This window comes from Pseudomonas sp. BNK-30, assembly GCF_047456185.1.
GTDB lineage: Bacteria > Pseudomonadota > Gammaproteobacteria > Pseudomonadales > Pseudomonadaceae > Aquipseudomonas > Aquipseudomonas putida_E.
This window is the reverse complement of sequence record NZ_CP179904.1, coordinates 676,745-731,184: the sequence shown is the minus strand read 5'-3', so window position 1 is coordinate 731,184 and position 54,440 is coordinate 676,745. Positions and strand designations below refer to the sequence as shown.

The following is a 54,440-nucleotide window of genomic DNA, read 5'->3' as shown; positions in this document are numbered from 1 at the left end:
TCGCGCTCTTGCATCAACGCCGCCAGGGCTGCGGCACCTGCACCTTCGGCAGTGTTGTGCGTGGCCTCGTGGTAAACCCGCATGGCTTCGGCGACTTCACTGTCGGTGACCCGCACGATCCGCGCAGCATGCTCGCGCACCAGGGCAAAGGCTTGCGGATGGGGTACCCGGCAAGCCATGCCATCGGCGAAGGTTTCGGCAGTGGCAGTGGTGACGATATGGCCCTGCTCGAAGCTCTGGGCATAGGCATCAGCGGCGCTGGACACCACACCGACGATCTGGGTTTTCAAACCCAGCAGGTTACGCGCCTGGATCAGCCCGCAAATGCCTGACCCCATGCCGATCGGCACGTAAACGCAGTCCAGGTCACGCACAGCCTCGAACAACTCCAGGGCATAAGTGGCCACGCCCCGCACCAACTCCGGGTGGAACGAAGGCACCATGGCATACCCCAGCACCTCGGCCAGCCGCGCGGCTTCTTCACGGGCCACATCGAAATCCACACCGTGCTCGACCAACTCGGCCCCCAGTGCGCGCATGGCGGCGTTCTTCTCTGTGGAATTGCCCTCAGGGACTACGATGACCAACGCAATGCCTGCCTGCCGTGCCGCCAGCGCCATGCTTTGGCCGTGGTTGCCACGGGTTGCGGTGACCAGCCCGCGAGGTGGATTGCCGCCCGCCAGCAGCGAGCGCACATAGACCAGACCGCCCCGGACTTTGAAAGCCCCGGTGGGTGCGTGATTTTCGTGCTTCACCCACACCTCGCAGCCCAGCCGCTCAGCCAGCAACGGCCAGGCGTGCTGGGGCGTGGCGGGTACATGTTGGTGAACGAAAGCGGCGGCTTCGCGCAGGGCGGCAAGGTCGAACATGGCGATCATCCCTCTTCGGTAGGTGGTTGATCCGATCCTAAGCGCCGGGCATTGTATGGGTACAACCTTATATTGCATGGGTAGCAATTTCGTGTGGATCCCGCAGCTCGTCGAGGATGACCAACCCCGGTATCTGGCACTGGTCGACGCTATAGGCAACGCCATCGAGAGCGGCGTGCTCAAGGTCGGTGACCGCCTGCCGCCGCAACGGCGCCTGGCCTGGAAACTGGGCCTGAACCCCAGCACCACCCAACAGGCCTACCGTGAAGCCGCCGCTCGCCACCTGGTGGCGGGTGAAGTGGGCCGCGGTACCTATGTGCTGGCGGGGAGCAAGGAAGCGACCTTGTTTCGCCTCAAACACTGCGAAGGGCAAACGCGGCTGATCGACCTGTCGACCAATGTACCGGTTGCCGATCCGCACAATCATGATCTGCACGACAGCTTGCGCAGGCTGCTGGAAGGTCAGAACCACGGCTTGCTCGACCATTACCTGGGCCCCGAACAGTTGCTGCTGGGGCGCATCCGCGGCGCCCATTGGCTGGGCAATCGCGGCCTGGCCCTGTCGGCGGACCAACTGTTGCTGTGCGGCGGAGCCCAGCAGGCGCTGGCACTGGTGCTGCAGTCATTCTGCCAGGCGGGTGAGCCCGTCATGCTTGAAGCCCTGACCGCTCCGGGCATCAAGGCCGCCTGCCGGCAACTGCGTCTGCCCGTGCATGGCGTCGCACTGGACAACCAAGGCCTGCGGCCCGATGACCTGGACCGGGTGGCGCGCGCCAGCGGTGCCCGCGTGCTGGTGACCACACCTACCCTGCACAACCCCACGGGCGCCTGCATGGATGATGCTCGCCGCGAGGCAATCGCTGGGGTAGTCAAACGCCTGGGGTTATTGGTGATCGAAGATGATGTGTATGGCGCACTCAGCGACCGGCCGCCGCTCTACCCGCTATTGGGCGATCAAGGGATCTACATCAGCAGCCTGTCCAAGACCGTAGCTGCAGGCTTGAGGTTGGGGTGGATCGTGGCCAGCGCGAAGTTGCTGTCACAGGTCGACCCGCATGCCCAGGCCAGCCACTGGCCGGTGTCGCCATTGGGCTTGCATGTCGCTTGCCAGTGGATCGATGACGGTACCGCCGCCCGGCGGCTGGCCTGGCAGAAAGCAGAAATTTGCGAACGCTGGCGCCTGGCACGCAGGCTGCTGGCTGGTAGGCTGCACAACACAGGCCAGCCTTCACCCCACGCGTGGCTGGGCACGCCGCAGGGGGCTGAGGCGGTGGTAAAGCAATGTCGGGAGCAAGGTGTGGAAGTCGTCCCGGCGAGTGTCTTCGCCATTGGCGCAAGCGAGGTGCAGGCCGTACGCATCAGCCTGTCGGCGGCAGGCAGCCGGGCTGAACTGAAACGCGGCCTGGAAGTAATACGCCAGGTACTGTCTGCTCAATGAACCCCGCGTGACGAAAGCAGCCTCTTCGCTACTGCCCAGTGCGAAAAGGCCGCTAACGCAGGAACATCAACCCTGCTGGCAACCTTCGCCCATGGCGCGGTACTGAATGGTGTGCACCTGGCCCTGATGGTCTTCATAGGTCATGGTCGCAGGCACCACTTCGCAGACATTGGGGATGGTCGACAGGTTGATCACCCGTTTGATGTCCAGGTTCATGGAATAGTCGTACTGCTGGGCCACAGGCTCGCTGGAGACGGGTTTGGCCTCATCGGCAAGGGCGAACGAGGACATACCGACCAATGCAAGAATCAGTAATGGTTTCATGGATGTTTGGCCTTTAAATCAATCAAGCTGATCGATTGACTTCATATGCCGTCAATGGCGCGGAGAAGTTGTCATCAACTGCGAAGATGACACGAAGTACCGATCCCGCTTTGTCGTACTGCCAGGGGGGATACGTGAAATTCTACTCCCGGCCTGGAATAGTTGAACCCCGAACTCGGACATTCACCCTTGCAGCTTTTGCAACAATCTGCGACAAAGCGAAACGGATTGATGGCCCGAAATCATTGGGCTAGAGCTGTTTGCCAGCGGAATACCATGACGCCACTCCTCTGCACCCCACTGACCGACCTTGAGCGGCGGCTGCTAGACCACTTCTATCGCCAGCAGGGCTCGCGCATGCGTGCAGCCAGCGAGGGTGAGTTGTGGGTGGCGCGCAGCGGCGAAATCGTTGCGGGCTTGAGCTTGAGCGCTGTTGCCGGTGGCCGGTGGCTCACCGGCCTGCTGGTAGCCCCAGAGTGGCGAAACCAGGGTGTGGCCGCGCGCCTGGTCAACGCAGCACTGGCCGAAGGTCGCGGCCCAACGTGGCTGTTCTGCCACCCGGACCTCGAAGCCTTTTACCAACGTCTGGGTTTCTCCCCGGCGAGCAGGTTGCCTGAAGCGCTGGGGTCACGCCTGGCACGCTACCAACGCAGCAAACGCCTGATGGCGATGGTGCATGGTCAGTCGTCGCTGGCGTCCAGCCCAGGGAACAGTACCTCGGTGTAACCGAACTTGGCGAAATCCTGAATCCGCGAAGGATACAGCCGCCCGATCAGGTGGTCGCATTCATGCTGTACCACGCGCGCATGAAACCCGTCGGCAACCCGGTTGACCGGGTTGCCCTGCGGGTCGATGCCCTCATAGCTGATGTGCTTGTAGCGAGGCACCACCCCGCGCAGGCCAGGCACAGACAAGCAGCCTTCCCACCCCTCCTCGATCTCGGTGGACAGCGGAGTGATCACCGGGTTGAGGAGAATGGTCTGTGGCACCGCCTCGGCATCGGGATAACGCTCACTGCGCTCGAAACCGAAAATGACCAGTTGCAGGTCGATGCCGACCTGCGGTGCGGCCAGCCCCACGCCGCCGACATGGCGCATGGTTTCGAACATGTCGTCGATCAACTGCTGCAGTTCGGCGCTGCCGATCAGGTGTTCTGGCACCGGGGCTGCGACGCGCAGCAAGCGCTCGTCGCCCATCTTCAGGATGTCACGGATCATCGCGGGTTCTGCTCGGTAGGCTGGGGCTCGACGGGATGTTCATGGCCGAGCACGGTCAGGGTTTCCTTGGCTTTATCGCCCTCGAAATCCTTTTCGCCAGGGTCTTTGCCCTCAGCGGACATATGTTCGATCACAGCGTTCATCTCCGCGCCCAGCAACAATACGGCGGCAGAAATGTAGAAATACAACAGCAATACAATGATCGCACCGATACTGCCATACATGGCGTTGTAGTCGGCGAAAGTCTTCACATAGTAAGCGAATGCCAGCGAAGCGATGATCCAGACCACCACCGCCAGCACTGAGCCTGGAGTGATGAAGCGAAACTTCTGTTTCACGTCGGGCATCACGTAGTAGATCACCGCCACCGCCACCATCATCAGGATGATGATCGCCGGCCACCGCAAGATCGTCCACACCGTGACGATCACTTCCTGCATGCCGATCTGAGCCGCGATCCACTCCATCACCTGAGGCCCCAGCACCATCAACGCTGCCGCCGCCAGCAGCATACCGGCAATGCCGACGGTATAGACAATCGACAATGGTATGCGCTTCCACACCGGGCGCCCTTCGGGCACGTCATAGGCGGCATTCATGGCACTCATCATCAGCCGTACGCCTGCAGAGGCGGTCCACAGCGCGATGACGATACCCACCGACAGCAGGCCACCTTTGGACTGCTGCAACTGATCGATGACGGGGTTGACCTGTTCCAACGCCTGGGGCGGCAGTACCAGCTCCGATTGCATTCGCAGCCACGAGAAGAAATCCGGCAGGTGCAGAAAACCGATCAGTGCGATCAGGAACAGCAGGAACGGGAACAACGAAAACAGCATCTGGTAAGCAAGCGCAGAGGCGTAGGTGGACATCTCGTCGTCAAGGAATTCCTTGACGGTGCGCACCAGGATGCGGTGAAGGGGCAAGCCACCCAGGTCGGGAAAAATCATAGCGTCTCCTTTCGCCGCTTGATCAGTACATCAGGGAAGTCTAATAGACCACGCGACTGGTGTGCTGCTCCCTGCTGGACTTGAAGAAAAATTCGCCGTCTTGATCAACAGCCCCATCCCCGTCTGCTGGCGACGGGGCTGTAGTCATACCGTGATCAAGGCTTTTTCACAGCATCCTTGACGTCGCCCTTGACCTGCTGCCCTTCGCCCTTGATTTCCTGGGCCTTGCCTTCTGCGCGCAGCTTGTCATTGTCGGTGACTTTGCCAACACCTTGCTTGATGTTGCCCACTGCTTCGTTGGCCATACCTTTGACTTTGTCTTTAGTGCCGCTCATGGCAAATCTCCTGCAAATGGAGACACGTGATCCGTGTCGACAAAAGGTGGACCCAGCGGCCAGTTCAGGAGTTTCAAACATTTTTGCAATCTCAAGCCGAGCGGTAAATCTGCGGGCGAATACCGCACTGAATCGGCTACCTACGTCTGCGCAATGCCGGCCTGCTGCCCTAGAATCGCGGGCAAACGGCAGCCCTATAGAGGTTGCATGCTTATAAAAACAACAGCTTACGGAACCTGCACCCATGCGTTTGATGCCCCTGCTGGCAGCCTTGCTGCCGCTGCTGCCCCTGCCCGCGATCGCTGGCGCACCGGCCACCGAAACACTGCGGGTCGACCGCTACACCGACGACAGCCAGCCAGGCACCCTGCGCTGGGCGATCGAAACCAGCAACCAAAAGCCCGGCCACTACCGCATCGACATCGACGCGGTCGGCAAAGCCCCGTTTGTCATCCGGCCGACCCGCGCCCTGCCTGAAATCAAAGGCCCGGTGCAGATCACCGGCCTGCCTTGGGCGCGCGACGGCCAATACGTCGCCATTGACGGCGCCGGCTATATCAAGGACCAGGGAGTACACACCTGCCCCGGCGCCCTGCCCGGCCAGTTCGGCACCAACGTGCGCACCACGACCAACCCCGGGCTGGTGCTGCGCGACACCCAGGGCGTGCACCTCAGTGGCCTGGAAGTGCGCAACTTCTGCATCGGCATCCTGGTCAACCGCGCCAGCCACAACGTCATCGAAGACAACCGCATCGTCGCCAACAAGGGCGGTGCCGGTATCATGCTGACCGGCGATGACGGTGCCGGTAACCCCACGGCCACCACCACGGTCAACAACAAGGTGCTGCGCAACCAGCTGATCGACAATGGCGATGGCCTGGAGCTGACCCGCGGCGCGGCGTTCAACCTGGTGGCCGACAACCTGTTCCGTTCGACTGCAGCCAACCCGGAGCCGTCCCAGGGCATCGAGATTCTGCTGGGCAACGACAACAGCGTGGTACGCAACCGCTTCGAGAACTACTCCGACGGCCTGCAGATCAACTGGGGCAAGCGCAACTACCTGGGCGCCAATACCTTCAGCGGCAACTCGATCGGCGTCAGCGTCACCGGCCAAGGCAATATCCTCGACGGCAACCTGATCCACGGCAACCGCATCGGCGTGGCGCTGCGCCCGGAGCCGGAAGTCACCACCACGCGCCTGACCGGTAACCGGATCTGGGGCAACAGCCTGGATATCCGCCGCTGCGAAGCTGGCGGCTCTTGCGTACCGGATCAGCGCACGGGCGCCATCGTTTTTGGCGTGCCAGCCCAGGCCCATGCACTGTACGTAGGCTCTCGCGGGGTCGGTGCCGACCTGCCGAAAAAGGACCAGGCCGTGATCTGCGATGCCAAGGGCCAGCCCAAGCCCTGCCAGCCGCTGCCCAACCATAACCAGCAGGCACCACGGCTGTTGGCCCTGAACGACAATGTGCTGCGCGGCGAAGTGCAGGGGCCGGCATCGAGCCTGCTGCGGGTCGAGGTGTTTGGCAATGCCCAGGCACAAGGCACGGAGGCTGAGCAATACCTGGGGGAAGTACTGGTGAACAGCGATGCCAAGGGGCAGGCGCAGTTTGCCCAGCGGCTGGAGAATGCCGATGGGCTGCGCAGCTTTACCGCCACCGTGACCACGGCCGATGGCGCGACCTCCGAGTTGAGCCAGCCACTTCGCCGCTAGGGTAGCTGGCCCCATCGCCGGCACGCCGACGAAGGGGCCATCAAACCTTGCTCCGCTACCCGCCACCCCTCACAATGCAGCCCTTCATAGCGTCACACCGCAGGAACCTGCATGAAACTCGACAAACCCGCCGCCATCGCCCGGCGCAACGAAGCATTGGCCAAGCCGGTGCTCACCAGTGCCAACACGCTGTTCGCCATCCTCGACCCCAAACGCAACCTGTGGTGGTTCGAAGTGCCGGTGGCGCTGCTGCGCAAGGGCCAGCCCGACTGGGTCAACCTGCTGCTGCACACCCCTGAAAGCGACGAACTGCAGCACCTGAAGGTCCCAACCAACTTCCTCAAGGCGCATCAGGAACAGATGGAAGTGCGCAATGCCGGCAAGCGCCGCTCAACCATCAGCCTGGCGCTGAGCGCCGACCGTGATTCGCTGCTGCGCGACACCCGCCCAGGCGGCGAGCAGCTCGACTTCAGCACATTCGTGCAGGCCTGACCTCAGGCCCGCTCGATGCGATCGTCATGGATGACGATCCGGCCCTGTTTGAACAACGCGCCGATGGCCTTCTTGAAGTTGCCCTTGCTGACGTTGAACATGCGGCTGATCACCTCTGGGTCGCTCTTGTCGCACACCGGCAACACGCCCCCTTCGGCCTCCAGGCGCTGCATGATCTGCTCATGCAAGCCGTCCGCCAGCGCCTGGCCAACCGGTTGCAGGCTCAACGCGATCTTGCCGTCATGGCGCACTTCCTTGATGAAACCCTTCTCATGCATGCCCGAACGCATGAACTTGAAGATTTCATTCTTGTGGATCAGGCCCCAATGACGGTTGTTGATGATGGCCTTGAAGCCCATCGGCGTTTCGCCCGCCACCAGCAGCTCGACCGGCTGACCGACCTGGTAATCGGCCGGGGTGCGGTCCAGATAGCGGTCCAGCCGTGAAGTGGCGGTGATGCGCCGGGTGCGCTTGTCGAGATAGACATGCACCACGCAGTAGTCGCCGATCTTCAGCGGCCGCGCCTCTTCCGAGTACGGCATCAGCAGGTCCTTGGACAGGCCCCAGTCGAGGAAGATGCCCGCACCGTTGATGTCCTTGACCTTGAGGCTGGCGAATTCGCCAACCTGCACCTTGGGCTTCTCGGTGGTGGCGATCAGCTGGTCTTCGCTGTCCAGATAGAGGAACACGTTGAGCCAGTCATCGACCTCGGTTTCGGCGTTCTTCGGGATGTAGCGCCCGGGCAGCAGGATCTCGCCGTCGGGGCCGCCGTCCAGGTAGAGGCCGAAGTCCACGTGTTTCACGATTTGCAAACTGTTGTAACGCCCAAGCAGAGCCATTTCCGATGTTCCTCAAGACAAGGCGGCTATTCTACACCTGAAGCCAGCGCGCCGCCCGACCGCTGATTCGGCGGAACCGTCGTGGAGTACTCGCGTCTACCGTGTGGCCAGCCATCTGCAAGGGATCAGCACATGTTTCTACGCCTGTCCAAAGCCCTGATCATCGCCACGGCATTTGCGCTGGCACTGGTGGCCTGCAGCCGTATAGACCTGGCCTACCGCAACCTCGACCGGCTGGTCCCGTGGTCGCTGGACGACTACCTGGCCATGAACCGTGACCAGAGGTCGTTGCTCGACGAACGGCTCAAGCAGCACCTGGCATGGCATTGCACGACCGAACTGCCCGGGTACCTCGACTGGCTCGACCGCGTACGCAGCATGGTCGCCGATGGGCAAGTGACCGACCAGGCGCTGCAACAGCGCATGAACGAAGCCCGGCAGGCGATCGGTCGCGTTGCAGAAGCCATCACCCCGTCGGCCGCCGAGCTGCTGCGCGGCATGAGCGATGCCCAGGTCGCGCAGCTGGGCGAAGCTTTGCGTGAAGACATCAGTGAACGGCAAGAGAAATACGTCGATACACCCCTATCCAAACAGGTCGCCCGCCGCGCCGAGCGCATGGAAAAACGCCTGACACCCTGGTTCGGCGAACTCACCGCAGCACAACGCCAGCGCGTGCAAACCTGGGCACAGGCGCTGGGCGACCAGAACCGCCAGTGGATCGCCAACCGTGCGCACTGGCAACAACAGCTGATGATGGCCATGAACCAGCGCAGCGACGAAAGCTTCGAACCGCGCCTGGCGCAATTGCTGCAGCGCAAGGAAAGCCTGTGGACTGCGCAATACCGCGCTGCCTTCGAGAACAGCGAGCAACAGACACGCAGCCTGTTGATCGACCTGCTGCAACAGAGCAGCCCGGCCCAGCGGCAGTATCTTCAGGGGCGGCTGGCCAAGGTGCGTACCGACTTCAGTGAGCTCAAGTGCCTTAAGGGATAGGCAGGTCAATCGGTGTCCGCCCAATAACCCGCCTCAGCGCCCTTTGCGCCGATACGGGAACACATCGATCACCTTGCCTTCGCGGATAGATGCCTGCAGCCCCTTCCAGTAATCCGCGTCATACAGCTCCCCATGCAACCTGCTGAATAAACGCCGCTGGCCCATATCGGCAAACAGAAACGGCGGGAACTCCTCCGGGAATACATCGTGCGGCCCGATCGAATACCACGGCTCCCCCGACATCTCGTCCTCCGGGTAGCGCGGCGGTGGGATATGGCGGAAATTCACCTCGGTCAGGTAGCTGATCTCGTCATAGTCGTAGAACACCACACGACCATGGCGGGTAACCCCGAAGTTCTTCAGCAGCATGTCGCCTGGAAAGATGTTCGCTGCGGCCAACTGCTTGATGGCCAGGCCATAATCCTCCAGCGCTTCGAGCACCTGGCCTTCGCTGGCCTGCTCCAGGTACAGATTGAGCGGGATCATGCGCCGTTCGGTCCAGCAATGGCGGACCAGCACCGTATCGCCTTCCACAGCCACGGTGGACGGCGCCACCTCCAGCAGCTCGGCCAGGCACTCAGGCTCGAACTTGCCTCGGGGGAAACGAAAGTCGGCGAACTCCTGGGTATCGGCCATGCGCCCAACCCGGTCGACACTCTTCACCAGGCGGTACTTGTCGATCACCGTGGCACGGTCGACCGTCTTGGACGGCGAAAAGCGGTCCTTGATGATCTTGAATACGGTATTGAAGCCCGGCAAGGTGAACACACTCATCACCATACCGCGCACACCGGGTGCCATGATGAAGCGGTCTTCGGTACTGGCCAAGTGGTTGATCAGCGCGCGATAGAACTCCGACTTGCCGTGCTTGTAGAAGCCGATCGAGGTGTACAACTCGGCAATGTGCTTGCCCGGCAGTATGCGCTTTAAGAAATTGACGAACTCCGCCGGTACTGGCACGTCGACCATGAAATACGAACGGGTGAAGGAGAAGATGATCGAGACCTCGGCCTCGTCGGTGATCAGCGCATCCGCCTCGATGCCATGGCCTTCGCGGTGCAGCAGCGGGATCACCAGGGGCCACTGTTCATCGCTGTTGTACAGCCGGCCCACCAGGTAGGCGCCCTTGTTGCGGTACAGCACCGGCACGAACAGTTCAACGGCCAGGGCCGGGTCCTTGCATACCCAGTCTGGCAGGCAGTCGCGCAGTTGCTCTTCAAGGCGCGACAGGTCGCCCTCAAGATCACCGTAGTCGAACGCATAGTCGCGCAAGATAGCCCGCAACACGCTCTTGAGGCTGCCATCGGGCATATAGGTGCGGGTCTGGGCAGCGCGCTCGTGGCTGCGTATCGACGGCCGGGTGGTGTGGATGAACATGCAGCCATCGCTGATCTGGTCATGGCTGAACAGGCTGCAGAACAAAGAGTTGTACCAGGTCTCCGACAACTCATCGTCCAGCCGCGGGTCGATCAGGCGTATATAGGCACTTTTCACCAAGGGCCACTGTTCGGCCTCCAGCAGCACTTCCTCATCGAACCCGTCACGCAGCCAGCCGTTGACCTCACCGACCTTCTGCTCATAGAGGTTGATCCGCGCCGCCGCTGCCCGCTGGATGTCCTGCCAGCGCGCCTGCTCGAAGCGCTCGCGGGCGCCCAGGGTGATGCGGCGAAAGTGTTCGCGGTAGTCGTCGAAGCCATCGAGGATCATCCGGGCGATTTCGCCGGCCGGCCAGTGCTGGGTCATGCAGGACACCTCGGTGCGGGGTGAGTTAGACAGCTTAGTCGCCTGTGCAACTTTGCGGAGCCTCTACCGGCTTACACCGCAAGAAAGGACAAGAACCGCCCGTGCGCCATCGCGTACACTCGCGCCCTGCCCTGTACCCGGAGACCACCGTGAGCCCCATCGCCCTGACCCGCCTGCTGACCCTTGCCGCCGTCTGGGGGGCGAGCTTTCTGTTCATGCGCATCATCGCCCCCGAGCTGGGCACCGTGCCTACCGCCTTCTTTCGCGTGTCCATCGCCTGCCTCGGCCTGATCGCCATACTCGCCGCAGCCCGCGTACGCTGGAACTTCGAGGGCAAACTCGGCGCTTGCCTGGTCCTGGGCATGATCAACTCAGGCATCCCCGCCACCTTCTATTCGGTGGCAGCCCAGGTACTGCCGGCGGGGTATTCGGCGATCTTCAACGCCACCACGCCACTGATGGGGGTGCTGATCGGCGCACTGTTCTTCCGCGAGGCCATGACCCTGCCCAAATTGTGCGGCATCTTCCTTGGCCTGTTCGGTGTCGGCATTCTCAGTGGCGCGGGCCCGGTGGCACTGGACATGGCACTGCTGCAAGGCGCCCTGGCCTGCCTGGCGGCAACCACCTGCTATGGCTTCGCAGGCTTTCTGGCGCGGCGCTGGATCAGCGGCCTGGACAGCCGCCTCTCGGCGCTGGGCAGCATGCTCGGCGCCACGCTGATGATGACGCCACTGTTCGCCTGGAGTGCGCTGACCCAGCCGCCTGCCAGCTGGGGCGGCTGGCAGGTGTGGCTGTCGCTGCTGGGCCTGGGCCTTGTGTGCACGGCCTTCGCCTACATCCTGTACTTCCGCCTGCTGGCCGAGATTGGCCCGGTCAAGGCCAGTACCGTGACCTTCTTGATTCCGGTCTTCGGTGTGCTGTGGGGCGCGTGGCTGCTGGACGAATCGCTGTCGATGGGCCACCTGTATGGCGGCCTGCTGATCGCTGCCGCGCTGTGGCTCGTGCTCAAGCCCGCGCGCCGCGCTCAGGCCTGATACAGCAACCCTGTAGGCGCCGGCTTGTCGGCGATCAATCCAACACCGTTTCACCAGTAAAACCACACACTTTGACGTTACCCCAAATGCCCGGCAACTACGCACGAAGCCAAATTCATGCGCGGTTGCTGGGCATTTTTGTGCCACATAGAAAACTACGTTTCATATATAAAACAAAGCAAAACAGGTCATAACTTCGCAAACACTTAATAACTAAGCACTTTCATATTTAATTCTGGAAATTACCCACCTGGCATTGTTCATGCACTAAACGGCGTATCACCTATAAAACAGACCAGAGACCGCGCCCATGGCTGTGAAAGAGATGTACGCAATCGCCCCGCAATGGCATGTACCGCAGCGCAACGAAGACCCGGCCCCCACGGAAATCGAATTCCGTAATGTCGGCAAGGCCTTCCCCGCCAAGGGCAAGACGGATGCCCCATTCGCCATCCGAGGCGTGAACTTCCAGATCCGTCGCGGCGAAGTGGTGTCGATCATCGGTCCTTCCGGTTGTGGCAAAAGCACCATCCTCAACATGGGCTCAGGCCTGTACCGGCCCACGGAAGGCGAAGTGCTGGTCGGCGGTGAAGCCGTCAACGGCCCCGTCCCCAAAGTTGCCTTCATGCTGCAGAAAGACCTGCTGATGCCATGGCGCAGCATCCGCCGCAACGTCGAACTGGGCCTGGAAATCCAGGGAATGCCTGCCAGCCAGCGCAAGGTCATCGCCGAGGATCTGCTCAAGCGCTGCCACCTGCAAGGCTTCGCCGACCACTACCCGTTCCAGCTGTCCGGCGGCATGCGCCAGCGCGCTGCGCTCGCCCGCACCCTGGCGATCGACCCGCAGGTGCTGTTTCTCGACGAACCGTTCTCGGCCCTTGATGCGCAGACCAAGATGATCCTGCAACAGGACCTGGCGCAGATGCTGTTCGAGGAAAAGAAGACCGCCTTGTTCATCACCCACGACTTGGTCGAGGCCATTGCGCTGTCCGACCGCCTGCTGGTGATGAGCGCCCGCCCTGGCACGATCATCGAAGAAATCGAGATCGACCTGCCCTATCGCAACAACCCGCTGGAACGCCGAAAGCTGCCGGAAATCGGCCCGCTGGCCGGCCGCCTGATGGATCTGCTGAAGGTCGGCGAAGACCTCGACCTGCACTGACCGACGCCCCACTCACCACTTGGGAGTTAGCATGTTCACCACACACCTCAAGCGCATGGCTCATACCGCCCTGGCAACCCTGGCCCTGAGCCTGGCAGCCCATGCCCAGGCCGAGCCCACCAAGGTCACCTACCTGCTGCCTGCTCCACCCAGCCTGCCAGCGTTCGCGCCCTGGATCATCGCCAAGGAAAAAGGCTACTACCAGGCCCAGGACCTGGACCTGACCTTCATCGCCGCCAAAGGCGGAGTCGACGTGGCCAAGCAGATCGGCGCGGGCAACGCCCTGGTTGGCGGCGCCATCGGTGACACGCCGATCATCGTGCGCCCCAACGGCATCCCGGTACGTGCAGTGGCGGTGCTCGGTGGCGGCGGGGTCACCATGATCGCTACCAACGCCAGCGAAAACATCCACTCGGTCAGCCAGCTCAAGGGCAAGACCCTGACAGTGATGTCCTACTCCGACACCACCTACTACGCCCTGCTCGCTTCGCTGCGCAAGGCTGGCCTGAGCAAGGACGATGTGGATATCCAGGCAGCCGGCCCCTCGGGCGTGTGGCAACTGTTCTCGGCCAGCAAGGCCCAGGCCATGGCCGGGGTGCCGGACTGGGTGGTCAACGCCGAAGACGCCGGGCTCAAGTACGCGCTGATCCCGCGCGAGCAGGTATTTGAAAGCATGGCCCAGGCGATCCTCGCTTCAGACGACGCCATCGAACATCACCCGCAGATCGTCCGCGGTGTGGTTCAGGCCACCCTTCGTGGCCTGCAGGACATCATCGATGACCCCAAGGCGGCCGCCGCCACCTTCGCCCGTGCAGTCCCGGCTTACGCCGGCAAAGAGGCCTCGCTGGAAAAGACCCTGCGCCTGTACGTGGAATACGTCTACGCCGGCCAGCCGGTACTCGGCCGCATCGACCCTGAGCGCCTGGACACCGTGCGCAAGTTCTACGTCAGCGAGGGCATCGTCAACCGCGAACCCACGCTCGACGAGCTCTACAGCAACCAGTTCATCGAAACCCGTACCGCGGCCCAGTGACGGCCCGGCAATGACAAGGTAAGCACCCGATGAGAAATATCAATCCTTCTGTGGCCGGCAGCATCGCCCTGCTGGTCTTGTTCCTGGCGCTCTGGCAATGGGGCCCGGGACTGGTCGGCATGCCCGAGTTCGTCATGCCGCAACTGAGCCGGGTGGCTCAGGAAAGCGTGCTGATGTGGCACTCCGGCGGCCTGCTGGAACATACCCTGATCACTGCCTTCGAAATCATCGTCGGCTTCGCCCTTGGTGCTCTGCTGGGGGTGGCCATCGGCGTCTCGCTGGGGCTGTCGCCCTCGGCCGAAGCGATGCTTTCGCCTTACATCCTGGCGCTGCAGATCGCACCCAAGGTGGCCTTCGCCCCGCTGTTCGTGATGTGGCTGGGCTACACCATCTACCCGAAGATCCTCATCGCCATCCTGATCGTGTTCTTCCCGGTGATGATCAACGTGCTCTCGGCCATCCGCACCGTCGACCCGGACATGATCAACCTGGTGCGCACCATGAATGCCAGCCGCTGGCAGATCTTCCGCCTGGTGGAGTTCCCTTCGGCCATGGCCGCGCTGTTTTCCGGCCTGCGCATCGCCTCGACCCTGGCCGTCATCGGCGTCACCGTCGGCGAGCTGGTGGGCGGTAACCAGGGCCTGGGTTTTCTGCTGGTGGATGCCGAAGGCCAGGGCAACACCGCGGGCGTGTTCGTCGCCATCGTCATGCTCACGCTGATCGGCGTGCTCGCCTACGGCGCCGTGGTGTGGGCCGAAAAGCGCGTCCTGCACTACCTCCCCAAAGCCATGCTGAGTAGCCAATGATGAGCAGCTTCCACAACCTTCTCCAGGGCCGCCGCGTGCTGGTCACCGGTGGTGCCCGCGGGCTGGGCTATGCCTTTGCCCAGGCCATTGCCCAGGCCGGCGCCCGGGTGGTCATAGCCGATGTGCTCGCCGGGCGCGTGCAGCAGGCTGCCTGTGAGCTGAGCGGTATGGGCCTGGATGTCAGCGGCGTCAGCCTGGACCTTGCCAGCCCCGAGTCCATCGAGGCCTGCATCGAGCGCACGGTCAAGCGCCTGGGCGGCCTGGACGGCCTGGTCAACAACGCCTCGATCACCAACTCCGGCGGCAAGAGCTGCGAGGAACTGGACATCGAGACCTGGGACCAGGTCATGCAGGTGAATGTGCGCGGCACCTGGCTGATGACCCGCGCCGCCCTACCCGCATTGCGCGAAAGCGGCCGTGGCGCGGTCATCAACCTGGCCTCCGACACCCCGCTGTGGGGGGCGCCGAACCTGCTGGCCTATGTCGCCAGCAAAGGCGCGGTGATCGCCATGACCCGCAGCCTGGCCCGCGAGCTGGGCAACGCCAACATCACCGTCAACGCCATCGCCCCCGGCCTGGTGCTGGTCGAAGCCACCGCCTATGTGCCCGAGGCCCGCCACCGGCTGTACACCGAACAACGGGCCATCCAGCGCCCGCAACTGCCCGACGACGTCAGTGGCGCGGTGCTGTTCGCCCTGTCCGACCTGTCGCGCTTCATCACTGGACAAACCCTGCCGGTCAACGGCGGGTTCGTCATGCCCTGAGCAAAGGAGACCTCCATGACTGACCTCTCTGTGCAACACGACGCCCCGAAATCCTGGGACCGCCCCGCCGACGCCGACCTGGCCAGCTGGATGCAGACGCGCATCGCGCGCTACCAGACGCGCCGCTACGACTGGGATGCGCTGAAGTTCCAGGCCGACTACGACCCCAAGTTCCGCCGCGCGCAGATGCGCTACGTGGGCACCGGCGGCACGGGGGTTGGCAGTGACATGAACACCATCGCGTCCGAGCACTTCACCTTTTCCACCATGGTCATCCCGGCCGGCCACGAAGGCCCGCCGCACCTGCACACCGACGTCGAGGAAGTGTTCTTCGTGCTGCGCGGCAAGCTCAAGGTGGTCATCGAAAAAGACGGCGAGCGCTTCGAAACCATCCTCACCGACCGCGACCTGATCTCGGTGCCGCCAGGGGTGTACCGCGAAGAGATCAATGTGGGTGACGAGGACGCACTGATGTGCGTGATGCTCGGTGCCAAGAAGCCGGTGACCCCGACCTACCCACCAGCGCACCCGCTGGCATCGATCAAGCGCGGGTAAGCCGATGATGCCGATCACCCTCATCGCCCCCTTGTTAAGCCAGCTCGACCAGCGCTTTGCCGAACGCCTGCTACGCCTTGACCAAGGGCTGCAGGCGGTACGTGAGGCCGGTAGCGGCGAGGCCATCGTGCTGCTGCATGGCATCGGCTCGGGCGCGGCCAGCTGGTTGCAAGTGGCCTTGGGCTTGAGCGAGCGGGCACGGGTGATCGCCTGGGATGCCCCCGGCTACGGCCAGTCCGCGCCACTGCCGAGGCCTGTGCCGGGCGCCCGCGACTATGCCGGGCGCTTGCTGCAGACACTCGACGCATTGGGCATCGAGCGCTGTGTGCTGGTGGGCCATTCCCTGGGGGCGCTGACTGCCGCCGCGTTCGCCCAGGCCCACCCGCAGCGGGTCAACCGCCTGGTACTGCTCAGCCCGGCACGCGGTTACGGGGCGCAACCCGAGCAAGGTCTTGCCGTGCGCAGCAAACGCCTGCACAGCCTGGCCCACATGGGCATCGGGCAAATGGCCCGCGAGCGCAGTGCACATTTGCTGTCGCCAGACGCCGGTGCCCAGGCGCTGGCCTGGGTGCAGTGGAACATGGCGCGGCTACAGCCGCACGGCTACCGCCAAGCCATCGAGCTGCTGTGCGGCGACCACCTGTTGCGCCACGCGCCGCAGGCAGTGCCCTGCGAAGTGCACTGCGGCAGCGCCGACGGCATCACCCGCGCGGACGACTGCCAGGCCTTGGCCGATGCTCTGGGCGCCCCTTTCAAACTGATACCCGGCGCTGGCCATGCCTGCGCCATCGAACGACCTGACACGGTGACGGGCCTGCTGGCCCGCGCCCTGGACGCCTCTCTCACAGGTAGCGCGCTATGAACGAAATGGATCCGTTGAAGGAAAACCAGGACAAGTACATTGTCCCGGGCCTGGAACGCGGCCTGCTGCTGCTGTGCGAATTCAGCCGGCAGAACCGTACCCTGACCGCCCCCGAACTGGCCCGGCGCCTGTCACTGCCCCGCTCGACCATCTTCCGCCTGCTGACCACCCTGGAAACCATGGGCTTCGTCACCCGCAGCGGCAACGAATACCGCCTGGGCATGTCGGTACTGCGCCTGGGCTTCGAATACCTGGCCTCGCTGGAGCTGACCGAACTGGGCCAGCCACTGCTGGCACGGCTGTGCGATCGCCTGAACTACCCGAGCAACCTGGTGGTACGCGACGGTCGCTCGATCGTCTACGTGGCCAAGGTTTCACCACCCTCGGTGTTCTCCAGCGCAGTTACCGTCGGCACGCGCCTGCCGGCCCACGCCACGGTGCTGGGGCGCATCCTGCTGGCCGACCTGAGCCTGAGCGAGTTGCGCGAGCTGTATCCCGAAGAGCATCTGGAGCAGTTTTCGCCGTGCACGCCCAAGACCGTGCTGGAGCTGTTCGACCTGGTCCAGGCCGATCGCCTGCGCGGCTATGTCAGCGGCGAAGGCTTCTTCGAGTCGACCATCTCCACGGTGGCTGCACCCGTGCGTGATGACAGCGGCCAAGTAGTCGCAGCGCTCGGCCTGACCATCCCGACCGTGCAGATCGGCCACGTCAATTTCGACAACCTGCTGGGCCAGGTGCGGGGCAGTGCCGATGAGTTGTCGCGCTTGCTCAACTACACGCCCAACACCGGTCACGGCCGCGTCACCGCGCTGATGAGGGACTGAGATGAACCCCTACCAACTTCAAGACAGCACGGTGATCGTCACCGGCGGCTCGTCCGGCATCGGCTACGCCTGTGTCGAACTGCTGCTCGAAGCCGGCGCCCGCGTAGCCTTCTGCGGGCGCGACGAAGACCGCCTGCGCAGTGCCGAAACCCGGCTGCGCGAACGCTTCCCAGAGGCGGGCCTGCTGGCCCAGGTGTGCGACGTGCTCGACGCCGAGTCCGTGCGGGCCTTTGCCGCCGCCAGCCTGGCCGCACTGGGCCCGGCCCAGGCGCTGGTCAACAATGCGGGCCAGGGCCGCGTGTCGACGTTTGCCGACACCACCGACCAGGCCTGGAACGAAGAACTGCAGCTCAAATTCTTCTCGGTCATCCACCCGGTACGCGCGTTCATGGCACAACTGCAGGGCCAGCCTAACGCCTCGATCGTGTGCGTCAACTCGCTGCTGGCCAGCCAGCCCGAACCGCATATGGTCGCCACCTCGGCCGCCCGTGCCGGGCTGAAGAACCTGGTGCGCTCAATGGCCTTCGAATTCGCCGAACACGGCATCCGGGTCAACGGCATCCTCATCGGCCTGGTCGAGTCGGGGCAATGGCGCCGCCGCTTCGAGGCCCGCGAAGAGCGCGAGCTGGACTGGTCGCAATGGACCGCACAGCTGGCGCAACGCAAACACATTCCCTTGGGCCGCCTTGGCCTGCCGAAGGAAGCGGCGCAGGCGATCCTGTTCCTGGCTTCGCCTCTGTCGGCCTACACCACTGGCAGTCATATCGATGTATCCGGAGGCCTGTCCCGCCATGCGTAACGAAAACACTGTCACCGTCGGTGCCGTCATCACCGCGTTCCTCGAGCAATGCGACGTCAGGGCGGCGTTCGGCGTGATCTCGATCCACAACATGCCGATCCTCGATGCCTTCGCTGTGCGCGGCAACATCCGCTTCGTCATGGCCCGCGGTGAAGCCGGGGCCACCAACATGGCCGATGCCTATGCCCGCAGCATCGGTGGCCTGGGCGTATGCCTGACCTCCACCGGTACTGCCGCCGGCAACGCCGCCGGGGCCATGGTCGAAGCGCTGACCGCCGGCACCCCCCTGCTGCACATCACCGGGCAGATCGAAACCCCGTACCTGGACCAGGAGCTGGCCTACATTCACGAGGCACGCGACCAGCTGACCATGCTCAAGGCCGTGTCCAAGGCAGCGTTTCGCGTGCGCAGCGTCGAAACCGCGCTGAGCACCTTGAAGCTGGCCGTGCAGACCGCCCTCACCGCCCCCACCGGCCCGGTCAGCGTGGAGATCCCGATCGATATCCAGTCGGCCTTCATCGCCATGCCGACCGACCTGTCGCCACTGCCTATCCCGGTCGCCGCACCGGCCGCCGAAGCCCTCGACCTGGTTGCCGAACGCCTGGCCAGCGCCACCCGCCCACTGCTATGGCTGGGCGGCGGCGCCCGGCATGCCGGCGCGCAGGTCAAGCGCCTGCTGGACATGGGCGTCGGGGTGATCACCTCGACCCAAGGCCGCGGCGTGGTCAACGAAGACGATGAGCGCTGCCTGGGGGCCTTCTCGCAGAACAAGCTGGTCGAAGGCTTCATGCAGACCTGCGATGCGCTGGTGGTGGCCGGTTCCCGCCTGCGCAGCAACGAGACCTTCAAGTACGCCCTGAAGCTGCCGCGCACTACCCTGCGCATCGACGTCAACCCGGCCATCGAAGGCCGCAGTTACCCCAGCGACCTGTTCATCTGTGGCGATGCGGCACTGGCCCTGGAGGGCCTGGCCGACCGCCTGCAGGGCCGCCTGAACATCGACCCGAACTTTCTGCCCGAACTCAAGAATGTGCGCGAGCAGGCACGCAAACAGCTGGTCGCCGACCTGGGCCCGTATGCGTCGCTGGTCGAGCAGTTGCAAACGCAGACCGGGCGCAACTTCACCTGGGTGCGCGACGTGACGCTGTCCAACAGCATCTGGGGCAACCGCCTGCTCAACCTCTATCACCCCCTGTCCGGCGTGCACGCACTCGGCGGTGGCATCGGCCAGGGCCTGGCGATGGGCATCGGCGCTGCCGTGGCAGCGGCGCAGACAGCGCCGGAGCGCAAAGTGTTCGCCCTGGCAGGCGATGGTGGCTTCATTCTCAACCTGGGTGAGCTGGCGACCCTGGTGCAGGAGAACGCCAACGTGGTCATCCTGCTGATGAACGACCAGCGCTATGGCGTTATCCGCAACATCCAGGACGCCATCTACGGCGCCCGCCACGCTTACGTCGAACTGCACACGCCGAACTACAGCAAGCTGGCCGAATCGCTCGGCCTGCGCCATGGCCTGGTCAGCGATCTGAAACACTTCGGCGAGGTGCTCGAAGGCGCCCTGGGCGCGCAAGGCCCGTTCCTGCTGGAAGTGGACATGCTCAGCGTTGGCGGCTTCGCTACCCAGTTCGCCGGCCCGCCCAACAGCGAAACCAAGGCGCAGAAGGCCACGGCCTGAGGACCACGCCATGTTGCATATCACCATGATCGGCTGCGGTGCCATTGGCGTCGGCGTGCTCGAGCTGCTGGAGAAAGACCCGCTGCTGTGCGTCGATGCGGTGATTGCCTCGGCCGGCTCTGAAGCGCTGGTACGTCAGCGCCTGGCGAGCTTGCGCCGGCCGCCGCAGGTACTCACCGCCCTGCCGGCCGACGCGCGCCCCGACCTGCTGGTCGAATGCGCCGGCCACAAGGCAATCGAAGAGCACGTGCTGCCAGCGCTGGAGCGCGGGGTTGCCTGCCTGATCGTCTCGGTTGGTGCGCTGTCCGAGCCTGGCCTGGTCGAGCGCCTGGAAGCGGCAGCGGCACACGGCAACACGCGTATCGAACTGCTGCCCGGCGCCATTGGCGGCATCGACGCACTGTCAGCAGCCAAGGTCGGCGGCCTCGACGCGGTCAGCTACACCGGCCGCAAACCGGCGCGCGCCTGGCAAAGCACCCCCGCCGAGCAGGTGTGTACGCTGGACGCCCTTACAGAAGCGACCGTGATCTTCGACGGCAGCGCCCGTGAGGCAGCGCGGCTGTACCCGAAAAACGCCAACGTCGCGGCCACGCTGTCACTGGCCGGGCTGGGCCTTGACCGCACCCGCGTGACCCTGATCGCTGACCCGCTCAGCGAAGAAAACGTGCACCAGGTCGAGGCCCGCGGCGCCTTCGGCCGCTTCGAAATGAGCCTGCGCGGCAAACCGCTGCCGGCCAACCCGAAGACCTCGGCACTGACCGTCTACAGCGTGGTTCGCGCCCTTGGCAACCACGCCCATGCCATTTCCATCTAGGGGACTGCCAATGACTCTGGAACAGACCTTACCGCTGTGCATCGCCGGCACTTGGCGCCTGGGCGGCGGCGAGCGTTACGCCTCGTGCTACCCGGCGACCGGTGAGCCGGTCGCCTGGCTCAATGCGGCCAGCCTTGAAGATGTCGAAGCCGCCGTGCAGGGGGCCCATCAGGCCTTCCTGCACAGCGGCTGGGCCCAGCGCAAACCGCACGAACGTGCCGCTGTGCTGTACCGCATCGCCGGGCTGATCCGCGAGCGCGCTGAAGAGCTGGCGCAACTGCAACGCCAGGACAACGGCAAGCCGATCAACGAAACCCGCGCCCTGGTCGCCAGCGCGGCAGGGACTTTCCAGTTTTTCGCCGCTGCCTGCGAAACGCTGGAGGAAACCATCACCCCGTCGCGCGGCGATTTCGTCAGCATGAGCGTGTACGAGCCGATGGGTGTGGTCGCGGCGATCACGCCATGGAACTCGCCCATCGCCAGCGAGGCGCAGAAGCTAGCCCCGGCCCTGGCCGGTGGCAATGCGGTGGTGATCAAACCGGCGGAAATCACCCCGCTGCTGGCCCTGCAACTGGCCCGCATCTGTGAGGACGCCGGGCTGCCCAAAGGCCTGGTCAGCGTGCTGCCAGGCAAGGGTTCACTGCTGGGTGACGCCTTGACCCGCCACCCGCTGGTCAAACGTGTGTCGTTCACCGGCGGCACCCGTACCGGCAAACACATCGCCCATATCGCCGCCGACAAGATGATGCCGGTGTCGCTGGAGCTGGGCGGCAAGTCGCCGACCATCGTCCTTGACGACGCCGACCTCGACCACGCCGTGGCCGGTGTGCTGTACGGCATCTTCAGCTCCTCGGGTGAGGCATGCATCGCCGGCTCCCGGCTGTTCGTCGCCCGTGCCCTGTACGAGCCGTTCATGGCCCGGCTGACCGCTGCCGCCGCGCAACTGCGCCTGGGTGACCCGGCCGACGAGCGCACGCAGATGGGCCCGCTGATCAGTGCTGGCCACCGCGCGTCGGTGGAGCGCTACGTGGCCCTGGGCCTGGCCGAAGGTGGCCGCCTGCGCCTGGGCGGTGAGCGCCCGAGCGGCGGCCTGTACGAGCAGGGTTACTTTTACCCGCCGACCATCCTCGAAGGGCTGGGCAACCACCAGCAGGTTTGTCAGGAAGAGATCTTTGGCCCGGTGCTGGTGGCCCTACCGTTCGACAACGAAGAAGACCTGCTGGCCCAGGTCGAGTGCAGCGGCCACAACACCTGGCAGACCAAGGGCCGGATCAACAAGCCGGCGCCGATCTACGACCGTGCCACGCCCATCGAAGTGGGCCACGTGGTGTTCTTCGTCAAGGACGTGAACGCCTGCGAGGCCTTCTACCACGAACGTTTCGGCTTCCAGGCATCGGACCGTTACCCCAACCGCGGCGCCTTCCTGCGCACCGCCGAGGAAGGCGGCCACCACGACCTGTTCATGCTCCAGCTGCCGGCCCCGCGCGCCGGCCTCAACCACGTGGCGTTCACCGTACGTGACCTGCACGAGGTGTTCGGCGGCGGCATGCATATCTCCCGCTGCGGCTGGGCCACCGAAATCGGCCCGGGCCGCCACCCGGTGTCATCGGCGTTCTTCTGGTACTTCAAGAACCCGGCCGGCGCGCTGGTCGAGTACTACGCCGACGAGGACCAACTGACCGCCGAATGGCAGCCACGCGCGTTCGAACCCGGCCCGACCGTATTCGCCGAATGGGCGATTGCCGGCGGCATCGATGGCAACACCCGGCGCCAGCAGCACGCAGAAGCACCCCAAGGCAAATTCCTCACCGACAAGCCCAAGCACAACTGAGGTCGATCCCATGAACACACCCGAGGTTTACCTGCAGCCGCACCAGGCACGCAAACGCCCCAACACACCGTTCGAGGACCTGCTCGGCGATTCCATCGAACGCGCCTACGGCAACGGCGTGAGCGAATTGGGGGAATTGCTCGCCCACCTCAACCTGGCCGGCCCGCCCTGCCCGCTGACCAGCGGAGCGTGGACTGAAGACGCCTTTGTAACCCTGATGGCACGGCTGGGCGAATGACCCTGCGGAGAAGAACAAGATGAACATGCATGTAACCGTCGACCCTGTTGAACAACACCTGGCCAATGGCCTGAGAGACCTCTGGTTCCCGGTTCTGCCGTCGGAACTGTTGAGCGACAAACCGGTTTCCATCCGTCGCCTGGGCTACAAGATCGCCCTGTGGCGCGACAACGATGGCAGCGTGCACGCGCTTGAGGACCACTGCCCGCACCGCGGCGCGCCGCTGTCCCAAGGGCCGGTGCTGGGTGACCGCCTGCAGTGCCCGTACCACGGCGTTGAAGTACGCTGCGACGGCACTGTCACCAAAGTGCCCGGCAGCCCTGGCTGCAAGCTCGAAGGCAGCCGCCCGACGCGGATGTTCCATACCCGCGAGGCTGCGGGGGCGATCTTTCTGTTCAACGCCACCGACCCGCACCTGGACACACCACCGGAGCTGGTACTGCCCGAGCAGCTGACCTCGCCCCAGTGGAGCAGCTTCCTTTGCTACACCGAATGGAAAGGCGACTACCGCTACGTGCTCGACAACGTCATGGACCCGATGCACGGCACCTACCTGCACAAGATGTCGCATTCCATGAGCGAGGGCGAAGCCACCGCCAGGTTCGTCACCCGCGATACCGAACAAGGCTTCTTCTTCGAGAAAGAAGGCCAGCGCGGGGTCAACTTCGACTGGACCGAATTCCTCGACAACGGCTGCCACTGGCTGCGCCTGGAGATTCCCTACCCCAAGACCGGTGGCCCGGGCGGCAACTTCACCATCATCGGCAGCTACACGCCCAGCAGCCGAGCGTTGTCGGCCGTGTTCCACTGGCGCGCCCGGCCGCTGACCGGCTGGCAACGCGACACCTGGCGCTTCCTCTACAAGAACCGCCTGGAGGCGCGCCACTGGGCGGTACTGGAGCAGGACCGGGTGCTGCTGGAATTCATGGAGTTCGACGCCAACCAACGTGAAAACCTCTACCAGCACGACCTGGGCGTGGTGCGCCTGCGCCGCTACCTCAAGGGCAAGGCCAAGGAACAGCTGGCCCTGATCGAAACCAAGCAACTGGCCTGAGGTGACCGATGTCCAACTCCTCCACCATCAGTGCACGGGTGCACACCCTGCGCCATGAAGCCGAAGGCATCATCAGCGTCGAGCTGCGCCCCTGGGGTGACACTGTGTTCGCGCCCTTCGACGCCGGTTCGCACATCGACCTGCACCTGCCTAATGGCCTGGTGCGCAGCTATTCGCTGCTGAACGCGCCAAGCGACCAGGGCCGTTATGTGGTCGGCATCCTGCGTGACCGAGCCAGCCGCGGGGGGTCGCGCTATGTGCACGAGCAACTGCGCGTGGGCACGCAACTGCAGATCTCCCAGCCACGCAACAACTTTGCCCTCGACACCCGCGCCAGCCACAGCGTACTGGTGGCGGGCGGCATCGGCATTACGCCGATCTACTGCATGTTCCGCCAGTTGCTGACGCTGGGGCGCTCGGCCGAGCTGATCTACTGTGCACGCTCGCGTGCCGAAGCCGCACTGCTGGAGGAGATCAGCGGGCTTGGGGCAAAGGTGGTCTACCACTTCAACGACGAGAAAGGCGGCCTGCCGGACCTGGCCGGCTACCTGGCCGGGCGGCCTGCGGACACGCACTTCTACTGCTGCGGGCCGACGCCGATGCTCGATGCCTTCGAGCAGACCTGCGAACGCCTGGGTTACCCCCATGCGCATATCGAGCGGTTTACCGCAGCCGAAGTGGCGGCATCGGACGATGCCCAGGCCAGCTACAGCGTCGAGCTGAGCCGGTCAGGCAGGACGGTCAGCCTCGAACCCGGGTTGAACCTGCTGGATGTGCTGCTCGAAGCCGGCTGCGATATCGAGTACAGCTGCCGTGAGGGTGTGTGTGGCTCTTGCGAGACCCGAGTGCTGGAGGGGGATGTGGACCACCGCGACGGGGTACTGACCAAGGCTGAGCGGGCGGCGAACAAATCGATGATGGTCTGCGTGTCCGGGTGCAAAAGCCGGCGGTTGGTGCTTGATCTGTGAATTGAATATTCGCTCACGCGTAAATTTGACCGGCCCTCATGGGCCGGTTTTTTTTGACCTGGTTTTGTACTGTTCATTCCTGCCTTATCGCCCACTTGCCAGCGATAAGGCATGTACTGATACAACCCAAGACAAAGTAGTGCATCGACGCACAATGCCTGGGCATAACAGTAACCAAACTTTCAACCTGTTCCAGATACGGTACAAACCAAGCCGTTTCAAATATAAATAATTGTTTTAAATCAGTTTTTATTTAACAAAAGAACCTGGCACAAAACCTGCTCCATTTCCTTTGTCAAACAACATCTCACCCATAAAACAAAAAACCCGCAGTACGGGCGACGCTCCCCCTTTGCCTGCGGAAACCTCCCAACCTTGCAGGGCATGGCATGAAAAGATATGTGATAAGCCTCGGTCTGATTCTCGGCAGTTGCGCAAGTTTCGCTTCCGAACCCGGCCCCGCCGCCCCCGACCAGCCACCCACCGCGAAAAAGCCCTTCCCGCATATTGCCTGGCGCAGCGACGACGGCCAGAGCAGCCTGGATATCGGCGGCGCCCTGCGCGTCAATTACCGCGACGAACACTGGGACACCACCGAAAACAACGGCCGCTTCCTCTTCGATACCTTCCGCCTCGACGTGCAGGCCAGCCATCGCCAGCTGTTCAGCGATGTCGGCTATTGGTTCCAGGACGACGGCAAGCGCTCGATCGACCGTGGCTACATTGGCTACCGCTTCAGCCCCCAAGCCAACCTGCAAGCCGGGGCGCCGTTCAAACCGTTCGGCCTGGAGCCGTATCCACAGTTTGGCTGGAGCTATCACATACCGTTCTTCATGGGCTACGGCGTCAGCGCAGGCAAAGGCCTCAAATACAGCTACAAGGATGCGCAGTGGGACCTGCAATTGGGTTACTTCCCGCGCATGCTGCCTTCAAGCCTGCGCTACTCACCGGAAGTCGGGCGTTATGCCGACCTCGACGACAACGCCGTGCCGTTTACCCAATCGCGCCAAGACAACGAGAAACACAACCAGGTCAACGCCCGTGTCGCCCGTACCTTCAGCGGCGATGGCTGGAAGACCGAGCTGGGTGCCTCGCTGGCGGCTGCCGAGCTGTACAACGCCACCACCCATGACGACGGCGATTACTGGGCAGGCGGAGTCCACGCGCTGCTCAACAGAGGCCCCTGGACGGTGACGGGCCAGGCGATCCGCTATGAGTACGATCCGAAGAACCCGGCGGGCGTCAGCAACGACGCAGTGCTGATGGGCGGCAACGGCCTGACCCCTGCATACCTGATCGCCTCCAAGGCCACCATCGCAGCGGTCAACGTCGGCTATGACGTGCTGACCCCGAAGCTTGGGCAACTGAAAAAGATCAAGCTCTATACCGACTACAGCCGGATGATGAAAGATGAACATGGCTGGGACGATTCGCAGATGTTCACCGTTGGCGCGCAGTTCCTGGCCATGCCGATCATGGCCTGGGTCGACCTGACCTGGGCGCGCAATGCCAACCCGTTTGGTGGGGCGGAAAATGGCACAGGCTGGACCAGCACCAGCTCGGTGGGCAGCAATGACTGGTATTACCGGACCAATATAAACATTGGGTATTACTTCTAGCAGCCTGGGTGGCCTGCACCGGCCCTATCGCCGGCAAGCCGGCTCCTACAGGAGCTGCGCAGCGCACTACCGATGGGAGCCGGCTTGCCGGCGATAGGGCCAGTACAGACAACAACGCCAAAGGGCATTACGATAAGCAGCCCTCACGACACGTAACGCCCCATGCCCCCCGAGCAAACCCCAGCCTACAAGATCGTGCTCTGGCGCCTGGAGCAGGATGCCCAAGGCTGCCCACCCGCATCGGTCGAAGGCCTCTGGGCAAAACGTACCGCGGCTGGCTACCAGGTCGACAGCATCCCCTTCTATGCCTACGGCATCGCACCTGGCGACACCATCAGCATCAGCGAAGAGGGCGAGCAATCCTGGTTCGAAGACTTGCTGCACAGTGGCGGCGCTTCGGTATTTCGCGTTCTTGTGAAGGCAGGCGGTGATCTGGAGCAGGTTCGTGCGGCACTCGAAGATTTCGGCTGCCCCAGCGAAGTCGAAAAAGCGGTCAGGATGCTGGCCGTCGAAGTCCCGCCTTCGCGCTCACTCGACACCCTGCTCTACTACCTGCTGACGCAGCGCGAAGCCGGCACCCTGGACTTCGAGGAAGGCGTGCTGCGCCACGCCATCCCCGAAGAGTTTCGCTGACGGCCTATGCTTGGGCCATGCGACTGGCAGGCTTGCTGAACACGAACAGCAAACCGACCACAATCAGCCCCATTCCCAGCAGGCTGAGCGGTGCCAGGCGATTACCGAAGATCAGGAAGTCCATCACCGCAGTCACCGCCGGCACCAGGTAGAACAGGCTGGTGACGTTGACCAGATTACCTTTGGCGATCAGGCGGTACAGCAGCATGGTCGCCAGCAGCGAAACCACCAGCCCCATCCACAGCAGCGCACCAATGAAACTGCCGCTCCACGCGACGTGCAGTGGCTGCAGCGGCGCGAACACAGCGCACATGGCAAACCCCGCCAGATACTGCAGGCCCAGCGTGCCCATGGGGTTGTCGGTGATGCGTTTTTGCAGGATCGAGCCAAAGGTCATGCTGCCCAGCGCCAGCAAGGCAAACAGCATCCCGGCCAGCGACACTCCGCCGAGGTTGATACCCTGATAGACCACCATCACCAGCCCGCCGAGCCCCAGGCCCAGACCGAACAGCCGGCGCCAGGAGCGCTGGCGCTCCATCAGCACCACAGTGAGGATCGGTTGTACTCCCATCACCGTGGCCATCACGCCGGGGGTCACGTGGGTATTGAGCGCCAGCAGGTAGAAGATCTGGTAGGCACCGAGCAACACGCAGCCGGTGCCAAGGGCTCGCAACATCGCCCCACGTGTGCGCGGCCAGCGCAGGCCCAGCAACGGGCCGATCAGCAGCAACCCGGCGAGTGCCAGCGCTGAGCGCAGCAGCAGGAAAGCAAACGGGCTGGCATGGGCCAGGCCAAGTTTGGAGACGATGGCGCCACTGCTCCACAGCAGGACGAACAGGCTGGTAGTGGCCGCCGAGGCCACGGATGCTTTGGAAAAGACAGACATGCATGCACCTGTATTCGGGCAGATAAGCCGAACGGTGGGCGTGAACTTCAGTTAGGGAAGCCGCCGACCGTGTTCAGTAGGTTGCGCGTGTGACGGGATGCGGCCAAAGGCCGGTCAGCCCGGCACAACCACGCAGCGAGGCGGAGCTACGCCGCCTACAACGCCACTGACAGGTGGTGGGTAATGACTGATCATGGCCGGCTGCTGACTGCCACGCACGGCCCCGCCCGCGACTGGCGCGATGGCAAAGCTTGCGGTGGACAGGATGGCAGGCATGAGCAGGTCTTCGGGGAGGTGAATACCCTGGAATATAGCGGTGAATCAGGGCCAGGACAATAGCTGGCTTCTTTGATGCCTGCAGGGCCCTGCAGGCACCGAAACTTCAGAACAACCAGCGATACAGCAGGTACGCCACAACCACCGCCAGTACCGGCCGCAGGATGCGGTAGGCCTTGGGGTTGGCACGCTTGAACTGCTTCACGCGGGTGCTGATCCTGTTGCTGAAGCGCTTGCTCCACGCATAAGCCTGGTTGATCCCGCCCACGCGCTCGTCATCGGTGTTCTGCGGTGCAGTGGCGCGGCCCAGGAAGGCGCTGACCTTGCGGTTGATGCGGGCCATCAGCGGGTTGCTGAGCGGGCGCTCGATGTCACAGAACAGGATCACTCGGGTGACGTCGGTTTCGTTCTTGACCCAGTGCACATAGGTTTCGTCGAACATCACGTCCTCGCCATCACGCCAGGCGTAGGCCTGGCCGTCGACGTAAATGCGGCAGTCGTCGGAGTTCGGCGTAGACAACCCCAAGTGATAGCGCAGCGAGCCGGCGAAGGGGTCGCGGTGCGGGTTGAGGTGGCTGCCGCCGGGCAGCAGGGCGAACATCGCGCCTTTGACGTTGGGGATGGCGCTGACCAGCTCTACGGTCTTCGGGCACAACGCCTCGGCCGACGGCAGCGGTTTGTCGTACCACTTCAGGTAGAAACGCTTCCAGCCCTTCTTGAAGAACGACCCGAAGCCTGCGTCGTTGTCTTTCTCGGCGGCGCGGATGTAACCCTCGTCGAACAGGCGCATGGCCTCCTCACGGATCTGCTGCCAGTTGTCCTTGAGCACGTCCAGCTCAGGGAAACGCTGGCGGTCCAGGTACGGCTTGGACGGCACCCCGGAGAAAAAGTACATCAGGCTGTTATAGGGTGCGAACAGCGCAGAATGGTTGACGAACTGGCGCAGGACTGGCAATCGCGCCTTGCCGCGCAGGTGGACGAACAGCACGCTGCCAAAAAAAACCAGCAGGACACCTGCCTTGGCGACGAAGGAAAAGGTCATGCAACACTCCTTGGAAAGGGAGCAGGCCAGCGCTGCCTGCCCCCATCAAAAATCATCCTGCCATCATAAACCCATCACGCCCAGGTAAAAACAACCCGGGCGGGAACTCACTCATGAAGATTTTGCAATAAACCCGAGCGCAGGGGCAGCTTGGCGCTTACTGCTGGTTCTCCTGCTCGCTGAACATGTCGGCGAACAGCATGCTCGACAGGTAGCGCTCGCCGGAGTCGGGCAGGATTACGACGATGGTCTTGCCCTGCATCTCCGGCTTTTCCGCCAGCCGCACCGCAGCAGCCATCGCCGCGCCGCAGGAAATGCCGCAAAGGATGCCCTCCTCCTGCATCAGGCGGATGGCCATCGCCTTGGCCTCTTCATCGGTCACGGTCTCGACCTGGTCGACGATCGACAGGTCAAGGTTCTTCGGCACAAAGCCGGCGCCGATACCCTGGATCTTGTGCGGGCTGGGCTTGAGCTCCTCACCGGCCAGGGTCTGGCTGATCAGCGGCGAGGCCACAGGCTCGACCGCCACCGAGAGGATCGACTTGCCCTGGGTGTGCTTGATATAGCGCGACACGCCGGTAATGGTGCCACCGGTGCCGACACCGGCCACCAGCACGTCGACTGCACCGTCGGTGTCGTTCCAGATCTCCGGGCCGGTGGTCTTTTCATGAATGGCCGGGTTGGCCGGATTGTCGAACTGGCCTGGCAGGAAGTACTGCGCCGGGTCCGAGGCAACGATCTCGTTGGCCTTCTCGATCGCGCCTTTCATGCCCTTGGCCGGCTCGGTCAACACCAGCTCGGCGCCCAGGGCCTTCAGTACCTTGCGACGCTCCAGGCTCATCGAGGCCGGCATGGTCAGGATCAGTTTGTAGCCACGGGCGGCGGCGACGAAGGCCAGGCCAATGCCGGTGTTGCCCGAGGTGGGCTCGACGATGGTCATGCCGGGCTTGAGCTTGCCGCTGCCCTCGGCGTCCCAGACCATGCTCGCGCCGATACGGCACTTGACCGAGTACCCAGGGTTGCGCCCTTCGATCTTGGCCAGGATGGTCACACCGCGCGGGGCGATGCGGTTGATCTGCACCAGCGGCGTATTGCCGATGGAATGGGCGTTGTCTGCGTAGATACGGCTCATGGCAGGGTCCTTGGCATGAAGTGGCGGGGAAGGCTTAAAGGGTAAGCCTGCCCCGTTGGCCCGTAAAGCCCGTTCGAACTCGCCCGGGCGGCCTGCGGTCAACCGCACAACCCGCCTTGGAGATCACTGCGATGAAAGCCCGTTATCGCTGGCCACTGGCCGGCCTGGCCAGCCTGGTCGTGCTGTTGGTGGCCCTGCACCTGGCGCTGCCTTACCTGGTGCGCGACTACCTCAACGACAAGCTGGCGGACATGGGTGAGTACCGTGGCCAGGTCACGGACGTGGAACTGGCCTGGTGGCGCGGGGCCTACCAGATCGATGGGCTGAAGATCGTCAAGACCAGCGGCAAAGTCCCGGTGCCGCTGCTCGATGCGCCACTGATCGACCTCTCGGTGAGCTGGCAAGCGCTGTGGTATGACCATGCTGTGGTGGCCGAAGTCACCTTTTTACGACCGGTGCTCAACTTCGTCGACGGCGGCAACAAACAGGCCTCGCAGACCGGTCAGGGTACAGACTGGCGCCAGCAGCTGGAAAAACTGCTGCCGATCACCCTCAACGATGTGCGCATCGATGACGGCACGCTGACCTTCCACAACTTCAACTCCAAGCCGCCGGTCGACCTCAAGGCCACCCGGCTCGACGCCAATATCCGCAACCTGACCAACGTACGGGACGACAAAGGCCGGCGCGACGCCAGCTTCGAGGCTAAAGCCCTGCTGTTGGGCGATGCCAGGGTGCAGAGCCGCGCGACCTTCGACCCGTTCAGCGACTTCGATGATTTCGAGTTCCGGCTGCGCGCAACCGGCATGGAGCTGCGCAGGCTGAACGACTTCGCCAGTGCCTATGGCAAGTTCGATTTCAATGCCGGGCACGGCGATGTGGTGATCGAGGCCCAGGCGGAAAACGGCCGGCTCAATGGCTACATCAAGCCGTTGCTGCGCGACGTGGACGTGTTCAACTGGCAGCAGGACATCGAGGACAAGAACAAGGGTTTTTTCCGCTCGGTGTGGGAAGCGCTGGTAGGGGCCAGCGAAACGGTGCTGAAGAACCAGCCGAAAAACCAGTTCGCCACCCGTGTGGAACTCAGCGGCAGCGTGCACCAACAGAACATCAGCGCCTTCGAGGCGTTTTTGCAGATTCTGCGCAACGGGTTTGTCCAGGCGTTCAATGCACGCTATGAGCAACCTGCGCCCGATTCCGACTGAACAGGCGTGACGAGCCATTCAGGGACTGAATATCCGGTCTGCGTTTGCAGCCGCCTGGGGCCGGGGTATAGTCGCTGACAACAAATGAAGACATGCCGTACCTGTACTGGCCCCCGCAGAGGACACTCCCAATGAAGTTCGAAGGCACCCGCGACTACGTCGCCACAGACGACCTGAAACTGGCGGTCAACGCGGCCATCACCCTCGAACGCCCACTGCTGGTCAAGGGCGAGCCAGGCACCGGCAAGACCATGCTTGCCGAACAGCTGGCCGCCTCCTTCGGCGCCCGCCTGATCACCTGGCACATCAAATCCACCACCAAGGCCCACCAGGGCCTCTACGAGTACGATGCGGTCAGCCGCCTGCGCGACTCCCAGCTGGGCACTGAAAAAGTCCACGATGTGCGCAACTACCTGAAAAAGGGCAAGCTCTGGGAAGCCTTCGAGGCCGAGGAGCGGGTGATCCTGCTGATCGACGAAATCGACAAGGCCGATATCGAGTTCCCCAACGACCTGTTGCAGGAACTCGACAAGATGGAGTTCTACGTCTACGAAATCGACGAGACCATCAAGGCCAAGCAACGCCCGATCATCATCATTACCTCGAACAATGAAAAAGAACTGCCCGACGCGTTCCTGCGCCGTTGCTTCTTCCACTACATCGCCTTCCCGGACCGCGACACCCTGCAGCAGATCGTCGATGTGCACTACCCCAACATCAAGCAATCGCTGGTCAGCGAAGCGCTTGACGTGTTCTTCGACGTGCGCAAGGTGCCGGGCCTGAAGAAAAAGCCCTCCACCAGCGAGCTGGTCGACTGGCTCAAGCTGTTGATGGCCGACAACATCGGCGAAGCGGTATTGCGCGAACGCGACCCGACCAAGGCCATTCCGCCGCTGGCCGGCGCCCTGGTGAAGAATGAGCAGGACGTTCAACTGCTCGAACGCCTGGCCTTCATGAGCCGGCGCGGCAACCGCTGACAGGAGCTGGCCATGCTGCTCAACCTGTTCAACGAGATGCGTGCGGCCAAGGTGCCGGTATCGGTTCGCGAACTGCTCGACCTGCTCAACGCCTTGCAACAGCGCGTGGTGTTCGCCGACATGGACGAGTTCTACTACCTGGCACGGGCCATCCTGGTGAAGGACGAGCGCCATTTCGACAAGTTCGACCGGGCTTTCTCGGCCTACTTCAAAGGCCTGGAAAACCTCGACCGGCACCTCGAAGCACTGATCCCTGAAGACTGGCTGCGCAAGGAGTTCGAGCGCTCGCTGACGGATGAGGAACGTGCACAGATCCAGTCACTGGGCGGCCTGGACAAACTGATCGAGGAGTTCAAGAAACGCCTGGAAGAGCAGAAGGAACGCCACGCCGGTGGCAACAAGTGGATCGGCACCGGCGGCACCAGCCCGTTCGGCTCTGGCGGTTTCAACCCTGAAGGCATCCGCGTGGGCGACGCCGGCAAACGTCAGGGCAAGGCGGTGAAGGTCTGGGACCAGCGCGAGTACAAGAACCTCGACGACCAGGTCGAGCTGGGCACGCGCAACATCAAGCTGGCCCTGCGCCGGCTGCGCAAGTTCGCCCGCGAAGGTGCCGCCGAGGAGCTGGACATCGACGGCACCATCGACCATACCGCACGTGACGCCGGGCTGCTGAACATCCAGATGCGCCCCGAACGGCGCAACACGGTCAAGCTGCTGTTGCTGTTCGACATCGGCGGCTCGATGGATGCCCACGTCAAAGTCTGCGAAGAGCTGTTCTCGGCCTGCAAGACCGAGTTCAAGCACCTGGAGTACTACTACTTCCACAACTTCGTTTATGAATCGGTGTGGAAGAACAACCTGCGGCGTACTTCGGAGCGCTTCTCCACCTTCGATCTGCTGCACAAATACGGCGATGACTACAAGGTGGTGTTCGTCGGCGACGCGGCCATGGCGCCCTACGAGATCACCCAGCCCGGTGGCAGTGTGGAGCACTGGAACGAAGAGGCCGGGTATGTGTGGATGCAGCGCTTCATGGAGAAATTCAAGAAGATCATCTGGATCAACCCGTATCCGAAACAGGCCTGGGATTACACGGCATCGACACACCTGGTGCGTGACCTGATCGAGGACAAGATGTATCCGCTGACCTTGCAAGGGTTGGAGGATGGCATGCGGTATCTGTCCAAGTAGTTTCGCCTGTACCGGCCCTATCGCCGGCGGGCCCCACAGATACACCTCAGCATTTGAGCCTTGTGGGGTACCCGCGGGAGCCGGCTTACCGGCGGTAGCGCCGGTAGCGTCACCGCCAACCGTTCAGGCAAGCCTGCTGGTCCCGCCAGGCCTCTTCCTGCACCACCGCCCTGAACCGCACCGCCGCCCCCGGCATGCACTGGGCCAACTGCGCCAACGCCAACGGCGTCAACGCCCCCAGCCGCGGATAGCCACCGATGGTCTGCCGGTCATTGAGCAGCACGATCGGCTGCCCGTCCGGGGGCACCTGCACCGCCCCTAACGCAATACCCTCCGAAATCATCGGCGCGCCCTGATAAACAAGCTGCGGCCCGAGCAAACGAATGCCCATGCGGTCGCCACGGCTGTCCAGCGTCCAGTCACGGTTGAACGCCTCGAACAGGCTCATACCGCTGAAATCACCGATCTGCGCGCCCATGACCAGATCGAGCACGGGCTTTTGCCGATAATGGGGGCGCAGCACCTCTGGCACTTCGCGCAGGGCCGGCTGCGTGCCGGCAAACGCCAACAATTGCCCTTTGCCTAGCGCGGCCCCTCGCCCATCGGTGCCACCCAGCTCTTCACGCACAACAGTGGCGCAGCTACCCAGCACGGCTTCACCTTCAAACCCGCCCGGCGCCGCAAGATAAGCACGCACGCCCTGCTTCGGTTGCTTCAAGGTCAGCCGTTGGCCCTTGGCCAAGGCAAAGCTGCGCCAGGGGGCCAGCGGCTGGTCATCGACACGAGCATCCAGGTCGGCACCGGCCAAGGCGAGTATGCAATCCTGCTCGGCCACTACCGTGAAGCCGCCCAGCGCCACCTCGACCACCGGCGCGCCCAACGGGTTGCCCAGCAGCCAGTTGGCCCAATTCATCGCCACCCAATCCAGCGCACCGCCCTGGGTCACCCCCAGGTGCCGCACACCAAAGCGCCCGGCATCCTGCAACTGGCACAAGGCGGTGCTGGCTTCGATCTTCAATTGCGTCATGCCTGTGCCTCCAACGGGCTGTCGTCACCACCCAATGCCAGGAACTCGGCATGGGACACCGCCACGAAGCGCACCCGATCGCCCGGCTGCAGCAGGCTGTAGCCTTCACGCTCGCGGTCGAACAGGCGAACCGGGGTACGCCCTATGAGGTTCCAGCCGCCAGGTGACACGGCGGGATAGGCGGCTGTCTGGCGCTCGGCAATGCCGACACTGCCGGCCGCCACGCGCTTGCGCGGAGTGCTCAGCCGCGGGGATGCCAGGCGTTCGTCCACCAGCCCCATGAAACCGAACCCCGGAGCGAAGCCAAGGGCGAACACCGGGTACTCGCGCTCGCTGTGCAGGCGGATCACCTCTTGCTCGCTCAAGCCGCTGCGTGCGGCCAGCAGCGGCAGCTCAGGGCCGACACTGGCGTCGTACCACACAGCAATCTCGTGCCGGCGACCGCTGGTGCCCGCGTCTGGCTGCAGCCCCTCCAGCGCCTGGTCGATCAACGCACTCGCCTGCCTTGGCGGCATATCGAACTGCACCATCAGCGTGGTGTAGGACGGCACCAGGTCCACCAGGTGCTCACCGAAGGCGGCACTCAAACGCTGGCTCGCGGCGAGCAGCCACGGCATGTTGGCCTCGTCGATCCGGTCGAACAGGCGCACCATCAGGCTGTCGATCGCAACCACTTCGATTCGCAGCTTCATGCCGGCCCCAGCGCATCGAGGGCCTGGCGGATCTGCCGCACCGCCGCCACCGAGCTGTCATTGTCACCGTGCACGCACAGGGTACTGGCGTGCAGGCGCAAGGCGCTGCCATCGTCGGCCACCAGCGTTTCACCACGGGCCAGGCGCAAGGCCTGCTCGACCACCACGGCCGAATCGTGATGAACCGCACCCGGCAGGCGCCGCGACAGCAAATGGCCGCTGGCGGTATAGGCGCGGTCGGCGAACGCTTCGAACCACAGCGGCACGCCAACCTCGTCACCCAAGGCTTGTGCGCCGCTGTCGTCGGCAGTGGCCATGAGCATCAAGGGCAAGCCAGCGTCATACGCCGCCACGGCTTCGAGCACGGCTCGCAGCTTGAGCGGGTCGGCCATCATGTCGTTGTACAGCGCGCCGTGGGGCTTGATGTAGGCCACCCGGCCACCCTGGACCTTGCAGATACCGTCAAGAGCGCCGATCTGGTAGTGCAGCAGATCGCGAATTTCCTCGGCACTGCAGGCCATGGAGCGTCGGCCGAAGCCGACCAGGTCCGGGTACGCCGGGTGGGCGCCGATGGTCACGCCATGCTGCAGGGCCAGGGCCACGGTACGGCGCATGGTGCCGGGGTCGCCGGCATGGTAGCCGCAGGCGATGTTGGCGCAGTCGATGTAGGGCATTACCTCGGCGTCCAGGCCCATGCGCCAGCTGCCGAAGCTTTCACCCATGTCGCAATTGAGTAGCAGGCGTTTCACCTGGCGTGCTCCCGTGTCGATGTTCATGTGCCTACCTTAACGCGCCTGGAGGTGTTTGCCGCGGGTTTCCGGCAGGCTCAAGGCCGCCAGAATCACCACACCGTACGACACCGCGGCGAACCCGCCAATGCCCAGCCCGAGCGGCACCTTCTGGCCAAGCAGGCCGATCAGCAAGGGGAACATCGCGGCGATGACCTTGCCGATGTTGTAGCAGAAGCCCTGCCCCGAGCCACGAATGCGGGTGGGGAACAGCTCGGTGAGGAAGGCCCCCATGCCGCTGAAGATGCCCGAGGCAAAAAAGCCCAGCGGGAAACCCAGCCACAGCATCACGCCATCGCTGACCGGCATCTGGGTGTACAGCAGCACGATGATGAACGAGCCCACGGCGAACAGGATGAAGTTCTTCTTGCGCCCCAGAATGTCAGACAGGTAAGCGCTGACCACATAGCCGATGTAGGAGCCGACGATCACCATCGCCAGGTAGCCACCGGTACCCAGCACGCTCAAGCCGCGCTCGTTCTTGAGGAAGGTCGGCAGCCACGAGGTGATGGCGTAGTAGCCCCCCAGCGCACCGGTGGTCAGCAGCGACGCACGTATTGTGGTCCAGAGCATGCCGGGGGCGAAGATCTCGTAGAACTGCGAGGGCGCCTCGGCGCTCTCCACTGCCTTGGCCTGGCGATACACCTCAGGGTCTTTGACCAGGCGCCGGACGAAAATCACGAAAATGGCCGGTACCAGCCCCAGCAGGAACAGCGCGCGCCACGCCTGCTCCGCCGGTAGCCAGGAGAACAGCAGCGCATAAAGGATCGCCGTCAGGCCCCAGCCGATGGCCCAGCCGGACTGCACCATGCCCACCGCCTTGCCACGGTCCTGGGCGCGGATCACCTCACCGATCAGCACCGCGCCGGCGGTCCATTCGCCGCCAAAGCCAAAGCCCATAAGAGTCCGGGCGATCAGCAACTGTTCGTAGTTCTGGGCGAAGCCGCAGAGGAAGGTGAAAAAGGCGAACCACAGCACCGTCAGTTGCAAGGTGCGCACGCGGCCGATGCGGTCGGAGAGGATGCCGGCGACCCAGCCGCCGATGGCCGAGGCAATCAGGGTGCTGGTGTGGATCAGCCCGGCTTCGGTCGTGGTGATGCCCCACAGCATGATCAGCGTAGGGATGACGAAGCTGAGCATTTGGGTGTCCATGCCATCCAGGCCATAGCCGATCTTGCAGCTCCAGAACGTGCGCCGTTGCTGGGAGTCGATGTCGCGGTACCAGGCGAACGGCCCGGTCGAAGGTGGGGATTGCACCTGTTGCTGCACGCCGCTTGGGTTCATGCTTGCCTCGGCTTGTTGGTATTGTTTTATGGGCGACGTCTGGCGTCGCGGCCTGTGCGTCATGTTCAGAGCCCGCAGCGCCCGAGTCCAACGAGAAAAACCGCCGGTCTGGAACAAGAAAAACTGATCATGAACCTACGCTTCCTCGAAACTTTCGTCTGGGTCGCCCGGCTCAAGAGCTTCCGCCTCACCGCCGAGAAACTTTTCACCACCCAGGCGTCGGTCTCCAGCCGCATTGCGGCACTGGAAGCCGACCTGGGCGTCAAGCTGCTGCTGCGCGATTCACGCGGCGTCAGCCTGACCCCGGAGGGCAGCAAGGTGCTGGAGTATGCCGAGCGCATGCTCGACACCGCCAAGGCCATGAAACAGTCGCTGGACAGCGACCGGGCCAAGGTCGGGCGCATCCGGCTTGGCGTGATGGACACCGTGATCCACACCTGGATGAGCGCGCTGGTGGCCGAGTTGAGCGAACGCTACCCCCAGGTGGAAATCGAGCTGGTGGCCGATACTGCACTGAACTTGCGCGAACAGCTGCAAAAAGGCTTTCTCGACGTGATCCTGCAAACCGACCTGCTGCGCGAACAGTCGATCCGCAGCCTGGACCTGGCGCGCTACCCGATGGGCTGGGTGGTGGCGGCCGGCTCAGCCCAACACCGCGACTACGCCTCGCTGGCCGAGCTTGGGCGTGAGCGGATCGTCACGTTCTCGAAGAACTCACGGCCGCACCAGGAAGTGCTCAGCCTGTTGCAGGCCGCAGGGGCCGAAACCCCACGGCTCAACTGCGTGAACTCGGTGGCGGCGATCACACGGCTGTTGCGCGACGGCTTCGGCATTGGTGCGCTGCCGCCCGCGCTGGTGGACGCCGAACTGAGCCGGGGCGAACTGGTGCTGCTCGAAGGCTTGCAGCCGCCGCCGAGCCTGGAACTGGTGGTGGCCTGGCAGACCGGGGTGGCGCTGGTGGATGAGGTGGTCGGGGTGTGCCGGCAGGTGCTGGAGCGCTATGCGCGGGATGTGGGAGGGCAGCGGATTGTGTTTATTTGACAAACGCTAGTATCTGTACCGGCTCTCACAGCTCTCACGGACAGTGATTTATTTGTGGCAGCCGGCTTGCCGGCGGTAGAGCCGGGCCTGACCCAGCAGGGATCAACGCCAGCTCTCTTTCACCGCCTTGCGCCGCCCACCGAGAATGACCCAGGCAATTCCCAGCAACAGGCTTTCGACGACAAACGCCAGCACAAACCCCGCACCGACGCCCCAGCCAATCGCCTCCGGCACCAGCAGAATCTGATAGCTGTACGCCTTGAGCGTCTCTTCACGCATTTGCGGGTCGGGCTGCACCAGCACATGCCAGGTGCGGCTGACCCACGAGCCTTGCAGCGCCTGCCACTCGTTCTCGAGCACCTGATTGCGGATCAGCAGGCTTTCTATGCTGTTGGCATCGCTGTTGAACACCACATCGTCACTGCTGCGGTAATGCCGCACCAGCGCCTGCAAATCGCCCTTGAAGAAGCGTTCGGCGGTCTGTTTGAAGCCATCGAGTGCCTGGCGCGATTCGAACAGGTGCGCCTCGACCCGCTGGCTGTAATCCTTGACCAGCCCAGGCACCTGGATACCGGCCAGCAGGCCGAAGGTGAACAGCAGCAACCGCAGGTAACTTCTGAACATGCAGCGTCCTTAGCTCTGGCCTTGCGAAACGCACTCTCCGTGCCGCCACAGGCCCCATTGGCCGGGTTCGTAGCGCCGCCAGGTCTCGTTCTCGGTCAAGGCCTCGGTGGCAATCACCGTGACCACGTCATTGGGGGTGGTTTGGGTGTGAAAGTCGACGATCAGGTCGACATCCTTCAAACGCGCCGCGCCAAAGGGGGCGCGACGGGTAATGTGTACCAGCTTGGTCGAACAGAAGCAGAACAGCCAGTCACCATTGCTGAGCAGGCAGTTGAACACGCCCTTGCCGCGATACTCGGCACAGGCTTCGACCAGCACCGGCAGCAGCTGTTCCACTGCGACCGGCTCAGGGAAAGCCGCGCGGATGCGGTTGAGCAAGTCGCAAAAGGCTGCTTCGCTGTCGGTGTCGCCCACCGGCCGGTAAAAGGTCGCCTCGCCCTTGAACGCCCCCAGCTGGCCGTTGTGGGCGAAGCACCAGTTACGGCCCCACATTTCGCGCACGAACGGGTGCGTATTGGACAGGCACACCTGGCCGACATTGGCCTGGCGGATGTGGCCAATGACCACTTCGCTCTTGATCGGATAACGCTGCACCAGGTTGGCGACTTCCGACTCGCTGCTCGCTGCCGGGTCCTGGAACAGCCGCAGGCCGCGGCCCTCGTAGAAACCGATGCCCCAGCCGTCACGGTGCGGGCCGGTACGGCCGCCGCGCTGCATCAGGCCGGTGAAGCTGAAGACGATGTCGGTGGGGACGTTGGCGCTCATGCCCAGCAGTTCGCACATGGTGATGCCTCCGCTTACAGACGTGGCTCGACCCGGCCACCAGAAGGTGCGGCAGGCGGTGGGTCATTGCGGTAACGGTCACCGCGTTCGGCGGCCAGCGGCGCCCCGACGCCCACTTGGTCATCCTCGGCAGCCAGGCGTTTGGCGGCGGCCTCCTGCTGCTCGCGACGCTCGCGGGCACGCTTTTCCAGCGGCCAGCGCAGCAGCACGAAGGCCAGGTACAGGCCAAAGGCGATCAGGCCGTACATGGCAAAGTCCGATACCGCGCGCCAGGCGTTGTTGCCCACCTTGAAGGCAACGTCCAGGGCAGTGATGGCGATGGCCGGGGCCATGGCATCCTTGCCCGGGTCGACGACGGTCGGCGTCAACAACAGGACCGCGAGGATCACCCGCAGCGGCTCACGCAGCCAGCGCCACATCCAGCCAGTGAGTTTGAAACCCACCCAGAGACAACCCAGGGCAGCAACAGCGTAAAGGCCCCAGGCGAGGGTATAGTCGTTCTCGGTCATGGTGATCGTGCAAGCCAGGCAAAGAGTTGCCTATGATAAACACTTTTCCGGGCGCAGGCGCCCCCCAGCCAAGAGATCCCCGATGCCCAACGCGCTCCAGCCCCCCATCGCCCGCCAAGACCAGGCCACCGACCCTTACGCCTGGTTGCAACAGCGCGACACCCCTGAGGTGCTCGAGTACCTGCAGGCCGAAAACGCCTACCAGCAAGCCTGCCTGGCCGACCAGGCGCCCCTGCGCGAACAGCTGTTCGAAGAGATCAAGGGCCGTATCCTGGAAACCGACCTGTCGCTGCCCTCCCCCTGGGGCCCGTACCTCTATTACACCCGCACCACGGCAGGCGATGAATACCCGCGCCACTATCGCTGCCCACGGCCTGCGGATGACGCCAACACGGTGGACGAAAGCCAGGAACAGCTGCTGCTCGACCCCAACGCCTTGGCCAACGGCGGCTTTCTGGCCCTTGGCGGCTTCAGCGTCAGCCCCGATCACCGCCTGCTGGCCTACAGCCTCGACACCAGCGGCGACGAGGTCTACACCCTGTACGTCAAGGACCTGGCCAGCGGCAACCTGACCGCCCTGCCCTTCGACGACTGCGACGGCAGCCTGACCTGGGCCAACGACAGCCAGACGCTGTTCTTTGCCGAACTGGACGACACCCACCGCCCGTGGCGGCTGCGCCGTCACACGTTGGGCGAAACCGGCGCGCAGGCCGTTTTCGAAGAGCCGGACGGGCGTTTTTTCCTGCATTGCTACCGCGCCAGCTCCGAGCGCCAGCTGGTCCTGCTGCTCAACAGCAAGACCACCAGCGAAGCCTGGGTGCTGGACGCTGAAACGCCACGGGCGGCATTTACCTGCCTGGCACCGCGCGCCGAGGGCCACGAGTATTTCCCCGACCACGGCCAGCTCGATGGCCAGTGGCGCTGGTTCATCCGCAGCAACCAGGACGGCATCAATTTCGCCCTGTACCAGGCAGCGGCAGACCAGGTGCCCACCCGCGAGCAATGGCAGGTGCTGGTGCCGCACCGCGACGACATCATGCTCGAAGGCCTTAGCCTCAACGCCAGCGCCCTCACCTTGAGCCTGCGTGAAGGCGGCCTGCCGATCATCGAAGTGCGCCCGCAAGGCACGCCGGCCTACCGCGTCGAGTTGCCTGACGCGGCCTATAGCCTGTACGTACAGGACAGCCTGGAGTTCGCCAGCACGCGCATCCGCCTGCGCTACGAGGCACTCAACCGCCCGGCCCAGGTGCGTCAGCTGGACCTGGCCACGGGCGCGCAGACAGTGCTCAAGCAAACCCCGGTGCTGGGCGAGTTCGATGCCGACGACTACGTCAGCGAACGCCTGTGGGCCACCGCCGCCGACGGCACCCAGGTGCCGATCAGCCTGGTGCGCCGCAAACAAGACCAGGGCAAGACGGTCCCCCTCTACCTGTACGGTTACGGTGCCTACGGTGAGAGCCTCGACCCGTGGTTCTCGCACGCCCGCCTGAGCCTGCTGCAACGCGGTGTGGCCTTTGCCATCGCCCATGTGCGCGGTGGCGGCGAGCTGGGGGAAGCCTGGTACCGCGCCGGCAAGCAGGAGCACAAGCACAACAGCTTCAGCGACTTCATCGCCTGCGCCGAGCACCTGATCGCTAAAGGCGTGACAGCCTCCGACCGCTTGGCCATCAGTGGTGGCAGCGCCGGTGGCCTGCTGATGGGCGCGGTGCTCAACCTGCGCCCGGATCTGTTCCGCTGCGCCATCGCCGAAGTGCCGTTCGTCGATGTGCTCAACACCATGCTCGACCCCGAGCTGCCATTGACCGTCACCGAGTACGACGAATGGGGCAACCCGCAAGAGCCGCAGGTGTATGAGCGGATCAAGGCCTACGCCCCCTACGAGAACGTCAGCGCCCAGGCCTACCCGGCCATGCTGGTGGTCGCTGGCTACAACGACAGCCGCGTGCAGTACTGGGAGGCGGCCAAGTGGGTGGCGCGCCTGCGTACGCGCAAGACCGACAGCAACCTGCTGCTGCTCAAGACCGAAATGGGGGCCGGCCACGGCGGTATGAGTGGGCGCTACCAGGGGTTGCGAGACGTGGCACTTGAATATGCGTTCGTCTTCAATGAGCTGGGCGTGGTGTAAAACGCGCTTTTCGTTGTCATAGGTTCGCAGGGCCAATGGCCCTGATTGCCGGCAAGCCGACGATCGGGGCCGCCCAGAAACTTTCGGACAACACCCGCCAAGAAGAACGACACATGCCCGACCAGACCCATCTCAGCGCCGAAATCCGCGACATGCTCATGGACTGCGACCTGTTCGATACCTTGCAGCCCGGTGACTTCCATACCGCCGCAGGCTACTTCAGCCTCGCCACCCTGGTCGAAGGCGAAACCATCTTCAACGAAGGCGACGCCGGCACCTTCATGTGCATCCTGCACCACGGTGTGGTTTCAGTGCGCAAGACCGACGCCCACGGCGCCCAGGTAGAAATCGCCACGCTGCGCAGTGGCCGCGCCTTCGGCGAAATGGCCGTGCTCGACGGCGAGCGCCGCTCGGCCAGCTGCCTGGCCGCCAGCGACTGCCTACTGCTGACCTTGGGCAAGGATTCGCTGGAAAAGATGCTCAACGAAGCCCCACGCATCGCCGCGCGGATCATCCGCGCACTGGCCGTAGCCTTGTCGAAACGCCTGCGGATGCAGGACGGGCAGCGCCTGGCGCTTTAGTCATCATTCGCCGGCGGTTTGGCCGGCTCCGTACGCAAACCAGGCAATGGCTGATCCTTCGGCGGCCCGGGCACCGGCATGGGCGGCAGCAGCGGCGCGCCGGGCTGGCTGTCGTAGGCCTTGGGTACAGTGCTCGGGGTAATCTGAGGGTACGGCGTGGGCGTTGCCGTGCCAGGCGCCCCGGGCACCGGTGTAGTGATACGCGGCGGCGTGCCGGCGGCATGCGCCAAGGGCAGGCCGGCTAACAGCAGCGCGGCGAGGATCGCATGAAACATCAGCAACCTCCTGTCTGAACATTCCTACAGGCTACGCCTTAATACACGTTTCCGCCTGTCCGCTTGCCCTGCAAGCGCGCTAGACTCGTTGGCATAACCGTTACCTGCCTGATCAGAACAAAGGAAACACCATGAGTTCGGCATCCACGTCCGCCGCCACCGCCCGCCTCGACCGCATCCTCGCCGACGCCAAGCGCGACAAAGAGATGGGCTACCGCGACAAAGCCTTGAGAATGTACCCGCACGTGTGCGGCCGTTGCGCCCGTGAGTTCGCCGGCAAGCGCCTGAGCGAGCTGACCGTGCATCACCGTGACCACAACCACGACAACAACCCCCAGGACGGCTCCAACTGGGAGCTGCTGTGCCTGTACTGCCACGACAACGAGCACTCGCGCTATACCGACCAGCAGTACTTCAGCGAAGGCTCCACCAGCACCCCGAGCATCGCCAAGGCTACGCACAACCCGTTCGCCGGGCTGGCTGGCTTGCTGAAGAAAGACTGACTGTCGACACAGCCCCCCGCTGCTGCCGGCGAGCCCGTATAATCGCGCTTTTTTTGCGAAGGGCCCCGGCACGTGGCAAACAAACGGTACAGCTGCATCGGCCTGTTCAACCCAAAATCTGCAGAGAACGTAGGTTCGGTGATGCGCGCAGCGGGTTGCTACGGCGTCAACTCGGTGTTCTACACCGGCAAGCGCTACGAGCGCGCCCGCGACTTCGTCACTGACACCAAGCGCGTGCACTACGATATTCCGCTGATCGGCATCGACGACCTGCAGCGCATCATCCCGCTGGGTTGCACACCCGTTGCAGTGGAGTTGGTGGAAGGTGCACGGCCCCTGCCTGAATACACCCACCCTGATCGCGCCATCTATATCTTCGGGCCGGAAGACGGCAGTCTCGATGCCAGCGTGCGCGCATGGTGTGAAGAAACCATCTACATCCCTACCGAAGGCTGCATGAACCTCGCCGCGACGGTGAATGTGGTGCTATACGACCGTTTGGCCAAGGGGCTCAATACCCGCTCGGGCCCCAAGTTCAAGTAGCCGGGCAACGCGCAGCGCCCTCCCAACACTGGCAATTGCGACCACTTGGCAACCCGACTGAACGTGTGCAGCAGGCAGCTGGTCAGCTGCTTACACTTCAGATGGAGGGCTTGCCATGCTCGATATTCATTCCACTACGGCGTCACAGGACCATAACGTACAGGGCCTGGAACGGGTCGGTTCACTGGCCGGGGGTGCGCTGATGTTCACCAAGGGTATGCGCCACGGCGGGCTGGTCGGGCTGCTGCAGATGGCGGTCGGTGGCCTTGCGGTGGCTCGCGGAATCAGCGGCCATTGCTCGACCAAGGCCTGGTGGCAGAAGCATCGACAGGAATATCACCGTTTGCGCTCGGACATCGAACGCAGTGCGACGGAGCTGGAGGCGCTCAAACGCAGTGCCGAGGCGGCGACGCGCGGGGTGACGGTAACGGGGAAAGACCCGCTCACGGGTAGTTGATCAGTTGTTTTTAATGGCCCTGTCGCCAGCAGGGCCAGCCTGCAAGCTAACGCAACGCCTTGCTCTGCAAGACCTCGGATCGCCGCCCCAGCACGTTCTCACTGATCTGCACGAACTCCTCGGTGCTCACCTTCGGCAAGCGCATCAGCGCCTGGGTCACATCATCCAGTGAGCGTTTGGCCTGGGTGTGGATGCGGATCTCCTTGTCCAGCGCCTGCAACAGCAAAACACCACGGGCAACCTGGGCCGGGCTTGCCCGCTCGCCGCGCAACTGGGTGACCTTGGCACCCTGCTTCTGCAAACGCGCCTGCCACACCTGGTAGCGGTCATCGCTCACACCCCCGGCCCGGCGCAGCAACTCGTTGGCGTAATAATCGGTGAGGCTCTGGCCAAGCCAGTCGCTGTCAGCACTCACATGAACCTGCGCAAACAGCTGCACCAGTTCACGCAGCAAAGGGCTGTTACCGCTCTCGCTGACCATGGGCCGGGCGCTGTGCAGGTACATCGAGCCCCGCGCTGCCATTGCTCCGCGCCACATGCCATCACGTGCCCCCACCAACAGCAGCTTTGCCGGATTGCGTGGGAATACCGCCTGCAGGTGTGGCCAGACGAAGGTCAGCAGGGTGAGATTGTCCATGCGGCGCATGCCCTGCCCCACCGGGGCCGCCACCGTCACCTCGGTCTCGCCCAGACGCGCACGTCGGCTGCCAAGGTCGCCGGCCAGCATCCAGCCAGTCGGGCGATCGAACAGGCGCGATACATTGTCGATACGGAATTTGTCCTTGCCGATGCGCGGCCAGGAGGTTTCGATGCTTTTCCAGCCCTCAGGCAGGTCGACCGACAAGCGCGCCACCAGTTCGGTGCCGTCTTGCTGGTCAAGGCGTGCCGGTGGTACCAGCTGGTCACCCAGGAACAACGCCCAGTGAGGGGTAATGCGCGAGGAATAGGCACCGCTGCGTACTTTCTCGTCCAGCTTGACCCGGTAGCTGAGGCTGGTCTTGCCCGCCGCCGGGTGCCACACACCGCGCTCCCCCTGCACCTGCCACTGGCCGTCAGCCTGGAAACCGCTATAAGCGCCCTGCTTGCCCAGGTCGAAGTCGAGGCTACGCACGGCATTGCCGTCTGCCAGGGTCAGGCGCACTTCGGCCTGGCCACTGGCAGGCAACAGCCGCACCTGGTAGTCGAGGTCGACTTTCTTCGCCCAGGCAGGCGAGCTGGCCACAAGGCCCAGCAGGAGCAACAGCTGGCAACGCATACAGAAACTCCTTGTTTCCCAGAGGCGACGGAGGATGCCGCTCAGCTGGCGCGAAAAATCAGGTGGTCTTCCCAGTCGTCTTCGTCCACATCCTGCTCCCTGAGCATACGCCCCGACTGGGAAATGCGCTGTTCATGCACCTGGCTGCGGTCGCCGCAGACCAGATGGTGCCAGGCCGGCAGGTCCTTGCCCTCGCTGACCAGACGATACCCGCAGGTGCTCGGCAGCCACTTGAACTGGTCAGCCTTGCCAGGGGTGAGCTGGATGCAATCGGGCACTTGGGCGAAACGGTTGGGGTAGTCGCTGCACTGGCAGGTGTTCATGTCCAGCAGCTTGCAGGCAATACGGGTGTAATAGACGCTGTTGTCGTCCTCGTCCTCGAGCTTTTGCAGGCAGCACAAGCCACAGCCGTCACACAGCGACTCCCACTCTTGCGGGTCGAGTTGTTCGAGGGTCTTGCGCCGCCAGAACGGCGCGCTTTCAGCGATCATCACACGGGTTTCCTGCATTGGGCCTGCGCCAGGCTTGATGCTGGAAGCTCCAGGCAATTGCGGCGCGTATGGCTTTTTTCTGGTGGCTTGCAGCTTGAGTGTTGTAGCTGGGCGCCATGGCGGCGCCAGTCTAGAGCCTGGCCTTCGGCAATGCCAGACCGCTTGTCAGTACCGACCGGCTGCAGCTCAATAGCCGCGCGCGAAATCCACTTCGCCACGCAACCCTTGCCCTGCCTGGTATTGCCGCACGTTCTCGACAAACAGCCGTACCATCGCCGCCGGCGAAGTCGGTGCCGAGCTGTGGCCGGTCAGCAACAACCCCCACGCTGTCCAGAACGGGTGACGCTGCGGCAACGGCTCCTGCCGGCACACATCGATCACCGCGCCCGCCAGATCCCCCTGCTTCAGCGCCTCGACCAGGTCAGCATCGACCACCGCCACCCCACGCCCGGCATTGAGGAACAGCGCACTGGGCCGGAAGCACTTGAACAGCGCGGCGTCATAAAGGTCATGGGTTGCCGGGGTATCCGGCAACAGGTTGAGCACGTAATCGGCCTGCCCGACCATCCGTGGCAAATCAGCCAACCCGGCGACCTCGACGAACGGCGCCTGCTCGCGGGGCGTGCTGGCGATGCCATAGAGGGTCACGCCAAACGGCAAGAGAAATTCGGCCACGCGTTGGCCGATATCGCCAGTACCCACGATCAACACCTTGCGCCCTTCAAGCGTGCGCCCCGGGCGGTCGTCCCAACGGCGCTCCACCTGGCTCACCAGCCGAGACAGCACTTCGCGCTCGTGCCCCAGCATATAGGTGAGCATGTACTCGGCCATCACCTGGCCAAAGATGCCGACCGCACGGGTCAGGCGGTAATCACGCGGCAAGCCATCGGCCAGCAAGGGCGTGATGCCGGCCCAGGTCGATTGCATCCAGGCCGGCTTGTGGCCCTGGCGCAGCAGACTGGCAAGCAGGTCTGGCTGGCCCAGCCAGACCGGGCACTGGGGTGCCTGCAAGGCCAATTCGGCGGAATCGCCGCTGGTCAGGATTTCCAGGTCCGGGGCCGCTTCAGCCAGCAGGCGGGCGTAGTTGGCATGATCCTGCTCAGCGATCAGAACGCGCATCAAAGTGACAACCTTGGCAGACAACGAAGGCGGCCCGGCATGCGGGCCACCTTGGGGAGTGAAGGGAGAGTGGCCGGGTCAGACCGGGTCGTTTCGGCGCAGAAGTTCTTCCGGCAAATGCTCGATGTACTCGTCCTCGGCCGGCGGCATCTGCAGGTGGTAACCCTGGTTTTCGAGGTTGTCCAGCACCTTGACGATGTCCTCGCGGGCCAGCTTGCGCTCGGGGCTCAGCACCAGGTCGAAGGCATGCACGGGCGTGCCGAAGAACGGCAGCAGCGCCTCGGGCACGCGCTCCAGGCCCTCGGCCTTGAGTACGTAGAGGTACATTTCGTTCTTGCGGGGGCTCTTGTAGATCGAGCAGATACGTTTCATCGGGTTTCTCCGGCGCCCGCCAGGTCGTCCAGCAGGGCCTGGCCCATCCGCTCACGGCGCCAGCCGCGCAGCGAATCGGGCAGTTGATAGGGGCCATTGGGGTAGCCGCTCTTGAGCAGGGCTTCCAGGGCCTTTTTGCGCAGCATCAGCTCCGGAGCAATGCCCAAGCGCTCGCCTTCGGCCTGGCCGATGGCGCGCAGGCGCTTGAGGATGCCGGCCGCTTCGATCGGCAGCGGTTCGGGCAACGTGGCCGGCCATTGCTCAGGCGGCAGGCTGGCGGCGCGCTTGATCAGCTCGATCAGGAAGGCGCCATCCTGGCGGATGGTGCGTGGGTGCATTTCATCGATCTTGGCCAGGGCCGACAAGTTGTCCGGCTGGTTCTTGGCCATTGGCCACAGCGAGTGTTCCTTGAGGATACGGTTGCGCGGCACATCGCGGCTGCGTGCTTCACGCTCGCGCCAGGCGCACAGCTCGCGGAGCACCGCCAGTTGCTGGCGGCCCAGCTTCCAGGCCAGCTTGACATCGCGGTACAGGGTCTCGGGCTCGACCTCACGGCGCAACGCCGCCACCAGTTCGGCACCGTCTTCCAGCACCCACGCGTACTTGTCGTCGGACAGCCGGGGGCGCAAGGCCGCAAACAGTTCGGCCAGGTGCACGGCATCCTCGGCGGCGTAGCTGACCTGGGTGTCCGACAGCGGGCGCTGCAGCCAGTCCGAGCGGGTTTCACCCTTGGGCAGCTCAAGGCCCAGCACTTCTTGGACCAGGCGCGAATAGCCCATGGAGAAGCCCAGGTTCAGGTAGCCCGCGGCCAACTGCGTGTCGAACAGCGGCTGGGGCAGCTTGCCGGTCAGGCGCAGCAGCACTTCGAGGTCTTCGCTGCAGGCGTGCAGCACCTTGACCACGCCGGCATCCTCTAGCAGTTCGCCCAGCGGCTGCCAGTCGCCGATCAGCAACGGGTCGATGAGATAAGCCCGCTCGCCGTCACCGATCTGGATCAGGCCGGCTTTCGGGTAAAAGGTGTCGACCCGCATGAATTCGGTGTCGAGCGCCACAAAGGGCAATGTGCGCCACCTCTGGCAGAGTTCGGCCAGGGTCTGGTCGTCACGGATCCAGTGTATTTCGATGGCCACGAGGCTCTCCCACAAACATTGGCGCGCAGTATATACGGCGCGGGCCCTGCGGGTGAAACCTGACGAACATCTGCGCCGACTACCGGGAAGCTTGCGCTACCGCTCAGCCTGGCAAGCGAAGCTTGGCGTAAGGCTCGCGGTCGATATCCAGCACTTCCACGCACAATTGCAGGTCTACGCCCGCATGCTCAGGTATGGCCTCACGCAGTACCTCCAGCAAGCTGGCGGACAATTGCTTCTTTACCTCCGCCGGGCGCCCGCTGAGGATGGCCAGGCGCACATGGGCAAATGCCCGCTCGGCCGGTGCTGTGCCCACCCGGTAATGGGCGAACGCCTGGGCGCGGCTTTTGATGTCCGCCTCATCGGCAAACTGGCCGCTGCCGACCAGGGCGTGATTCAGGCGCAGCAGCAGTACCTCGACATTCAGCTCGCGCAAGTTGTCGCTGTATTCCAGGTTCAGGTGAGGCATGGCACAGGTTCCAGGCGTTGGGGGAAGCGACAGCCTACCCCAGTCCCCTACCCGCGCAAAGGCGGCTATCCTCAAAGGTCAGGACCTTACTGACAACCCTGACAGAGGTGAAGAAATGCCAGTTCCGCATGATCTGCTCGCTGACTTGCACGTTACCGCCGATGCATTCCAGGCACTGATAGACAAGGACCAGACGCTGCATGCCCTGCACAAGGAATACAACGCCAAAGACAAGGAGGTGGTAGCCGCCGAAGGCAATGGGACCAACGACGATACCGTCAACCGCCTGCGCAAGGAGCGCCTGCTGATCAAGGACAAGATCGAGCGAATCATTCATCCGCCGAAATCCTGATGGCTCTCTGCTGAATCAATCGGCCTGTCGCCGGCAAGCCCGCTTGCCGGCGACAGGCCCAACACCCGTTACACAGCAGCCGATGCGTTCAAAGCCCCGTCCAGGTCTTCGATCAGGTCCCGGTAATCCTCTATCCCGATCGACAGCCGCAACAGGCTTTCACTGATGCCCATCACCCCCTTCTGCTCGGGGCTCAGTGAGTTGTGCGACATGCTCCAGGAGTGGTTGATCATGCTCTCCACGCCGCCCAGCGAATCGGCCAGGACAAAGATCTGCAATGCCTCCACCAGGCGGTTGAGCGCAGCCCGGTCACCGTTCTTGACCTTCATTGCCACCACCGCCCCGCCAGCGCGCATCTGGCGTTTGCACAGCGCGTGCTGCGGGTGGCTCTCCAGGCCCGGGTAATACACCTGCTCGATCTGCGGATGGCTTTCCAGAAAGCGTGCCACCTGCAGGGCATTGGCACACTGGCGCTCCATGCGCACGTCGAGGGTTTTCAGGCCACGCAGGGCCAGGTAACAGTCGAACGGACCCTGGATTGCCCCCACGGCCATGCTGATCTTGCGCAGGCACCCCAGCAAGGCGTCATTGGCAGCCACCACCACGCCGCCGGTCAGGTCGGAGTGGCCGCCAATGTATTTGCTGGCCGAATGCATCACCAGGTCCACACCGAGGGTGATCGGCCGCTGGTTCCACGGCGAGCAGAAGGTGTTGTCGATGCAGGTGAGAATGCCACGCGCCCGCGCCAGGTCGCAGACCGCCTTGATGTCGACCAGGTGCAGCAACGGGTTGGTCGGCGACTCGATCCAGATCAACTGGGTTTCGGGTTTGATCGCCGCCGCTACGGCCGCGACATCGTTGAGGTCGACATAGGTGGTGGTAAGGCCCGACGTGCGTGCGCGGTAGTCTTCAAGAATGCGGAAGGTGCCGCCGTAGACACCGTTCATCACCACCACATGAGCGTCCTTGGGGAGCAGCTCCAGCACCGTGGCGGTGGCGTTTACACCCGAGGCACAGGCCACCGCGCCAACACCCTCTTCAAGCGCCGCGACACAGCTTTCATAGGCATGCCGGGTCGGGTTGCCGACGCGGCTGTAGGCGTACTCGGGGTTGTCATCGAGGCTGCGTTTGATATACGAGCTGGCGGTGTAGATAGGCGGGAAGATCGCGTTATCGGCGACACTGAACTGCTCACCGGCGTGGATGGTACGGGTGGCGAAATTGCGCGGCTTGTCGGACATGGTCGGGCCCATTGGCAGATGTAAGTGCGCAACTATCGCACAATCACCTGCAGCCACAACGCCGGCGGTTGCGGGAATTTTTTCTATCGTTGGGGTAATCTGGGGAATATTTTCCTGACCGCCAGCGGATCCTCATGGACAGTTTCGACCAGCACATCCTCACCCTGCTCCAGCGCGACGCCTCGCTCTCGCTCAAGGACCTGGCCGAAGCCGTCAACCTCTCCACCACCCCCTGCTGGAAGCGAGTCAAACGCCTGGAAGAGGATGGCTACATCCTCGGCCGCGTCGCCCTGCTCGACCCCGAACGCCTGGGCCTGGGCCTGACGGTATTCGTCCAGCTCAAGACCCAGCGCCACGACAGCGCCTGGCTGGAGCAGTTTGCCGAGACGGTGAAAGGCTTCGAGGAGGTGATGGAGTTCTATCGCATGTCAGGGGACTGGGATTACATGCTGCGGGTGGTGGTGGGCGATATCGCCGCCTACGACCGGTTCTACAAAAAGCTGATTACCAGCACCGATGGGCTCTCCAACATCACGTCCAGCTTTGCCATGGAACAGATGAAATACACCACGGCTTTCCCGGTACACAGGCCCTGATCGGTGCCTGCCTTAGCGCCCCATCACTGCGCCGCCACCGCTTCGATCCGGTTCCCCGCCTTGGCCTTCTCAAGCCGAATCGCCACGAATTTCGACGTCGGCGTATAGGTGCCCTCGCCGTAACTTTCCAACGGCACCAGCGGGTTGGTTTCCGGGTAGTAGGCCGCTGCCTGCCCATCGGGAATGTCGTAGGGCACCAGGCGGAAGCCCGATACCCGGCGCTCCACACCGTCCTCCCACAGTGACACCAGGTCTACGTGCTCACCCGGCTCGAAGCCCAGGCGGCGGATGTCCGCCTCGCTGACGAACACCACTTCTCGCAGGCCAAACACGCCCCGATAACGATCATCTAGCCCATAAAGCGTGGTGTTGTACTGGTCATGCGAGCGCATCGTCTGCAGGATCAGGTCAGGCTTGTCGCCACGGGCGAGCACCTGGGCATTGACCAGATGCTCTGGCAACGGGCTGGCACTGAAACGCGCCTTGCCGGTCGCCGTGCGCCAGCTGCGCTGGGCGGCACTGTTGCCCAGGTGGAAACCGCCTGGCTGCTGCAGGCGCTGGTTGAAGTTGGCAAAGCCGGGGATGACATCGGCGATCATGCTGCGAATACGGCCATAGTCGGCAACGGCGTATTCCCAATCGATGGGCTTGTTGCCCAGCGTGGCCTTGGCCATGCCGGCAATGATCCAGGGTTCCGACCGCATGTGCGGGGAACGCGGGCGCAGTTGGCCATTGGAGATATGCACCATGCTGAAGGTGTCTTCCACGGTCACGCCCTGCGGCCCGCCGGCTTGCAGGTCGATCTCGGTGCGCCCCAGGCAGGGCAGGATCAGCGCATCGCGGCCAGTGACCAGGTGCGAACGGTTGAGCTTGGTGGAGATTTGCACCGTCAGCGCACAGTTGCGCAGGGCCGCGTGGGTGCGGGGGGTGTCCGGCGTCGCCTGGGCGAAGTTGCCACCCAGCGCGATGAACACCTTGGCACGCTGTTGCTCCATGGCCTGGATCGCCAGCACCGCGTTGTGCCCATGGGCGCGAGGTACGCGGAACTGGAAGCGTTTTTCCAAGGCATCGAGCAACGCCGCCCTGGGTTTCTCGTCGATGCCCATGGTGCGGTCGCCTTGCACGTTGCTGTGGCCACGCACCGGCGACAGGCCCGCCCCGGGCTTGCCGACGTTGCCGCGCAACAGTTGCAGGTTGACGATCTCCTGCACGGTCGGCACCGAGTGACGGTGCTGGGTGATGCCCATCGCCCAGCACATGATCACCCGCTCGGCCTTGCGGTACATGCGCGCGGCCAGCTCGATCTCGGCCAGGGTCAGGCCGGACTGCTCGACGATATGGTCCCACGAGGTGGCATCCACTGCCGCCAGGTAGGCGTCCACACCGCTGGTGTGCGCGGCGATGAAGTCATGGTCCAATACCGCTGGTTCACCCTTGGCCTGGGCTTCGCGCTCCCACTGCAGCAGGTACTTGGCAATGCCGCGCATGGCCGCCATGTCGCCGCCCAGGGCTGGGCGGAAGTAGGCGGTGTTGGTCGGCTCGGAGCCGTTGCTGAGCATTTCGAACGGGTGCTGCGGGTGCTGGAAGCGCTCCAGGCCACGCTCTTTGAGCGGGTTGAAGCACACCACCTGGGCGCCGCGCTTGACCGCTTCACGCAGCGGTTCGAGCATGCGCGGGTGATTGGTGCCGGGGTTCTGGCCGATGACGAAGATCGCGTCGGCCAGCTCCAGGTCGTGAAACACCACGGTGCCCTTGCCTACGCCGAGGGTTTCCGACATGCCCACGCCGCTGGCTTCGTGGCACATGTTCGAGCAGTCAGGGAAGTTGTTGGTGCCATAGGCGCGGACGAACAGCTGGTAGAGGAATGCCGCCTCGTTGCTGGCCCGGCC

General features: G+C 63.6%; 58 protein-coding genes and 2 pseudogenes (2 of these 60 running past the window's edge). 34 read left to right on the top strand and 26 right to left on the bottom strand.

Annotation, left to right across the window (positions count from 1 at the left end; genetic code table 11):
- Positions 1-869 carry the 5' portion of a threonine dehydratase gene (locus ACMGGN_RS03475; protein ID WP_414156465.1) on the bottom strand. 97 nt of this gene lie to the left of the window's left edge, so the window shows 869 of its 966 coding nt (coding positions 1-869); it begins with the start codon at positions 867-869; its stop codon lies beyond the left edge, outside the window.
- 76 nt (positions 870-945) lie between these two features.
- Here ACMGGN_RS03475 and ACMGGN_RS03470 point away from each other — a divergent pair, with 76 nt between their 5' ends.
- On the top strand, positions 946-2,307 hold the full coding sequence (locus tag ACMGGN_RS03470) for a PLP-dependent aminotransferase family protein (RefSeq protein ID WP_414156464.1): 1,362 nt from the start codon (positions 946-948) through the stop codon (positions 2,305-2,307).
- Between the two features lie 66 nt (positions 2,308-2,373).
- Here the strand turns inward: ACMGGN_RS03470 and ACMGGN_RS03465 are convergent, their stop codons facing one another.
- Positions 2,374-2,631, bottom strand: a complete 258-nt coding sequence (locus tag ACMGGN_RS03465; RefSeq protein WP_003254632.1) for a DUF2790 domain-containing protein — start codon at positions 2,629-2,631, stop codon at positions 2,374-2,376.
- A gap of 276 nt (positions 2,632-2,907) precedes the next feature.
- On the opposite strand from ACMGGN_RS03465, the gene ACMGGN_RS03460 reads away from it, so the two are divergent.
- On the top strand, positions 2,908-3,357 hold the full coding sequence (locus ACMGGN_RS03460; RefSeq protein WP_251961744.1) for a GNAT family N-acetyltransferase: 450 nt from the start codon (positions 2,908-2,910) through the stop codon (positions 3,355-3,357).
- Here the strand turns inward: ACMGGN_RS03460 and def are convergent.
- The 3 genes from def to ACMGGN_RS03445 form a co-directional block, all read right to left on the bottom strand.
- Positions 3,312-3,848, bottom strand: coding sequence for a peptide deformylase (gene def / locus ACMGGN_RS03455; RefSeq protein ID WP_012315683.1), 537 nt, complete (start codon positions 3,846-3,848; stop codon positions 3,312-3,314). The genes ACMGGN_RS03460 and def overlap by 46 nt on opposite strands.
- The gene (locus ACMGGN_RS03450) at positions 3,845-4,798 is read right to left on the bottom strand and encodes a YihY/virulence factor BrkB family protein (RefSeq protein WP_046788040.1); all 954 of its coding nucleotides are present in this window, start codon (positions 4,796-4,798) and stop codon (positions 3,845-3,847) included. Before ACMGGN_RS03450 ends, def begins: the two co-directional genes overlap by 4 nt.
- 155 nt (positions 4,799-4,953) lie before the next feature.
- A complete protein-coding gene (locus ACMGGN_RS03445) occupies positions 4,954-5,133 on the bottom strand; it encodes a CsbD family protein (protein WP_046788039.1) in 180 nt (59 codons plus the stop codon).
- 244 nt (positions 5,134-5,377) lie between these two features.
- Here ACMGGN_RS03445 and ACMGGN_RS03440 point away from each other — a divergent pair, with 244 nt between their 5' ends.
- Together ACMGGN_RS03440 and ACMGGN_RS03435 are read left to right on the top strand one after the other, a co-directional pair.
- Entirely contained in the window at positions 5,378-6,847 is a 1,470-nt protein-coding gene (locus ACMGGN_RS03440) for a right-handed parallel beta-helix repeat-containing protein (RefSeq protein ID WP_119687604.1), read from the top strand.
- 111 nt (positions 6,848-6,958) lie between these two features.
- Positions 6,959-7,339 carry a hypothetical protein gene (locus tag ACMGGN_RS03435; RefSeq protein WP_012315687.1) on the top strand — a complete coding sequence of 127 codons (381 nt, stop codon included), beginning with the start codon at positions 6,959-6,961 and terminating at the stop codon, positions 7,337-7,339.
- A 2-nt stretch (positions 7,340-7,341) separates the two neighbouring features.
- Here ACMGGN_RS03435 and ACMGGN_RS03430 read toward each other — a convergent pair whose 3' ends face one another.
- Positions 7,342-8,178 carry a S1 RNA-binding domain-containing protein gene (locus ACMGGN_RS03430; protein ID WP_012315688.1) on the bottom strand — a complete coding sequence of 279 codons (837 nt, stop codon included), beginning with the start codon at positions 8,176-8,178 and terminating at the stop codon, positions 7,342-7,344.
- A 132-nt stretch (positions 8,179-8,310) separates the two neighbouring features.
- Between ACMGGN_RS03430 and ACMGGN_RS03425 the strand changes: the two genes are divergently transcribed.
- Positions 8,311-9,171: a DUF6279 family lipoprotein gene (locus ACMGGN_RS03425; RefSeq protein ID WP_115274118.1), complete on the top strand. Its 861-nt coding sequence runs from the start codon at positions 8,311-8,313 to the stop codon at positions 9,169-9,171.
- Positions 9,172-9,204: 33 nt separating this feature from the next.
- Here the strand turns inward: ACMGGN_RS03425 and aceK are convergent, their stop codons facing one another.
- Positions 9,205-10,914 (bottom strand): bifunctional isocitrate dehydrogenase kinase/phosphatase, encoded by a 1,710-nt coding sequence (gene aceK / locus ACMGGN_RS03420; RefSeq protein WP_414156463.1) that lies wholly within the window; start codon positions 10,912-10,914, stop codon positions 9,205-9,207.
- Between the two features lie 149 nt (positions 10,915-11,063).
- Here aceK and ACMGGN_RS03415 point away from each other — a divergent pair, with 149 nt between their 5' ends.
- From ACMGGN_RS03415 to ACMGGN_RS03330, 18 genes and pseudogenes are all read left to right on the top strand, one after another.
- Complete coding sequence (locus ACMGGN_RS03415) at positions 11,064-11,948, top strand: DMT family transporter (RefSeq protein WP_046788086.1); 885 nt, start codon at positions 11,064-11,066, stop codon at positions 11,946-11,948.
- A gap of 325 nt (positions 11,949-12,273) precedes the next feature.
- Positions 12,274-13,110 (top strand): ABC transporter ATP-binding protein, encoded by an 837-nt coding sequence (locus ACMGGN_RS03410; protein WP_237860781.1) that lies wholly within the window; start codon positions 12,274-12,276, stop codon positions 13,108-13,110.
- Positions 13,111-13,165: 55 nt separating this feature from the next.
- On the top strand, positions 13,166-14,143 hold the full coding sequence (locus ACMGGN_RS03405) for an ABC transporter substrate-binding protein (RefSeq protein WP_281869129.1): 978 nt from the start codon (positions 13,166-13,168) through the stop codon (positions 14,141-14,143).
- Positions 14,144-14,172: 29 nt separating this feature from the next.
- A complete protein-coding gene (locus tag ACMGGN_RS03400; protein ID WP_115274114.1) occupies positions 14,173-14,949 on the top strand; it encodes an ABC transporter permease in 777 nt (258 codons plus the stop codon).
- Complete coding sequence (locus tag ACMGGN_RS03395) at positions 14,949-15,713, top strand: SDR family oxidoreductase (RefSeq protein ID WP_371316844.1); 765 nt, start codon at positions 14,949-14,951, stop codon at positions 15,711-15,713. Before ACMGGN_RS03400 ends, ACMGGN_RS03395 begins: the two co-directional genes overlap by 1 nt.
- 15 nt (positions 15,714-15,728) lie before the next feature.
- Entirely contained in the window at positions 15,729-16,268 is a 540-nt protein-coding gene (locus ACMGGN_RS03390) for a cupin domain-containing protein (protein ID WP_174142406.1), read from the top strand.
- A gap of 4 nt (positions 16,269-16,272) precedes the next feature.
- Positions 16,273-17,130 carry an alpha/beta fold hydrolase gene (locus ACMGGN_RS03385; protein ID WP_174142404.1) on the top strand — a complete coding sequence of 286 codons (858 nt, stop codon included), beginning with the start codon at positions 16,273-16,275 and terminating at the stop codon, positions 17,128-17,130.
- A 5-nt stretch (positions 17,131-17,135) separates the two neighbouring features.
- The gene (locus ACMGGN_RS03380; RefSeq protein WP_115275499.1) at positions 17,136-17,954 is read left to right on the top strand and encodes an IclR family transcriptional regulator; all 819 of its coding nucleotides are present in this window, start codon (positions 17,136-17,138) and stop codon (positions 17,952-17,954) included.
- Between the two features lies 1 nt (position 17,955).
- Positions 17,956-18,753, top strand: a complete 798-nt coding sequence (locus tag ACMGGN_RS03375) for an SDR family oxidoreductase (RefSeq protein ID WP_115274110.1) — start codon at positions 17,956-17,958, stop codon at positions 18,751-18,753.
- Positions 18,746-20,428: a thiamine pyrophosphate-binding protein gene (locus tag ACMGGN_RS03370; RefSeq protein ID WP_115274109.1), complete on the top strand. Its 1,683-nt coding sequence runs from the start codon at positions 18,746-18,748 to the stop codon at positions 20,426-20,428. Before ACMGGN_RS03375 ends, ACMGGN_RS03370 begins: the two co-directional genes overlap by 8 nt.
- Positions 20,429-20,438: 10 nt before the next feature.
- Complete coding sequence (locus ACMGGN_RS03365; RefSeq protein WP_115274108.1) at positions 20,439-21,242, top strand: aspartate dehydrogenase; 804 nt, start codon at positions 20,439-20,441, stop codon at positions 21,240-21,242.
- Between the two features lie 10 nt (positions 21,243-21,252).
- Positions 21,253-22,482: pseudogene (locus ACMGGN_RS03360) on the top strand (aldehyde dehydrogenase family protein); the annotation flags it as partial.
- Positions 22,468-23,073: pseudogene (locus ACMGGN_RS03355) on the top strand (VOC family protein); the annotation flags it as partial. The pseudogenes ACMGGN_RS03360 and ACMGGN_RS03355, both read left to right, overlap by 15 nt.
- Before the next feature lie 10 nt (positions 23,074-23,083).
- Entirely contained in the window at positions 23,084-23,311 is a 228-nt protein-coding gene (locus ACMGGN_RS03350; RefSeq protein ID WP_161872257.1) for a recombinase-like helix-turn-helix domain-containing protein, read from the top strand.
- A gap of 19 nt (positions 23,312-23,330) precedes the next feature.
- Positions 23,331-24,365, top strand: coding sequence for an aromatic ring-hydroxylating oxygenase subunit alpha (locus ACMGGN_RS03345; protein WP_237860754.1), 1,035 nt, complete (start codon positions 23,331-23,333; stop codon positions 24,363-24,365).
- 8 nt (positions 24,366-24,373) lie between these two features.
- Positions 24,374-25,333, top strand: a complete 960-nt coding sequence (locus ACMGGN_RS03340; RefSeq protein ID WP_414156462.1) for a PDR/VanB family oxidoreductase — start codon at positions 24,374-24,376, stop codon at positions 25,331-25,333.
- Positions 25,334-25,722: 389 nt separating this feature from the next.
- Positions 25,723-26,952 carry a hypothetical protein gene (locus ACMGGN_RS03335; protein ID WP_115274102.1) on the top strand — a complete coding sequence of 410 codons (1,230 nt, stop codon included), beginning with the start codon at positions 25,723-25,725 and terminating at the stop codon, positions 26,950-26,952.
- Positions 26,953-27,114: 162 nt separating this feature from the next.
- Positions 27,115-27,585 carry a DUF4265 domain-containing protein gene (locus ACMGGN_RS03330; protein ID WP_414156461.1) on the top strand — a complete coding sequence of 157 codons (471 nt, stop codon included), beginning with the start codon at positions 27,115-27,117 and terminating at the stop codon, positions 27,583-27,585.
- A 4-nt stretch (positions 27,586-27,589) separates the two neighbouring features.
- Here the strand turns inward: ACMGGN_RS03330 and ACMGGN_RS03325 are convergent, their stop codons facing one another.
- The 3 genes from ACMGGN_RS03325 to cysK form a co-directional block, all read right to left on the bottom strand.
- On the bottom strand, positions 27,590-28,471 hold the full coding sequence (locus ACMGGN_RS03325; RefSeq protein ID WP_115274100.1) for a DMT family transporter: 882 nt from the start codon (positions 28,469-28,471) through the stop codon (positions 27,590-27,592).
- Between the two features lie 382 nt (positions 28,472-28,853).
- A complete protein-coding gene (locus tag ACMGGN_RS03320; protein WP_039601193.1) occupies positions 28,854-29,789 on the bottom strand; it encodes an aspartyl/asparaginyl beta-hydroxylase domain-containing protein in 936 nt (311 codons plus the stop codon).
- 157 nt (positions 29,790-29,946) lie between these two features.
- On the bottom strand, positions 29,947-30,921 hold the full coding sequence (cysK, locus tag ACMGGN_RS03315) for a cysteine synthase A (protein ID WP_115274099.1): 975 nt from the start codon (positions 30,919-30,921) through the stop codon (positions 29,947-29,949).
- A gap of 131 nt (positions 30,922-31,052) precedes the next feature.
- Here cysK and ACMGGN_RS03310 point away from each other — a divergent pair, with 131 nt between their 5' ends.
- The 3 genes from ACMGGN_RS03310 (at position 31,053) to ACMGGN_RS03300 (ending at position 34,294) form a co-directional block, all read left to right on the top strand.
- Positions 31,053-32,126, top strand: coding sequence for a DUF748 domain-containing protein (locus ACMGGN_RS03310; RefSeq protein ID WP_414156460.1), 1,074 nt, complete (start codon positions 31,053-31,055; stop codon positions 32,124-32,126).
- Positions 32,127-32,257: 131 nt separating this feature from the next.
- Positions 32,258-33,103, top strand: coding sequence for an AAA family ATPase (locus ACMGGN_RS03305; protein WP_012315697.1), 846 nt, complete (start codon positions 32,258-32,260; stop codon positions 33,101-33,103).
- 12 nt (positions 33,104-33,115) lie between these two features.
- A complete protein-coding gene (locus tag ACMGGN_RS03300) occupies positions 33,116-34,294 on the top strand; it encodes a vWA domain-containing protein (RefSeq protein WP_012315698.1) in 1,179 nt (392 codons plus the stop codon).
- 109 nt (positions 34,295-34,403) lie between these two features.
- Here the strand turns inward: ACMGGN_RS03300 and ACMGGN_RS03295 are convergent, their stop codons facing one another.
- The 4 genes from ACMGGN_RS03295 to ACMGGN_RS03280 are packed head-to-tail and all read right to left on the bottom strand — an operon-like array spanning position 34,404 to position 38,085.
- Positions 34,404-35,321, bottom strand: a complete 918-nt coding sequence (locus ACMGGN_RS03295; RefSeq protein WP_414156459.1) for a biotin-dependent carboxyltransferase family protein — start codon at positions 35,319-35,321, stop codon at positions 34,404-34,406.
- Positions 35,318-36,013, bottom strand: coding sequence for a 5-oxoprolinase subunit PxpB (gene pxpB / locus ACMGGN_RS03290; RefSeq protein ID WP_414156458.1), 696 nt, complete (start codon positions 36,011-36,013; stop codon positions 35,318-35,320). Before pxpB ends, ACMGGN_RS03295 begins: the two co-directional genes overlap by 4 nt.
- Complete coding sequence (locus ACMGGN_RS03285) at positions 36,010-36,789, bottom strand: 5-oxoprolinase subunit PxpA (protein ID WP_115274094.1); 780 nt, start codon at positions 36,787-36,789, stop codon at positions 36,010-36,012. The genes pxpB and ACMGGN_RS03285 overlap by 4 nt, the downstream gene beginning before the upstream one ends.
- A gap of 9 nt (positions 36,790-36,798) precedes the next feature.
- Positions 36,799-38,085 carry an MFS transporter gene (locus ACMGGN_RS03280; RefSeq protein ID WP_039603254.1) on the bottom strand — a complete coding sequence of 429 codons (1,287 nt, stop codon included), beginning with the start codon at positions 38,083-38,085 and terminating at the stop codon, positions 36,799-36,801.
- Positions 38,086-38,214: 129 nt separating this feature from the next.
- Between ACMGGN_RS03280 and ACMGGN_RS03275 the strand changes: the two genes are divergently transcribed.
- On the top strand, positions 38,215-39,126 hold the full coding sequence (locus ACMGGN_RS03275; protein ID WP_414156457.1) for a LysR family transcriptional regulator: 912 nt from the start codon (positions 38,215-38,217) through the stop codon (positions 39,124-39,126).
- A gap of 102 nt (positions 39,127-39,228) precedes the next feature.
- On the opposite strand, the gene ACMGGN_RS03270 is transcribed toward ACMGGN_RS03275, so the two are convergent.
- The 3 genes from ACMGGN_RS03270 to ACMGGN_RS03260 are packed head-to-tail and all read right to left on the bottom strand — an operon-like array spanning position 39,229 to position 41,042.
- Positions 39,229-39,750, bottom strand: coding sequence for a DUF2937 family protein (locus ACMGGN_RS03270; RefSeq protein WP_196996880.1), 522 nt, complete (start codon positions 39,748-39,750; stop codon positions 39,229-39,231).
- Positions 39,751-39,759: 9 nt separating this feature from the next.
- Positions 39,760-40,533, bottom strand: a complete 774-nt coding sequence (locus ACMGGN_RS03265) for a class II glutamine amidotransferase (protein WP_012315711.1) — start codon at positions 40,531-40,533, stop codon at positions 39,760-39,762.
- 14 nt (positions 40,534-40,547) lie between these two features.
- Positions 40,548-41,042 carry a hypothetical protein gene (locus ACMGGN_RS03260; RefSeq protein WP_012315712.1) on the bottom strand — a complete coding sequence of 165 codons (495 nt, stop codon included), beginning with the start codon at positions 41,040-41,042 and terminating at the stop codon, positions 40,548-40,550.
- An 82-nt stretch (positions 41,043-41,124) separates the two neighbouring features.
- On the opposite strand from ACMGGN_RS03260, the gene ACMGGN_RS03255 reads away from it, so the two are divergent.
- Together ACMGGN_RS03255 and ACMGGN_RS03250 are read left to right on the top strand one after the other, a co-directional pair.
- On the top strand, positions 41,125-43,167 hold the full coding sequence (locus ACMGGN_RS03255; protein WP_174142313.1) for a S9 family peptidase: 2,043 nt from the start codon (positions 41,125-41,127) through the stop codon (positions 43,165-43,167).
- Positions 43,168-43,280: 113 nt separating this feature from the next.
- On the top strand, positions 43,281-43,748 hold the full coding sequence (locus tag ACMGGN_RS03250) for a Crp/Fnr family transcriptional regulator (protein WP_119689081.1): 468 nt from the start codon (positions 43,281-43,283) through the stop codon (positions 43,746-43,748).
- On the opposite strand, the gene ACMGGN_RS03245 is transcribed toward ACMGGN_RS03250, so the two are convergent.
- The gene (locus tag ACMGGN_RS03245) at positions 43,745-44,023 is read right to left on the bottom strand and encodes a hypothetical protein (protein ID WP_046788019.1); all 279 of its coding nucleotides are present in this window, start codon (positions 44,021-44,023) and stop codon (positions 43,745-43,747) included. The two genes, ACMGGN_RS03250 and ACMGGN_RS03245, sit on opposite strands and share 4 nt — an antisense overlap.
- A 131-nt stretch (positions 44,024-44,154) precedes the next feature.
- Here ACMGGN_RS03245 and ACMGGN_RS03240 point away from each other — a divergent pair, with 131 nt between their 5' ends.
- From ACMGGN_RS03240 to ACMGGN_RS03230, 3 genes are all read left to right on the top strand, one after another.
- On the top strand, positions 44,155-44,526 hold the full coding sequence (locus ACMGGN_RS03240) for a YajD family HNH nuclease (protein WP_012315716.1): 372 nt from the start codon (positions 44,155-44,157) through the stop codon (positions 44,524-44,526).
- Positions 44,527-44,598: 72 nt separating this feature from the next.
- Positions 44,599-45,069, top strand: coding sequence for an RNA methyltransferase (locus tag ACMGGN_RS03235; RefSeq protein ID WP_033699757.1), 471 nt, complete (start codon positions 44,599-44,601; stop codon positions 45,067-45,069).
- 115 nt (positions 45,070-45,184) lie between these two features.
- Positions 45,185-45,526, top strand: a complete 342-nt coding sequence (locus ACMGGN_RS03230) for a DUF2892 domain-containing protein (protein WP_046788018.1) — start codon at positions 45,185-45,187, stop codon at positions 45,524-45,526.
- Positions 45,527-45,572: 46 nt separating this feature from the next.
- Here ACMGGN_RS03230 and ACMGGN_RS03225 read toward each other — a convergent pair whose 3' ends face one another.
- From ACMGGN_RS03225 to ACMGGN_RS03200, 6 genes are all read right to left on the bottom strand, one after another.
- Positions 45,573-46,781, bottom strand: a complete 1,209-nt coding sequence (locus ACMGGN_RS03225) for a hypothetical protein (RefSeq protein WP_174142314.1) — start codon at positions 46,779-46,781, stop codon at positions 45,573-45,575.
- A 41-nt stretch (positions 46,782-46,822) separates the two neighbouring features.
- Positions 46,823-47,272, bottom strand: coding sequence for a YcgN family cysteine cluster protein (locus ACMGGN_RS03220; RefSeq protein ID WP_042112095.1), 450 nt, complete (start codon positions 47,270-47,272; stop codon positions 46,823-46,825).
- A 186-nt stretch (positions 47,273-47,458) separates the two neighbouring features.
- Positions 47,459-48,391 (bottom strand): D-2-hydroxyacid dehydrogenase, encoded by a 933-nt coding sequence (locus ACMGGN_RS03215; protein ID WP_174142315.1) that lies wholly within the window; start codon positions 48,389-48,391, stop codon positions 47,459-47,461.
- 78 nt (positions 48,392-48,469) lie between these two features.
- Entirely contained in the window at positions 48,470-48,763 is a 294-nt protein-coding gene (locus ACMGGN_RS03210) for a YcgL domain-containing protein (protein WP_012315722.1), read from the bottom strand.
- Complete coding sequence (gene rnd, locus ACMGGN_RS03205; protein WP_115274087.1) at positions 48,760-49,893, bottom strand: ribonuclease D; 1,134 nt, start codon at positions 49,891-49,893, stop codon at positions 48,760-48,762. The genes ACMGGN_RS03210 and rnd overlap by 4 nt, the downstream gene beginning before the upstream one ends.
- Before the next feature lie 103 nt (positions 49,894-49,996).
- Positions 49,997-50,362, bottom strand: coding sequence for a 5-carboxymethyl-2-hydroxymuconate Delta-isomerase (locus ACMGGN_RS03200; protein ID WP_119687624.1), 366 nt, complete (start codon positions 50,360-50,362; stop codon positions 49,997-49,999).
- Between the two features lie 115 nt (positions 50,363-50,477).
- Here ACMGGN_RS03200 and ACMGGN_RS03195 point away from each other — a divergent pair, with 115 nt between their 5' ends.
- The gene (locus tag ACMGGN_RS03195) at positions 50,478-50,714 is read left to right on the top strand and encodes a YdcH family protein (RefSeq protein WP_012315725.1); all 237 of its coding nucleotides are present in this window, start codon (positions 50,478-50,480) and stop codon (positions 50,712-50,714) included.
- 68 nt (positions 50,715-50,782) lie between these two features.
- Here the strand turns inward: ACMGGN_RS03195 and ACMGGN_RS03190 are convergent, their stop codons facing one another.
- Positions 50,783-51,967 (bottom strand): trans-sulfuration enzyme family protein, encoded by a 1,185-nt coding sequence (locus ACMGGN_RS03190; protein ID WP_414156456.1) that lies wholly within the window; start codon positions 51,965-51,967, stop codon positions 50,783-50,785.
- 122 nt (positions 51,968-52,089) lie between these two features.
- On the opposite strand from ACMGGN_RS03190, the gene ACMGGN_RS03185 reads away from it, so the two are divergent.
- Entirely contained in the window at positions 52,090-52,551 is a 462-nt protein-coding gene (locus tag ACMGGN_RS03185) for an Lrp/AsnC family transcriptional regulator (RefSeq protein ID WP_012315727.1), read from the top strand.
- A gap of 23 nt (positions 52,552-52,574) precedes the next feature.
- On the opposite strand, the gene ACMGGN_RS03180 is transcribed toward ACMGGN_RS03185, so the two are convergent.
- On the bottom strand, positions 52,575-54,440 hold the 3' portion of the coding sequence (locus ACMGGN_RS03180) for an FdhF/YdeP family oxidoreductase (RefSeq protein ID WP_414156455.1). Its footprint extends 462 nt past the window's final position; only the last 1,866 of its 2,328 coding nucleotides appear in the window; the start codon falls outside the window, past its right edge — the gene reads right to left on this strand; it ends in the stop codon at positions 52,575-52,577.

Coding starts and splice junctions, on each gene's coding strand:
- ACMGGN_RS03470 (WP_414156464.1), top strand. CDS start 946: ATGGGTAGCAATTTCGTGTGGATCCCGCAGCTCGTCGAGGATGACCAA.
- ACMGGN_RS03465 (WP_003254632.1), bottom strand. CDS start 2,631: ATGAAACCATTACTGATTCTTGCATTGGTCGGTATGTCCTCGTTCGCC.
- ACMGGN_RS03460 (WP_251961744.1), top strand. CDS start 2,908: ATGACGCCACTCCTCTGCACCCCACTGACCGACCTTGAGCGGCGGCTG.
- def (WP_012315683.1), bottom strand. CDS start 3,848: ATGATCCGTGACATCCTGAAGATGGGCGACGAGCGCTTGCTGCGCGTC.
- ACMGGN_RS03450 (WP_046788040.1), bottom strand. CDS start 4,798: ATGATTTTTCCCGACCTGGGTGGCTTGCCCCTTCACCGCATCCTGGTG.
- ACMGGN_RS03445 (WP_046788039.1), bottom strand. CDS start 5,133: ATGAGCGGCACTAAAGACAAAGTCAAAGGTATGGCCAACGAAGCAGTG.
- ACMGGN_RS03440 (WP_119687604.1), top strand. CDS start 5,378: ATGCGTTTGATGCCCCTGCTGGCAGCCTTGCTGCCGCTGCTGCCCCTG.
- ACMGGN_RS03435 (WP_012315687.1), top strand. CDS start 6,959: ATGAAACTCGACAAACCCGCCGCCATCGCCCGGCGCAACGAAGCATTG.
- ACMGGN_RS03430 (WP_012315688.1), bottom strand. CDS start 8,178: ATGGCTCTGCTTGGGCGTTACAACAGTTTGCAAATCGTGAAACACGTG.
- ACMGGN_RS03425 (WP_115274118.1), top strand. CDS start 8,311: ATGTTTCTACGCCTGTCCAAAGCCCTGATCATCGCCACGGCATTTGCG.
- aceK (WP_414156463.1), bottom strand. CDS start 10,914: ATGACCCAGCACTGGCCGGCCGGCGAAATCGCCCGGATGATCCTCGAT.
- ACMGGN_RS03410 (WP_237860781.1), top strand. CDS start 12,274: ATGTACGCAATCGCCCCGCAATGGCATGTACCGCAGCGCAACGAAGAC.
- ACMGGN_RS03405 (WP_281869129.1), top strand. CDS start 13,166: ATGGCTCATACCGCCCTGGCAACCCTGGCCCTGAGCCTGGCAGCCCAT.
- ACMGGN_RS03400 (WP_115274114.1), top strand. CDS start 14,173: ATGAGAAATATCAATCCTTCTGTGGCCGGCAGCATCGCCCTGCTGGTC.
- ACMGGN_RS03395 (WP_371316844.1), top strand. CDS start 14,949: ATGAGCAGCTTCCACAACCTTCTCCAGGGCCGCCGCGTGCTGGTCACC.
- ACMGGN_RS03390 (WP_174142406.1), top strand. CDS start 15,729: ATGACTGACCTCTCTGTGCAACACGACGCCCCGAAATCCTGGGACCGC.
- ACMGGN_RS03385 (WP_174142404.1), top strand. CDS start 16,273: ATGATGCCGATCACCCTCATCGCCCCCTTGTTAAGCCAGCTCGACCAG.
- ACMGGN_RS03380 (WP_115275499.1), top strand. CDS start 17,136: ATGGATCCGTTGAAGGAAAACCAGGACAAGTACATTGTCCCGGGCCTG.
- ACMGGN_RS03375 (WP_115274110.1), top strand. CDS start 17,956: ATGAACCCCTACCAACTTCAAGACAGCACGGTGATCGTCACCGGCGGC.
- ACMGGN_RS03370 (WP_115274109.1), top strand. CDS start 18,746: ATGCGTAACGAAAACACTGTCACCGTCGGTGCCGTCATCACCGCGTTC.
- ACMGGN_RS03365 (WP_115274108.1), top strand. CDS start 20,439: ATGTTGCATATCACCATGATCGGCTGCGGTGCCATTGGCGTCGGCGTG.
- ACMGGN_RS03350 (WP_161872257.1), top strand. CDS start 23,084: ATGAACACACCCGAGGTTTACCTGCAGCCGCACCAGGCACGCAAACGC.
- ACMGGN_RS03345 (WP_237860754.1), top strand. CDS start 23,331: ATGAACATGCATGTAACCGTCGACCCTGTTGAACAACACCTGGCCAAT.
- ACMGGN_RS03340 (WP_414156462.1), top strand. CDS start 24,374: ATGTCCAACTCCTCCACCATCAGTGCACGGGTGCACACCCTGCGCCAT.
- ACMGGN_RS03335 (WP_115274102.1), top strand. CDS start 25,723: ATGAAAAGATATGTGATAAGCCTCGGTCTGATTCTCGGCAGTTGCGCA.
- ACMGGN_RS03330 (WP_414156461.1), top strand. CDS start 27,115: ATGCCCCCCGAGCAAACCCCAGCCTACAAGATCGTGCTCTGGCGCCTG.
- ACMGGN_RS03325 (WP_115274100.1), bottom strand. CDS start 28,471: ATGTCTGTCTTTTCCAAAGCATCCGTGGCCTCGGCGGCCACTACCAGC.
- ACMGGN_RS03320 (WP_039601193.1), bottom strand. CDS start 29,789: ATGACCTTTTCCTTCGTCGCCAAGGCAGGTGTCCTGCTGGTTTTTTTT.
- cysK (WP_115274099.1), bottom strand. CDS start 30,921: ATGAGCCGTATCTACGCAGACAACGCCCATTCCATCGGCAATACGCCG.
- ACMGGN_RS03310 (WP_414156460.1), top strand. CDS start 31,053: ATGAAAGCCCGTTATCGCTGGCCACTGGCCGGCCTGGCCAGCCTGGTC.
- ACMGGN_RS03305 (WP_012315697.1), top strand. CDS start 32,258: ATGAAGTTCGAAGGCACCCGCGACTACGTCGCCACAGACGACCTGAAA.
- ACMGGN_RS03300 (WP_012315698.1), top strand. CDS start 33,116: ATGCTGCTCAACCTGTTCAACGAGATGCGTGCGGCCAAGGTGCCGGTA.
- ACMGGN_RS03295 (WP_414156459.1), bottom strand. CDS start 35,321: ATGACGCAATTGAAGATCGAAGCCAGCACCGCCTTGTGCCAGTTGCAG.
- pxpB (WP_414156458.1), bottom strand. CDS start 36,013: ATGAAGCTGCGAATCGAAGTGGTTGCGATCGACAGCCTGATGGTGCGC.
- ACMGGN_RS03285 (WP_115274094.1), bottom strand. CDS start 36,789: ATGAACATCGACACGGGAGCACGCCAGGTGAAACGCCTGCTACTCAAT.
- ACMGGN_RS03280 (WP_039603254.1), bottom strand. CDS start 38,085: ATGAACCCAAGCGGCGTGCAGCAACAGGTGCAATCCCCACCTTCGACC.
- ACMGGN_RS03275 (WP_414156457.1), top strand. CDS start 38,215: ATGAACCTACGCTTCCTCGAAACTTTCGTCTGGGTCGCCCGGCTCAAG.
- ACMGGN_RS03270 (WP_196996880.1), bottom strand. CDS start 39,750: ATGTTCAGAAGTTACCTGCGGTTGCTGCTGTTCACCTTCGGCCTGCTG.
- ACMGGN_RS03265 (WP_012315711.1), bottom strand. CDS start 40,533: ATGTGCGAACTGCTGGGCATGAGCGCCAACGTCCCCACCGACATCGTC.
- ACMGGN_RS03260 (WP_012315712.1), bottom strand. CDS start 41,042: ATGACCGAGAACGACTATACCCTCGCCTGGGGCCTTTACGCTGTTGCT.
- ACMGGN_RS03255 (WP_174142313.1), top strand. CDS start 41,125: ATGCCCAACGCGCTCCAGCCCCCCATCGCCCGCCAAGACCAGGCCACC.
- ACMGGN_RS03250 (WP_119689081.1), top strand. CDS start 43,281: ATGCCCGACCAGACCCATCTCAGCGCCGAAATCCGCGACATGCTCATG.
- ACMGGN_RS03245 (WP_046788019.1), bottom strand. CDS start 44,023: ATGTTTCATGCGATCCTCGCCGCGCTGCTGTTAGCCGGCCTGCCCTTG.
- ACMGGN_RS03240 (WP_012315716.1), top strand. CDS start 44,155: ATGAGTTCGGCATCCACGTCCGCCGCCACCGCCCGCCTCGACCGCATC.
- ACMGGN_RS03230 (WP_046788018.1), top strand. CDS start 45,185: ATGCTCGATATTCATTCCACTACGGCGTCACAGGACCATAACGTACAG.
- ACMGGN_RS03225 (WP_174142314.1), bottom strand. CDS start 46,781: ATGCGTTGCCAGCTGTTGCTCCTGCTGGGCCTTGTGGCCAGCTCGCCT.
- ACMGGN_RS03220 (WP_042112095.1), bottom strand. CDS start 47,272: ATGATCGCTGAAAGCGCGCCGTTCTGGCGGCGCAAGACCCTCGAACAA.
- ACMGGN_RS03215 (WP_174142315.1), bottom strand. CDS start 48,391: ATGCGCGTTCTGATCGCTGAGCAGGATCATGCCAACTACGCCCGCCTG.
- ACMGGN_RS03210 (WP_012315722.1), bottom strand. CDS start 48,763: ATGAAACGTATCTGCTCGATCTACAAGAGCCCCCGCAAGAACGAAATG.
- ACMGGN_RS03200 (WP_119687624.1), bottom strand. CDS start 50,362: ATGCCTCACCTGAACCTGGAATACAGCGACAACTTGCGCGAGCTGAAT.
- ACMGGN_RS03195 (WP_012315725.1), top strand. CDS start 50,478: ATGCCAGTTCCGCATGATCTGCTCGCTGACTTGCACGTTACCGCCGAT.
- ACMGGN_RS03190 (WP_414156456.1), bottom strand. CDS start 51,967: ATGGGCCCGACCATGTCCGACAAGCCGCGCAATTTCGCCACCCGTACC.
- ACMGGN_RS03185 (WP_012315727.1), top strand. CDS start 52,090: ATGGACAGTTTCGACCAGCACATCCTCACCCTGCTCCAGCGCGACGCC.